This is a genomic window from Pseudoalteromonas sp. APC 3495 (assembly GCF_030407645.1).
Taxonomy (GTDB): Bacteria; Pseudomonadota; Gammaproteobacteria; order Enterobacterales; family Alteromonadaceae; genus Pseudoalteromonas; species Pseudoalteromonas tetraodonis.
In genome coordinates this window covers 1-57,671 of record NZ_JASDDA010000014.1, presented here as the reverse complement: position 1 = coordinate 57,671, position 57,671 = coordinate 1, and the positions used below count along the sequence as shown (strand labels likewise).

The window sequence follows — 57,671 nt, the reverse complement described above, 5'->3', positions numbered from 1 at the left end:
ATTTTCATAGTTACTTGAGTAATGAACCCGCATTTGTAACTGAAAACTCAAAGGCGCAGTCCCTAACCAATCGTTATACATATTAAAAATAACGTTACCAAAAAAATGAGCATCGTTTAGCGGTGAATAAGCACCGTTTATTTCTTTGAATGTATTTTCAGGACATGTAAATGAATACGCAGAAGAGCCACTTGTTCCGCCATTTAAATTAATAGTGCGAACATTTGCGTTATTCATGCTACAAGTATTACCTGATTGACTAACATCTAGGCTGTCAAAATCAGTTCCATATAAATACTTGCCTGTTTTTAGATTACCGCCAGGGCCTGTTGCATTGGCATGTTGCAGGTTATCGTAACTAAGCAAGACCTCACCGGTATTAGCATCAATGATCAGGTATGGCCTTGATGGTGACTTGCCATAAGTAACATAAGACACTTCATAAACTAAATGCGCCTTATTTTGATCGTCAACCCAGATAGCAAGTCTGGATTGCTCATTATGTTTTTTTAAGCCTACTGATTTTGCAGCTATACCCGTTTTAGACCCTTTTAAAATCGCATCTTTTTTTGTCAATTTAGCCGATACATCAGATAAATCTTCATCAATATTATAAACAGCTGCACCATGGGCTTTTTTAAGCATCCCATTATTAAATGTTAAGCTGACCGTATCACCAATGACAGGAATGCCCTGATACGTTTGTTGATAGCGGCGGGTTACTTCTCCGTTATTGCTAGTAAATTCTTTTAATACAACTAATTCGTTCCCTACACTCAACCCAATCAACTGATTTGGACTTACTGATAACAAGGAAGCAGAGTTTGATTGCACCATATTATTAATTGTCGGTTGTTGATTTAGGTATTTCTTATTCGCAGCTACTGCATTTGTTGCTTGAACCAAAGTTAAAGCAGCAAAAGTTGCTATTGTGATTTTAGATAAATTCACGTTTACGCTCCGTTAAAGTTTAAGTTTTTAATATATTTGTATTAATCGGCACACCTTGTACCCGATTAAGGATCAGAGTAGGTCACAAACTTAAATAACGAAAATTAAACATTTAATTTACAATTAAAGTATTAGCTCGAAAATTAATCTATTATTTTACAATGATTTAAAAACTACTGTTTTAACTAATGAAGGCCAGAAATAACATTTCGTATACATATATTTACATAAAACAGCCGGCAAAAAGCATTAGATTTTAAAATCACACGCTTTATTGTTAATCACTAATCGACTGCTCAATGAGCATGTAGTTGCAAAGGAAAATACTTTACCTGTTGAGCTTTAAAAGAGGGGTAATCTATTTTAAATGGGTAGGGAGTAGTTTTAAAAACACGCAGTTCATAGCCATGCACCACTATTTGCTATGTTTAAAAAAATTTGCTTTTATTGAGGGCGATTTTAACTTGAGGCAATAACGGTATCGCCAATCACTTGTACTAAGCCCATGTATCTAAATGGGGTTTGTCGTCATCTTCTTCAGCGGTTTTATTGCGCGATTTATTTTCGTCAAACGTCAGCTTATGTTGCTTTTCTACTTCTCTTTTTTTACGCTCTTCTAACTCGACTTTTTTGGCACTGGCACTTTGTTGAACCCCAGCAATATGAAAAGCTCCTTTAGATTCAAGCGTTAAACGCGTAATAGGCCCTAAATAAGGGATCATTATATCCATGCGTGCCTCCATTGAATTGAATGTAATTTAATCACTATAAAACTGTTGATAAATAAAGCAAACCTTTAGTTATTATCGACAGTTATAAGGTATTCTTTAATTTAAGAAAATTTTTCTTGCCATGCTATTGGTTTATGTGTTTTTATAAATGCGAAATTTATTAAACAAGCAACAGCTAAGCGTTAACATAATAACGAATAGCTAAACAGGATAAAAAATGCGCAACACTCTGACAGCAGTACATCACCACCATCATTCATCGGAATAACCTGTCAGGTCTTTCGCTGAGAGGTTGTTCCTAAAAGGAAACCTCTGGCGAATCAACATACCAAGATTCATTTTCGCCCTGAGGTTTCCCTCGGGGTTTTTAGTTTTAAAATTAAAGGAAAATGAGTAATGAATAATAGTAATCGTCTTCGTATCGCCATCCAAAAAGGCGGCCGCCTATCTAAAGATTGTCAAGATCTGCTTAAGCAACTGGGTGTAAAACTCAACCTTCGCGAGCAGCGCCTTATAGCACACTCAACCAACATGCCAATTGACGTTTTACGTGTACGCGATGACGATATTCCAGGTTTAGTTATGGACGGTGTATGTGACTTAGGTATTGTTGGCGAAAACGTTTTAGTTGAAGTACAAGCAGAAAGAGAGCGCCAAGGCGTTCCAAGCGAAGTAACTAAATTATCAAAATTAGATTTTGGTTACTGTCGTCTTGCACTTGCATGGCCACAAGAACTAGGTAAGCAAGACAAAAGCTGGTTTGAAGGCAAACGTATTGCAACCACCTACCCTGAAATTTTAAGCCAATATTTAAAACGTGAAGGCATCAACGCCAGCACTGTTATGCTCACAGGCTCTGTTGAAGTGGCGCCGCGTGCTGGTCTTGCTGATGCCATTTGTGATTTGGTCTCAACAGGTGCAACCCTTGAAGCTAATGGCTTAATGCAGGGTGATACAATTTTAGAGTCAAACGCTTGTTTAATTCAAAACACCCAACTGCAAGATGCTGACAAACTCGCGCTTATCAATAAATTGATGCCGCGTTTGCGTGGTGTTAAGCAAGCCAAAGAAAGCAAATACATCATGCTACACGCACCAAAAGACAAGCTGGATGAAATTTGTGAAATCCTGCCTGGTTCTGGTCAACCTACATTACTTGCACTAGCAGGATCTGACGAATATGTAGCATTGCACATGGTAAGTAGCGAAACGTTATTTTGGGAAACCATGGAGCAACTTAAAGCACTCGGCGCGAATTCTATTTTAGTTATGCCAATTGAAAAAATGATGGAGTAACAGCCATGCTTCGTTGGAATGAAGAATCATCACAGGTTCAAGCAGCGGCGCTGATGCGCCCTGCTGTATCAGCGAGTGAAAAAGTAGAAAGTATTTGCCAAACTATTTTGGCAAAAGTAAATGCGCAAGGCGATGCTGCATTACTGGCGTTAGCAAAAGAGTTTGATAACCGAGCTGAGCCGCGTTTACGTGTTCCACTTGATGAAATTAATGCCGCTGAGAAAATGCTAAGCCCTGAGCTTAAGTATGCAATTGATACCGCTTATGCAAATGTAAAATGTTTTCACCAAGCGCAACTGCCTAAAGATATTAAGTTATCGACTCAACCGGGCGTTGAATGTGAACTGAAATATCAAGCCATCGAAGCGGTCGGTATTTATGTCCCTGGGGGCAGTGCCCCATTGCCATCGTCAGTTATAATGCAAGGTGTATTGGCGCAGTTAAGCGGTGCAAAAACCGTGGTACTCACTACCCCAGTACAAGGCGATAAAGCAATAAATCCTGCTATTTTATATGCTGCTAAATTATGTGGTATCACCACTATTATTGAAAGCGGTGGTGCAGGCGCGATTGCTGCAATGGCCTACGGCACTGAATCAGTACCTAAAGTGAATAAAATTTTTGGCCCAGGTAATAGCTTTGTGACTATGGCAAAGCAGTTAGTTGCACAAACAATTCCAGGAATGGCGATTGATATGCCAGCAGGTCCATCTGAAGTATTAGTGATAGCAGATGAACGAGCAAATCCAGAGTTTATTGCGGCCGATTTACTCTCACAAGCAGAGCATGGCGCCGACTCGCAAGTTATTTTATTGTGTAACAGCGAAACTATTATTAAACAAACACAAGACGCGCTTACTCGTCAATTAGCTAACTTAAGCCGAAAAGACACCGCTGAACAAGCGTTGGCCAATTCGTCACTTATTTTAGTGGATTCAATAGCGCAAGCATTTGATGTATCAGCGCAATATGGGCCAGAGCACTTAATTTTACAGCTGGCAGATGCAAGCCCGTACCTTGATGCGGTTAAAAATGCAGGTTCAGTATTTGTTGGCGACTACACACCAGAATCGGCTGGCGATTATGCATCGGGTACTAACCACGTATTACCTACTTACGGTTATAGCGCGACATACTCAAGCTTAAACTTGCTTGATTTTTTCCGCACATACACAGTACAAACTATTAGTAAAAGTGGCTTAACAGAGCTTTCAAAAGCTATTTTACCACTGGCAGACGCAGAAGGCCTTGATGCCCACGCTAATGCGGTTTCAATTCGTTTAGAGGCAATAAACAATGAGCAATGAGAGCGCCCAAGCAACCAGCTTATTACCCGAGAATATTAAAGCGCTTGCTGCTTACAGCTCGGCTAAAAGTGAAAAGTTAACAGGCACAACGTGGCTCAATGCCAACGAAAGCCCATATGCTAAAAACCTTGAGTTGAGTATTGAAGATTTAAATCGCTACCCCGACCCTCAGCCACAATTGGTTATTGATCGCTATGCAGCTTATACCGAGCTTAAAAGCGACAATGTTCTTATGACGCGAGGTGCAGATGAAGGCATTGAGCTTTTAGTACGCACGTATTGCCAGCCAGCTAAGGACAGTATTGCGCTGTTTTTGCCTACCTACGGTATGTATAAAGTCACTGCTGATACGCACAATGTGGCTATTAACGCGCTTACTCAAGAGTTATTATTAACAGCCAATGTTGATGATATTGTCACTGCGGTCGGTAGCTCAAAACTGGTGTTTATTTGTAATCCAAATAACCCAACAGGTAGTTTAACGCCGCTAGATAAAGTAAAAGCCATTGCCACTGCGCTTGCAGGTAAAGCATTGGTGATTGTTGATGAAGCCTATATTGAGTTTTGCCCAGAGCAAAGTGCAACACAACTTATAAACGAGTTTAGTAATATTGTAGTGCTACGTACACTGTCAAAAGCGTTTGCGTTGGCAGGCCTGCGAACCGGGTTTACCCTCGCTCAAGCCAGTGTACTTGCGCCCATTCGTAAAGTCATTGCACCGTATCCGGTATCGAGCGTGGTAGCGAGTATTGCAGCGCAAGCCATTGCCCCTGATGCCATTACCTCTATGCGTCGCCAAGTGAGCATTTTAAACAGCTTAAAATTAAAGCTAATAGAGTGGTTAAACGCCTCCCCTGCTGTATTAAAAATTCTCACTGGTGAAGGCAACTTTGTTACCTTAAAATTGGCCGATAAAAACAGCTTTAAAGTTGCCCTTGAACAAGGCTTAGTCATGCGAGCATTTACCTTATACGGTGAAGACGACTGGCTACGCATTTCAATTGGTAGCGAACAAGAATTAGAACAAGTAAAAATTTGGCTCGATGGTTTAACCACCCCAACAGCCCTATCACAACAGGAAGTATCATGAGTAATCCCTATTTATTTATAGACCGTGACGGCACCATTATTGAAGAGCCAATCACCGACAAACAGGTAGATAGCCTTGAAAAGTTGGCTTTTTTACCTGGTGTTATTCCGGCATTATTGCAACTGCAAGCAGCAGGCTATCGCTTAGTGATGGTATCTAATCAAGATGGTTTAGGCACTGACAGTTTCCCTACTGCGGATTTTGACATAGCCCAAGACAAAATGATGGACATACTCAACAGCCAAGGGATTAACTTTGAAGATGTACTCATTTGCCCACACTTTGATGAACAAAACTGCGATTGCCGTAAGCCAAAAACAGGCTTACTGACCGAGCTTATGCGCTCTGGCAACGTAGATTTAGCGCGCTCTTTTGTAATTGGCGACCGCCAAACAGATATTGGTCTTGCGCAAAACTTATGTTGTGAAGGTATTTTATACGATGGTAGCTGGCCTGCTATTGTTACTAAGCTTACAACGGCAAACCGTGAAGGCCGTGTTACACGCAATACCAAAGAAACACAAATTGATGTAGCGGTTAATCTTGATCAAACTAAAAACGGTAGCATAGACACCGGCCTTGGCTTTTTTGATCACATGCTGGATCAAATACGCACCCACGCAAACATTGGCTTAAACATTAAAGCCAAAGGCGATTTACACATAGACGAGCATCACCTTGTTGAAGACATTGGTATTGCCTTAGGGGTTGCTCTTAAACAAGCACTTGGCACAAAATCTCAAATTGCGCGTTATGGTTTTGCATTGCCTATGGATGAATGTAAAGCCGAAGCTCAAATTGACTTATCTGGACGTGCTTCATTTGTGTTAAACGCAAACTTTAGCCGCGAAAAAGCCGGTGATTTAGACGTACAAATGGTAGAGCATTTTTTCAAAAGCTTAAGTGATAACGCTGCAATTAGCCTTATTTTGTCGGTAAGTGACGGTAACTGTCATCACCAAGTAGAGGGCTTGTTTAAAGCATTTTCTCGTGCTCTGCGTATGGCAATTGCACAAGATACTAGTCAACAAACAGCCAGCTCTAAGGGGTGTTTATGATAGCGATAATTAATACCGGTTGTGCCAATATCAACTCGGTACGCTTTGCATTTGAGCGTTTAGGTAAAACCCCTACCGTTATTACCTCGCCAGAACAATTAGCAGGCTATGAGCGCGCTATTTTGCCTGGTGTTGGCCATGCATCTGTGGCTATGAAGCGCCTAGTCGATAATGGTTGGCAGCAAGCCATTAACGAATATCAGCGCCCGCTAATGGGAATTTGCCTGGGGATGCAACTGCTGTGCGAAAGCACCGAAGAAGGTAACGTGCAATGCTTAGGTAAAATACCCGGCCAAGTAAAAGCACTGGATGTAGGTAGTTTAACGTCACCGCATATGGGGTGGAATAACTTATCTATACAACAAGCGCACCCACTAACCAAAGGGCTGCATAAAGACGATCAGGTTTATTATGTGCACAGCTTTGCGCATACCGTTAACGATGCCACTTTAGTCAGTAGTGAATACGGGCAAACTTTTTCAGCCATTGTTGCTAAAGATAATTATGCCGGTATGCAATTTCACCCAGAGCGAAGTGCTAAAGTAGGCACTCGTTTATTACAAAACTTTCTAGATTGGCAGTTATAAGCGACTGTTAATAAATAATAAAAGAGATACACAGTGATTATTCCAGCATTAGACGTATTACAAAATCAAATTGTACGTTTGTATCAAGGTAAATATGATACCGCACAGTTTTACCCCTTTGAACTTGGCGCTCGCCTGAAAGAATACGCTGACAGCGGCGCGGGTAAACTGCACCTTGTTGATTTAGAAGGGGCACGCGATCCCAGTAAAAAACAATGGCAACATATTCAAGCAGCCACAAAAGCACTGAATGTGCCCTATCAAGTGGGTGGGGGTATTCGTTCAGAGCAAGATGTGAGCGATTGGTTAAAAGCCGGTGCAAACCAAGTGGTTATTGGTTCAATGGCAGTTGAAAAGCGTGAACAGGTTAAAGCTTGGATTGAGCAATTTGGCGCTGAGCACTTTGTAATTGCCCTTGATGTTAATAAAACAGAGTCCGGCTGGGCGCCAGCAACCCATGGTTGGTTAAATGAATCTGAGTTTGGGCTATTTGAACTTATTGATTTTTATGTAGAGCTGGGCATTATTGATTTTTTATGCACGGACATCAGTAAGGACGGCACCATGACCGGCCCCTCTTTTGCGCTTTATGAAGATTTAATTAATCATAATGCAGATATTAAAGTACAAGCGTCGGGTGGTGTGAGTTCATTAGATGATATTAAAAAGCTAAATGAACTTGGTGTTGGCGGCGTAATTTTAGGCAAGTCTTTATTAGATGGTGCTTTTAGCGTAGAAGACGCGCTTAAATTAAGCTAAAAATATAGCTCTAAAAAAGGCACAGGTGCGAGCGCATCTGTGCCTTTTTTGTATAAAACTATTAGTTTATTTATGCTTACCAGGTAACATAGAGCCTAATACGCCATCTTGCTTTATTAAACCATGATAAAGCGCGGCACTAACATGCATAAAGATAAACAATAAAAATGCATAAGCAATTAAACCATGTGCTTCACGGAAAAAAGCATACGTTTCAATATCTTTACTAACTAAGCTGGGCAAAGTAAATAAACCAAAAAAGCTCACATGACGGCCATCAGCGCTTTGCATTAACCAACCAGAAATCGGCATTAAAATCATAGATGCATATAAACCCACTTGGGTTAAATGCGCGGCTAGTGCTTGAGCCTTAGGCACACTCGGTGGTAATGCAGGACTGGTGGTGACGACTTTATTGATTAATCTAATAGCAACTAACACTAACGCTAAAATACCAAATGACTTATGCAGCGCAATGGCCTCTACTTGCCAAACCGCTAAACTTTGTACCATCGACAAACCAAGAAATAACATAGAAAGTATGATTAACGCCATCGCCCAGTGAATAAGCATACTCGACGCTGAGTATTTATTAATTGTTTTCATTCGATATTTCCTGTTATTAATTATTTAAAAGTACTTCTTTAGCACGACGACGAAATGACTCAGCATAAGCCGCGCCACGGGCACGTAATATAGGATCGGCGCTTGGCTCTATCCCTGTAGGAAGTACCAAGGGATCAAAGTTCATATCAGCACACACGCCTCCTTCTTGCGCCTGAAGCCTTGAGATAACTAACGTACCGGCATTTATGGTTTTACGTGATTGAGGCCATAAAACAGTTGGGTTATTTTCATCATCCTCTTCGGTTGCAAAGCTAAACAGCATGTCGAATTTAACGGGGGCTTGAGCAACTTGATCTTTAAGTTGTAGCTGCAATGCATCGGCTGAATCATTATTAAGTGGTTGAATGTTTTCATCACTTAATTGTGGTTTAGCTATCCAACGTACGGCGTGCTTTTTATTATTTTCATCAACCAAATAAAAGGCATTAATACTGTGGTATTGCTCAGTGGCAAAACTGCTGGTTGGTTTATAACTTGCTTTCCAGTTATTAAATGCGGCACTTTCAGGGTGTGCGGCAAAAAAGGCTTTAATTTTTTCAGGACTGCGTTTTTTAGTTACCGGATCAGGGGATAGCGCTTGTAACTGTTTAAAGAACGCATCTGGCGTCGCTACAGCCATAACTGGAGGCGTGTTCATTGCTACGCGCCATTCTTGGTTATCATCGGTAGTTATAGAAAACGCTAAACTGCGCACCGGTGCTTTTAAATCAGGCGCGGTTGGGTTATTGCCCGCAATAGAAAAACGGCCAACAAAAGGAGTGGCCCCTAAATCAAATACCTTTGCTTGCGAATATTTAGCAAGCTCACCGGTAGACTCAAACGACCCCGCTAAACAAATACCTTTTGCATGGGCTCGACGAAAACCCGCATGGGCTTGATCACCTTGTTGTAAATTAACAAAACGCTGCGCAGTAACCGCATCGCTGTTAAAAGCGCCGGTAAAATATAAAATCGTCAGTGCAAATAAAGTGATTATTGCAATTAAGGTGATTTTTTTACTCATGGTAGGATTAGACCTCGTATGATTATTTTCATGATGATTATGTTTGGAATTTTTCATAGTTTTAATTACGTCTTTAAATTAATGGCTAACCATTACTGAGATATGCTTTAGATCGGATAGCTTTTATTTAGTTATACCGACACGACACTCACAAGACCGACCCCAAGCAATTAATATTTCAATTTAATTAATAAAAACCGCACTTTAAGTATTTTAAATTCCAAAAATATAATCTTTATGAGCTGCGCTTTAAAAAAGCCGATTGTTAATTATACTAATGTTGATACAAAGCAAGCATTAGGGTACTGATTTATTACGTTCTACAAAATCACACAAATTAAAACAAAACCGTACAGCAATAATAAACTGTTGAAATTAAAATATTATTTATTACTCACTCGTTATCTACTGCTTTTTTCAAGTAGTAAGTAGTTATAGCTTAATAAACAGCAGTACAGGTAAATTCGAAAATAAACACATTTACGCATTTTATAATTTTGAACCACACAAAAATGCCAACGATTAACACCGCACTTTTTATTTAAGGTAAGCAAGATGATCAATAAACCATGTTTTACTAAATTTAATTTTATTAGTATTGCGCTACTGTTGTTAGCCGGTTGTTCAGATAGCGAAGTCAGCACTCAAAAGCAAAACAAGCCACGCCCTGTTAAGTTAATAACCATTGATGATGGCTCTCAATCAAAAACACTCACCTATCCTGCCACTATAGATACAATAAACAGCTCAAAACTGGCCTTTCAGGTCAGTGGTAAACTTGAAAAGCTCAACGTTATTGCTGCGCAAAACGTAAAAAAAGGAGACGTAATAGCCGCATTAGAGCAACGAAACTTTGTTAATGAGGTTAAGTCGAGCAAAATACAGTTTGAAACGGCCAACAATGATTATCAACGTGGTTTAAAGCTTGCAAAAGACGGTGTTATTTCACAGCGAGATATAGAGCAACTAAAATCTAAAAAAGAAGTGGCCGAATCACAATATGACTCAGCGCAAAAGGCATTATCTGACAGTAAAATCATAGCGCCTTACGATGCCATTGTTGCAGAAGTTCCAGTAAAGCAGCTTGAAAACATCAGTGCTGGGCAACATGTAGTTACCCTATTTGGTAAAGGTGAAATGGAAGCGGTTGTAAATATTCCCGCGTCTATTGTGGCCACGGTAGATTCTAAACAAAACAATGTAGCGACTGTTATTTTACAAGATGTATCGGCTGCGCCTATCCCTGCCACATTTAGACGTGCGAATTTAGAAGCCGACTCAGCCAGTCAAACCTATGAAGTACGCTTTTCGTTTGCTGTACCCAATAACCTTAATATATTACCTGGCATGAATGCCAGCCTAAAAATAGAACGTCAAACAAGTTCAAACGCAACACGACTGGCTGTCCCTACCTTTGCTATTTTTGAAGAAAACGGCCAGCATTTCGTATGGACTGTTGACCAACAAACAATGCAAGTATCAAAAACACTCGTTGCTATTGAGCAAGGTATTGGCGAACAACTGATTATTACTGAGGGCTTAAAAGCAGGTGATGTGATTGTAGGTGCAGGTGCAAACTATGTGACTGAGGGTATGAAAGTACGTCCTTGGACTAAAGCATAGGAGCGCAGTCATGGATTTAGCAAAGTGGACAATAAATAATAAATTAATTAGCACTATACTCATCATTTTAACGCTTGGCTTTGGTTTTTCGTCATACAAAAACATGGCTCGGTTTGAAGATCCCGAATTTATAATTCGCACCGCGCAAGTATTTGTTTCTTATTCAGGCGCGAGCCCGCTTGAGGTTGCTAAAGAAGTGACCGAGCCGCTTGAGCGTGCCATTCAAGAGTTACAAGAAGTCGATACTATATCGTCGACCTCATCAACGGGCTTATCTGAAATTAAAGTAGAAATTAAATCAGAATTTTCGCCAACCAAATCTGAGCTACAAGTTATTTGGACTAAACTCAGAAACAAAATTAACGATACTCGCCCAACACTTCCTCCTGGTACAGGGACCCCCAAAGTGTTTGATGATTATGGCGATGTATATGGCTTAAGTTATTTAATTACTGCCGAAGGTTACTCCCCCGATGAACTGCATGCCTATGCTAAAACGCTACAAAGTGACATTTTACAAGTAGACGGTGTAGCGAAAGTTACCATGACGGGCGTACAACAAGAGGGAATATTTGTAGAAATTGCTCGAGAAGAGTTAGCCTCTTTAGGTGTATCTATCAATAACATTTACGGTATTTTGGATGAACAAAACGCCGTATTGAGTGCAGGTAATACCCAAATTGGCGATCAACGTATTTTTATTGATCCCACCGGCGAATTAAACTCCGTTGATACCATTAAAAACCTACTGGTAAGTGCCAGCGCTAAAGGTAAAACAATTTACCTAAAAGATATTGCCAATGTATACCGCGGTTTTCAAAGCCCAGCAACCAAGTTAGTGCGCTACAACTCTAAGCCTGCCATATCCCTGGGGGTTGCCAGTGTATTAGGCGCTAATGTGGTAAAAGTGTTTGACCGCGTTGATGATAAAGTAAAGCAAACTGAAAACCTCAGACCGCTTGGCATCAGCGTGCATGAGTTTTACCACCAAGGAAAAGTGGTACAAGACTCAGTCGATAACTTTGTGGTTAATGTATTAGTCGCGCTGGTGATTGTCATGGTCACGCTACTGCTATTTATGGGGTTGCGCTCTGGGATTATTATTGGCGCCGTATTACTGCTAACTATTTTTGCGACACTTGCTACCATGGACTTTAGCGGTATACCCATGCACCGTATTTCCTTAGGTGCGCTTATTATTGCCCTCGGTATGATGGTTGATAATGCGATTGTGGTGACAGAAGGAATTTTGGTAGGCACACAACAAGGGCGTAAAAAGTTAGACATTGCCAGTGAAGTTGTAAAACAAACTAAATGGCCACTACTTGGCGGTACATTAGTCGGCATTGTTGCCTTTGCACCTATTGGCCTCGCACCGGGCGATACCGCTGAATTTACCGGCCATTTATTTTGGGTTATTTTAATCTCTTTGTTATACAGCTGGTTATTTGCCATTACCCTAACTCCCCTGTTTTGTTATTGCTTGTTTAAAGAACAAGATGGCGATACCTCCGGTTCAGCAAAACCTAATAAGCTCATGGCACTGTATCAATCGGTTGTAGTGTCAGCACTTCATCATCGCTGGTTAACGGTTACTGTTGTGGTTGCCATGTTTAGTGTGTCTATGTGGGGTTTTCAATTTGTAAAATCAGGGTTTTTCCCAGCTTCCACCACGCCGCAAATGGTGGTTGATTTTTGGTTACCACAAGGCACCGATATTGAAAAAACCAAAAAAGACATGCTCAAACTGGAAGCGTTTGTAAAACAACAAAACGGCGTTGAAGGCATACAAACGCTTATTGGCGGTGGCGGATTACGTTACATGCTTATTTATGGCAGCGAATCACCCAACAGTTCTTACGGGCAAATTTTAGCTAAAGTCGATGACTATAAAAAACTAGATCAACTCTTACCTAGGGTACAAAACTACATCGATAATAACTTTGTGGATGCGCAAGGCAAAGTATGGCGCTTTGTAATGGGCCCAGGTGGTGGCTCTAAAATAGAAGCCACATTTAAAGGCCCCGATCCGAGTGTATTAAGAGAGCTGGCAGCAAAAGCAAAAGCCATATTAATTGATGATGGCGGTGCGTTATCAATTAAAGACACCTGGCGACAACGCATTAGTGTTATTGAACCACAGTACTCAGCCATTAATGCACAGCGCGCAGGTGTAACGCGCAAAGCTGTTGCTGAAGCACTGCAACAAAACTTTTCAGGGCAAGTGGTTGGGCAGTATCGTGAAGGCGAAGAGCTCATTCCTATTATCGTCAGAGCGCCACAAAAAGAACGCGTAGACATAAACGACATTGGTAACATTCAAGTGCAAAGCAATATCACCGGTGAAACACTGCCTCTTGCTCAAGTCACCAATGGCTTTAAAACCGTATGGCGCGACGGCATATTAAAACGTGAAGACCGTGAATGGACCATAAAAGCCCAAGCCGATCCACTGCCAGGGGAGCTTGCTTCTGAGTTATTTAATAGAGTAAAACCAAAAATAGAAGCCATTGAACTACCACAAGGCTACCGCCTAGAATGGGATGGCGAATATGGTCAATCGAAAGAGTCTAACGAAATGCTGGCCTCAACTATTCCACTGGGTTTTTTAGCCATGGTACTCATTGTTATTGTGTTATTTAACGCATTAAAACAACCTATTATTATTTGGCTTGTGGTGCCATTAGCCTTAATTGGTGTTGTTTTTGGGCTGGTTACTACACAAATCCCATTAGAGTTTATGGGTATATTAGGATTACTGTCGCTCTCTGGTTTATTGATTAAAAATGCCATTGTATTAGTGGATCAGATGGATATGGAAATACGCCAAGGAAAACCACGCTATGAGGCCATTATCGATTCGGCAAATAGTCGGGTAAGACCAGTAATGATGGGCACACTCACCACTGTACTAGGGGTTATTCCACTGTATTTTGATGCGTTTTTCCAATCGATGTCAGTGGTACTGGTGTTTGGGTTACTGTTTGCCACCCTACTGACTTTAATTGTGATCCCCGTACTCTACGCGATATTTATGAACGTAAAAACAGATGAACATATACATAGTTAATTGTTGATCACACTGAATCTTGGTCAAATGTTATGAACACTTTGATCAAGATTCACCCTACTTTAGTCAAAAATTACAGAATAAACGCACAACCATAATGGCAATAAACGCACTTTCTAATTATTATATTAATATCAAACAGCAGTATTTTTAAATTAACGATAACAATTCTACTGTCCGCCCTATATTAAATTTAGTCGCTTTTGTTATTCAATAATAATTGGCTCGGAAACTTTATATGCCATTACAACGCTTACTTATTCTATTTATATCACTGGCGTTAAGTGAAGCCATTATTATGATGTTATTGGCATCATTTGTTACGAAATATACAGGCATCTGGTTTTCTGTAATATTAGATGCCAGCCTTATCTCATTCATTGCTATTATTACTATTCACTACTTATTTAATGATAGTGACTTTGTAAAAAACCAACAATCGAGAACCGAATTCCTAACATTTAAAATAGCTATGATCGTTTTTACGATTGAGGCTTTAGTTATGTTTGCCTTTAATTTTGACGAATTTGTTTTACAGCAATGGCAAGTCATAGCAATTGATAGCTTAATACTCAGTAGTCTGAGTGTGCCTATAATTTACTTTTCCATTATTAAACCTGCCTTCTTGCCCTTACAAGAGCAAAATTCGCAAAAGCTAAACACAACCATATTTACTAGCCTACTGACCTATTTTTGCTCTGCAATTATTTTATATATTGCCTTGTATATGTTTTACGAAAACCAAATACAAACGCGTATAGGTTCTGTTATTCAAAAAGAGAAAAATGAGTTAAAACAAGCTAAATATTCGTTTTTACAACAACTTAATCATGCATCTCGTGATCTGTTAATTCTTAAAAATAATCACCACTTTAAGGAACAGCGTTTTTTTAGTAATGAAAACAAAACACTATTAGAACAGGACTATTTTAATTTTATCACCATAAAAAATTATTACACCCAAATAAGAATTCTTAGCTTAAAAGGCCAAGAGTTAATAAGGGTGCAAAGAGAAAATAACAGTACCGTTATCGTACCTCCAGACAAGCTTCAAGATAAAAGCGATCGATACTACTATAAACGCGGGATAAAGCTCAGCCCTGATGATATTTTTATATCTCCATTAGATTTAAATATTGAAAATGGTCAAATTGAAAGGCCATTAAAACCAATGATCCGTTTAGGCTCAGTGCTAGTTGACAAAAACAATGAAAAGATTGGCTTACTTATAATAAATCTCGGAGGTGTGCATTTACTTAGTCAATTAGAAAATATTTCTAAAAGCTCACTAGGTGACATTATGCTCTTTAATGAAGAAAGTTACTGGTTATTTGGTGATGTACAAAAACAATGGGCTTTTATGTTTGCCAATAAACCCCAGCAACGTTTTCAAGATATCCATCCAGATATATGGCAAGCGATGGAAACTAAAACAAATGGGATCATTGAAAAGGATAACAACATTTATATTTTTGAACACATGACCTTACTAGATCAAGTACCAACACTTGATAATCCGAGAAATAGCAACGGGAAATGGCCCAAATGGAAGTTAGTAAATAAGGTCCCTCTATCACTGATTGAAAACGAATTTAGTAGTTTAAAAAAATTGATTGTTTTGCTCTATCTAGGTGTAATGTTATTAATGATATTTGTTATTTACACCTTTGCTAATCACACTATCGCCAGACGAGAATACGAGGCCAAAGTAGAAAGTTATGCGTTTGTAGATAGCTTAACAGGACTTTATAACCGTAGGATATTTTTAGATAAGCTTGATAAAGAACTAAATAAAGCCCAGTTCAATGAGTCACCATTAGTCCTCATGTATTTAGATTTAGATTACTTCAAGCCAATAAATGATGAGTTAGGCCATGGTGCAGGCGATGAAGCACTTAAAGAAGTTGCAACGCGCATAAAAAGCTGTTTACGTAAGCACGATATTATTGCTCGAATAGGTGGAGATGAATTTGCAGCAATTTTGCCACAGTTAAATGATAAAGACGTGATCTCTGAGATAGCACAAAGAATCATTACAAATATTAGCAAACCATTTATTTTATTTGACCAAAAACGCACGCTCGGAATAAGTATAGGAATTACCATCACAAACGGACAAGCTCATACTAGCTTAGAAGTAAAAACACACGCAGACCAAGCACTTTACGAGGCTAAAAATTCCGGTCGAAACTGCTATCGGTTTTCTAAAGAAACACGCTAATTTTTAGTATTTTATGAATTTAGTATACGGTTTCAAGATTGCGCGTTTTTCCGGAATGAATTATCACTTTTAGTTCTAGCTTTTACCATTAACATAGCGCAAGTTTTATTATATAGTGGAGCCAAGAATTCATTGCATAGTAATGCATTTAGATTCATTCATTAAATTAACTATTCATTTTTATTAAAAATATAACATATCAAGTGCAGTCTATGTGTTTTCTAATGAGTTATACCAATAACAAACGTAATAATAACCATATTACAATCCAGAATTTTAAAAACGAGGTAAGCGCATGTTATCAAAACGCATAATTCCTTGTTTAGACGTAAAAGACGGCCAAGTCGTTAAAGGCGTTAAATTTAAGGGCCATGAGGTAGTCGGCGATGTTTTAACACTTGCTAAAGCGTACAGTGAAGCCGGTGCCGACGAACTGGTATTTTACGAGATCAGTGCAAGCGTTGAAAAACGATTACTCGATGTAAATTGGGTAGAAAATATTGCCCGCCATATCGATATTCCATTTTGTGTAGCGGGTGGCATTAAGTCGGTAGCCGATGCAGCGCGCGTGCTTGAACGCGGCGCTGACAAAATCAGCATTAACAGCCCTGCCATTGCCCGTCCTGAGCTTATAAAAGAGTTACACGATGAGTTTGGCAAGCAGTGTGTGGTTGTCGGTATTGATAGCTTTTACGATGAAACAACCGGTGAATACTTAGTGTATCAGCTTACAGGCGATCCTAATGCCTCAAGCCGTACTCGTTATAAAACCCAAGAGTGGGTTCAGCGGGTACAAGACTTAGGCGCTGGCGAAATTGTTTTAAACTGTATGAACCAAGATGGCGTTCGTAATGGTTACGACAATGAGCAGCTGAGTAAAATACGCGAGCTATGCGACATTCCTTTAATCGCCTCAGGGGGCGCAGGCACAATGCAAGATTTTGTTGATGTATTTAAACAAAGCAAAGTAGATGGTGCACTCGCAGCCAGCGTTTTTCATAAAAACGTGATTAACATTGGCGAACTAAAACAATTTTTAATAGATAACCAAGTGGCAGCCAGATTATGCTAGTAACGCAAGAAAACCTAACTCAAGTTGATTTCGCAAAAAGCGAGATGATCCCTGCGATTGTTCAAGATGCACGCTCTGGCGTTATTTTAATGCAAGGTTTTATGAATAGCGAAGCGCTTGCTGTCACGCTTGAAAGTAATAAGGTTACTTTTTATTCGCGTTCTAAATCGCGTTTATGGACCAAAGGCGAGTCATCAGAAAACTACTTAAACGTGGTCTCTGTGCATACAGATTGCGACTACGATTCAATTTTAGTATTGGCAAACCCAGAAGGGCCAACGTGCCATTTAGGCACGCAAAGCTGTTTTGGCGATGCTGCAAAACCAAGCTTAAGCTTTTTAGCGCAACTTGAAGATGTGATTGTTGCACGTAAAAACGACGATCCAGCTAAAAGCTACACCGCGTCCTTATTTGCTGAAGACTTAAGCCGCAGCTGCCAAAAAGTAGGTGAAGAAGGCGTTGAAGTGGCGCTTGCGGCAATGAAACACGACAACAATGAGCTTACTAACGAATCGGCTGACTTGTTGTATCACTTAATTGTGTTACTACAGCGTCAAGGCTTAGAGCTCACCGATGCAGTTGCTTGCCTACAAGGGCGTCATAAGTAAAACCGCCTGTTACTGTGTGCGCCATTTTGTGGCGCACTCAGTATGTTAAAACCATAAATTCACTTTAAATTACACCTTGCGAATAGCATTTACTTCCTCCCTTAGGTATTCTTTAACTAGGGTCTGTTGACCTTTGCGGATTAAAATTTGTTCAAACTAGGGGCGGTTTAATCGCGGCGCGAGGTTTGCAACCTAGTGGGCTAAGTCAAAACCGAGCAACAAAGAGTAAATCGCCCCTAGGCAGAACCCGAAGGGCAGCGCCTGTTTGGCATTGATGCTGCGTTATCACCTATTTATGGGGAATAACCACACTACATAGGCTCTGCCTTGCCTAAATACCAAACAGACTGCTGCAAATTCAACCTTGAAAGGTCAATAGACCCTAATGTTCAAGGAATAGCTATTACAAAAGGATAGCGCATTATGAAAACCTATATATCGCTGGTATTAACTGGCCTAATTTTATCTGGCTGTAGCAGTTTAACCACTGAACAAAAAGCTAAACTAGATAACCTAACTCCCTGCGAAAAAATGGATGGGCTGATTACCGCCTATGACAATCGCTTTGCAGCGTTAAAAGACACCAAAGTAAAAACACCTTATTTAGATGTGTGGAGCGCAAAGTACAACGTATTTGGCAATAACTGCCAAGTAACCAGCTTTAACAATCAAACCGTGACCTATCGCTGTCAAGAAAACTACAAAGACCAACAACAAGCCGTTGCCATGCATCAACAAGCCGTTGAGCTCACTCGCCAATGTCTAACAAAAAATAGCAACTGGTTAGAAACACAAAAAGAGTCGGAAACCTCTCTGCGCACCACCTTTGTACTTGATGATAAATCGCCGGTTATTTCTGTTTATACCAGCAAAACCTTATCAAAAATTAAAACCTGGTCTACCTCGTTAGAAGTAGGAAAGCCCGTCGCCACTAAATAATTACGAGAGAATGTATGCGCCTAACACCCAGTAAACAATCCACTCATTTAAAAACAGACTGTATCGGTGAATGTTATAGAATGAATGGCTACTGTACTGGGTGCGGGCGCACAAGTGACGAAATATTCGACTGGATTATTTTAACCGATGAGCAAAAGCAAACTATTTTGGCCTCCCCTCGTGAAGACGCCAAAAAAGAATAGCTTCAATTTATTAACCGTTAAGGCGCATTACGTTGTGATGGGTCGCGTTTAAAATCTTTAATTAATTGCTTTGGATCTAACGCTTCACGTTGTTTGCTAGCGCCTTCTGCCCACCAAATTAATTGATTGAATGTGCGCGAAAAATAGCTATCCCACGATGTTTGCTCTGCCGCATTGTTTGCTTCACCACTTTCAATAAACACATCCTGTGCTTTTGGTACATGGATCATTGCTGATACCGGCAAACAGCCCAGTTCACTTAAAAAGCTGCGCATGCCAACAGCAGCGCGCACACCGCCCCATTGCCCTGCAGAATACGTAACAATCGCGCTGGGTTTATAGCCAAATAACGAGCTACCAAAGTGGTTTAACAAATTAGCGAGTGCTGGGCTCATCGAATGATTATATTCAGGGCTCACCATAACAAAGCCATCGCTGGCTTTAATTTTTGCTGCTAAGGCATTAAGCGACTCTGGCGCATCACCCTGTGCGTAAGCAAAATGCGGCTTAAAGATAGGGTCTAAATCGTAATCGAGCGGATCAATAAGCTCTATTTCGTGTTCAGAGTAGTGCTCAAGCAAACAACGCTCACATGCTTTTGCTACCCTTTGCCCTAAACGCGCAGGCTTAGGTGGGGTACTTTTTCTAACCGAACCGAGAAAAATTAAAAATTTCATGTATCTGCACTCCTTTTTGATTACAAAAATAAATATCTCAAAAAAGTTTGAGGTATTTACTGTACAATTTAGGCCTTATCAAGCGCTTGGCTTACATCGGCAATAATGTCGTCAATGTTTTCAATACCCACCGATAAACGAATTAAATCGCGGCTAACGCCCGCATTGGCCAGTTCTTCATCATTTAATTGGCGGTGCGTGGTAGATGCAGGATGACACGCCAGCGATTTAGCATCGCCAATATTAACTAAACGTAAAATCATGTTTAGAGCATCAATAAAGCGCGTACCGGCTTCAAGGCCACCGGCAATACCAAAACTTAAAATACCTGACGCTTTACCATTGGTAATTTTTTGGCTCATTTCGTTATACGGGCTTGATTTTAGTCCCGCATAATTAACCCAAAGCACCTTAGGGTGGCTCTCTAGGTATTCAGCAATTTTTTGCGCGTTTTCGCAGTGACGATCCATTCTTAGCCCTAACGTTTCAAGGCCAATTAAAATATCAGAGGCGTTTTTAGGCGCAAGCGCCGCACCGGTATTTCTAAGTGGTACAACGCGACAACGTCCAATAAACGCCGCCTCAGCAAACGCATCGGTATACACTACATTATGATAAGACGGATCAGGCTCGTTCATCATCGCAAAACGGGTGGCATTGGCTTTCCAGTCAAACTTGCCCGAATCAACAATCATGCCACCAATCGCGGTACCATGACCGTTAATGTATTTAGTGAGCGAGTGCACCACAATATCGGCACCTAACTCAAATGGGCGACACAGATACGGCGTAGCCACGGTGTTATCTACAATTAAAGGCACCCCTTTACTGTGGGCAATTTTCGCAAGGCGAGCAATATCGACAATATTCCCAGCTGGGTTACCAATTGATTCGCAAAAAACCGCACGGGTGTTTTCATCAATCGCGTTTTCAAAGCCGTCAAAATCATCGGCTTTAATCATTCGCGCTTCTATACCTTGGCGCGGCAAGCTGTGGGCAAATAAATTATAAGTGCCGCCATACACTTGGCTGGTGCTTACAATATTAGTGCCCACTTCACATAAACATTGAATTGCATAGGTAATCGCCGCCATACCCGAGGCCACTGCCAGCGCACCAATGCCGCCCTCCATCGCCGCAATACGCTGCTCAAGTACCTCATTGGTCGGATTCATAATGCGGGTATAAATATTACCCGGCACTTTTAAATCAAATAAATCAGCGCCATGCTGGGTATTATCAAAGGTGTACGAAGAGGTGTTATAAATTGGCACCGCCGCCGACTTAGTGGTGGCTTCAGATTCATAACCATGGTGCAACGCTAAAGACTCAAGTTTCATAATTTATTCCTTCAATATAGTTACACCTAACCTAGCATTTAATGGTTACAAAATGCACATGAAATATACTAAAGAATGTTGAAGTAATTTGATTGAGTGCTGTATCTAATTCTACCGTTCGCTCATATATTCAAGAAAATGAGCCAAGCGCGCATATTATTCCTCTAAGTATTTATTAAACACAATAAAAACTTAGTGATAGTAATATGTTAGGTAATTTGTTAAAACTATATGTAAAAGAAAATGAGCGCAGTGCTGGTATGAATATGCGCGATGAGCGCACTATTAAATTGTTGAACTAAGCCGCTACGCGGAGATCCTATTCTGACCATTTGAGCCACACTTACCTTGGGGTTATCCCATAACTTGGAGGTAAGTCATGAATACACTCATTGAACAAGTCAAAACTGAAATAGCCTATCGTGGTTATTCGCAAAGTACCTGTAAAAGCTACTGTGAACATTTACTAAAACTCAGTCATTATTTTAATAAACCACTCGATTCGATTACTGATGACGAACTTAACGCCTTTTTTAACGATCCCGCTATTCGTAAACTGTCTAGAGCAAGCCAAAAAATACAGATAAACAGCATTTGGTTTATGTTTAAGAATATTTTACACCGGCCATTGAACTTAGACGTCGCATTGCCAAAAGTAAAACTTCGCGCACCCACCTATTTATCACGTGATGATATGCGGCGGCTGATAGAGAGCTGCACGGATGATATGCGACTAAAAACGTTAATAGTGGTGTGTTACGGGTGTGGTTTACGTATTGGCGAGCTGTTGCACATTAAAGTGAAAAACATAGATGGACAGCGTAAAACCATTTTAATTGAAAAGGGTAAAGGAGATAAGTCACGCTATGTGGTTGTATCAGACAGTGTGCTGGCTCAATTACGTTGTTATTGGAAAATGTATCACCCAACGGGCTGGATGTTTTACTCGCGGTTGTTAATGGATAAACCCATGTCACCCTCAAGCTTCAGAAAGGCATTGAGAAAACATGCACAAGCATGTGGCTTAAAGCACTGTAACCCACATGCTTTACGCCATGCTTATGCAACACACCAACTTGAATCAGGTATGCCACTTCATCAATTGCAACATCAGCTTGGTCACAGTGATATTAAAACGACACAAAGTTACTTACATTGGTTACCAGAGTTAGGTCATGGCGGCATTGATTTGCTTGCGAGTTGGGGTAAACAGTGAGCGCTTTGCATCTCGCTGATATTTTAAACTCAAATCTTGAGAATTATCGACAGCATCATACGATGAGCTATCAACAACTGCGTGTCTGTCAGCACCTTCAATCATGCAGAACAGGTCAGCTCGGTTACCAAGCATGGCAATGTGATAACTGTGGTGAGTCACAAAAGATTGGATGTAGTTGTCGAGACCGTCATTGTCCGCGTTGCCAAGGCATGGCTACTGCTAAGTGGGTGCAAAGGCAGCAAGAGGATTTATTACCGTGTCGGTATTTCCACCTTGTTTTTACGCTCCCTCATGAGTTGAATATCATTGCGCACTATAACCCAAGCGCGTTGTACCAGTGTTTATTTAAAGCCGCATGGCAAAACTTAAGTCAGCATATCCATTTACACTGTTTGATACCCGCAGGCGCGCTTGATAAAGCGCACTGGCATGAAATAGAAAAAGGCTATTTATACCCCGTGAAAGCGTTATCAACAGTGTTTAGAGGTAAAATGCTGGCGGCGCTCAATGAATGTGATAGTTCATTCGAGAAGATAAACATGCCAACCAAATGGTGTGTTTATAGTAAAGCCTGTTTAACGTACAGTGAAAAGCTAGTTAGTTACCTTGCTCGTTATACACGAAAAGGCGTGATGTCAGAATCGCGATTAGTGTCAGCGAATGAGCAGTCAGTGAGCTTTAAATACCACGATTATGCAGATAATAACCGCGATAAGGTCATGACACTGAGTTGTGACGAATTTTTACGTCGTTACTTACAACATGTATTGCCGAAAGGGTTTATGCGCATTCGTCACTATGGTTTTTTAGCTAATGCATGTCGCAAGCGAAAGTTAGCATTAATAAGGTCACAAGAATCACACATAGGTAAAGTGGAGAAGCTAAAGACAGAAAACGTAACACTGATACCGCATTGGCCTTGCCAGCATTGTAAGGCAGGTATCATGCGATTAATTGGCGTATTCCAGTTATATGAAACAAGGACCAAAGTAGGGCGAACGAGTTAGCAGCTAGGTAGCTGCTTAAAATCAATTAGTTAACCTGCTTAACTGCTCAGGCTAGCGGCCTCTGTACGTGTAAAAAATATAATTGCTTATTAAGGCAAATTTAGGTGTAATGAATACATAATAAGCGCTGAGCAATGCAGGGAAAGCTTACATAACACTCGCTAAGCTGATTAAATCAGCTAGGAAAGTGAGAGCCTCCAAAAAGCAAATTCCCATAGCATAAACAACACCAACTCTGACACACCGAGCAGGTAGCGGCTCAGTCCAACAAGCGATTATGCAACACAAACAGCGTGTCGCATAAATACTAAAATGTTAGGTTACACGGAGGTTTCCAATCAAATGAATGTATATTTGATCATTTCAGGAGTATTAAGTGCTATTGCGGCAATACTTCACTTAGGCTGTATATTCTTCGGTGCGCCATGGTATAGATTCTTTGGTGCAGGAGAAGAAATGGCATTAATGGCAGAGCAAGGTAGTAATTATCCAACATTCATAACATTAGGTATTTTTTCTGTTTTGTCTATTTGGTCACTTTATGCATTTTCTGCTGCGGGTTTAATACGGAAACTTCCCTTAACTCGGTTAGCTCTAATAGTTATTACATCAATATACCTTATTCGTGGACTTGCTGGGTTTACTCTAATGTCCATACCAATGGGCCGTAGTCCCGAGTTTTGGTTATGGAGTTCCATAATTTGCTTAACCTTTGGTATATTCCATGGCGTAGGTTTAAAAAAGCAATGGGCAAAGTTTTGAGTAAAGTGTAACCTAACAAGCCAATTAAGCGGGACTAAAAACAGTTTGCTCGGTTTCGCTTCGCTACACATTTTAGCAAACAATTTTTAGCCCCTTATTGGGGCGTTAGCTACCTCTCATATAATGGAGTATAAATGAACGATATCGTTGTTAAGGAAGACGTAAACCTTCCAGCATTACCAAATACTGTTTTACCCGCTATTAATGAACTCACTGCGGCACTTGGTATACCCAGAGATGTATTAGCAAGCCAAGAAGAAATCGAATACGCGTGGAGAGATCTTCCTAGGGAGTTACGTGAAATACCAGCCGATTTGAGAGGCGAGCTAGTCGCACGTATGTGCGTAGCTGTTAGTACAGGCTTATTTGACGGTGCAATGAACTACATATGGAATGCTGCAATTTTACAACTGCGTCAAAAAATTAGAAACTTTGGGTTGGCTGTAGTTGCTCAAATTCAACAAAGTGACTTTGAAGAAAAACATCTTCTTGAGCTACAAGATAGTAGGTTATTAGATCTTTGCCTAAAACTTAATATTATAGATGAGGACGGTTTTTTCTTTTTAGATCAATGTAGAGATGTAAGAAATAACTTTTCTGCTGCTCACCCTACAATGGGCACTGTCAATGACCGTGAGTTTACAACATTCCTAAACCGCTGCGTTCGCTACGCTTTAGCAGATTCATCTTCGCCAAAAGGCGTAGATATTGGTGCGTATATCTCTGCGGTTAAAGGTCCTAGATTTAATGACCACCAGTGCCAAATTTGGATTCAAAGATTAACTGAAACCCACGATGCGCAAAGACAGATGTTAGTAAATATGGTTCACGGCGTTTACTGTGATCCTGCAACAGCTGAGCCAGCTAGATTAAATGCCCTAGATATTTGTGGTGGCTTGAGCGGAAATTTCACTGCAACAATAAAATCAGATTTAATCAATAGCCATTCTGACTATGTTGCGAAAGGTTTTGAAGATAAACACACCGCCTCTTTACAGTTCTTTGAAAAACTTGGCTTACTAGGCTTGCTTAACGAATCAGAACAACATGTTGTTTTCTCAAGAGCAATTGATCGCCTTTGGAATGCGCACAATGGAATGAATAATTTTTATAATGAACCACCATTTGCTGAAAGGCTATTAGAAGTTTCACAGCAAGGTGCTATTCCAGAAACAATTCAAGATTATTTCGTACAAACAGTAGTTTCTTGTCGTATAGGAAATGGTTACGGTATATCAAATGCAGCTGTTTCGTATTACAACGATATAATTCGAGGTTTTTCTCCTCGCGAAGTAGCAACCCTTATCAGATCCGCTACTGCTCGAAGTACAACCATTGGTCGTCGTGTATCTAACAACGGAAGCTGTAGACGAAATTTGAAAAGCGTACTTGAGCTAATCGATGCAGCATCTATTCCAAATGGTGTTAAAGCTGATTACGATAGATTGGTGAAATAGGTAGCTAACAAGAACATCAAACGGAAATTGAGGCTTATGTGGACAGAAAAAAGCTTAATTGAAGGTCAATATGTTGCTCTTGAACCTCTTACTTTAGATCATGTTCCGGCATTGATTGAGGCAGTTAAAGACGGAGAGCATTGGAAGCTATCGTTCGCTAATGTACCAAGCCCAGAAAAGATGCATTGCTATGTCAGTGATGCAATCACTCAGATGCTTCTAGGTAATATCGCCTATGCGGTGAGAGACAGAGTGACTAATAAGATAGTAGGGTCGACTCGTTATTATGGAGTTGATGATTCAAATAAACGGGCTTTGATTGGTTATACTTGGTATGCAAATTCGGCTAGGGGAACTCTGATAAATACAGAGTGTAAATATCTTCTCCTCAAACAGTTATTTGAGAGGTACGAGGCAATTGCAGTCGAGTTTCGAACTCATGTTTGCAATACAGCTTCTCGAAAAGCTATTGAACGGCTAGGTGCAAATCAAGACGGTATTTTACGCAACCATCAAATACTAAAGGATGGTTCTGTAAGGGACACGGTTGTTTATTCAATTATTGATTCAGAGTGGTCTGAAATTAAGCAAGGGTTGCTAAAAAAACTCTGCTAACAAAGCTTTTAAGGCAGATTCGCAACGCGCGGTAATTTCGGTTTGGTTGAGTTTTTGTGTTTCTGGTGGCAAGGTTAAGTTTCGTATCAGCGTTGCTCACTACTTAACGCCGCGATATGTGCTTCAATAAGTCTGAGCATTACTCAAGCAAGGAGAGAATATTTTGACATTAGATGATTACAGAAAAGAATTTGAGCAATCTTCAAACAGATCTATTTCAATGCCGGTTGCTGGAATCATTATTTGGGGTTTAGTTGGGTTTCTAAGTACACAATTTAGCGCAAATGTTTCTATATATATTTTACTTTTTGCAACAGGCGGTATTTTTCCTATAGCTTTATTAATTGCTAAATTTAGAAATGAGAACTTAGTTTCCTCATCCAATCCTTTAGCAAAACTAATGGGTTTATGCATAGTGATGGTTAATCTTCTTTGGGCTGTCCATATTCCATTACTTTTAAATGCACCTGAATTTGTTCCTTTGAGTTTAGGCGTTGGCTTAGGACTCCATTGGGTAGTATATTCTTGGATCGTTAAACACCCTGTTGGCTTAATTCATGCTGTGCTAAGAAGTATTTTAATTGTAGCCGCTTGGTATTTATTCCCTAACAGTAGTATTTTAGCTATCTCTTGCGTTATCGTTTTAACTTATATAATAAGTATTTATCAAATGTTAACCAAGGATATGACAAACACCTAAACTCTGACAATGTCCTTAAAATCATTTGAACATAGAGAAGGCAATTAGTAGTAAATGAGTACCAAAACTCATTTAACTCTTGAATATCATCAGCACTCTCCCCATTGAGTTACTACAACAAGATGGAGTGATAAATGGATTTACTCAACGCTATTGATATTGAAGTATTTTATTATTTAGGTGGAATGTTACTCGCCTTAGTCGTTTTTCAGGGAATGTTTAAGTTAGTTACTTGGAGCAAAAAAATGCCAAAGGGGGCATTGGTCTTTTTAGCTTTTTTTCCATTAATATCAATCTACCCTATTCCTCCTCAAGAAATAAAAAAAATTGAAAGAATGAAGCAAAAACAAATTAAAAGCGAAGATGAAAGTGGTGATCCAGCTAATGAAGATGAAGTTATTTAATAACTAACATGCTAACTTAGAATAATAAGAATTTAATCTGTTTTAACTTAACGTAAATAAATGGTACCAAGCCTTTGAAAATAAATAATAAAACTCTAGGTGTTTTGCTTTACCTATGCTTAGCCTTAATATTACTTTTGATTGCACTAAGTTATAGCAGTGGCCGATTATCGCACTCTTCACCTCTCAACTCAGTGGTAAAGGAACCAAATACGTTAAAAGCAACTCCCCCCCTTAGTTTAAAACAAGAAACACTCGATGATTTATCCGATAAAAACACTATCGCCCCTATAGAAAAAGGCATACAAGATCAAAATAACCAACTTGCTGTAATGGCCATTCCACGCTGGAAACAACAAGGGCAACTAAAAACACATTTAGTGCAGTTAAAAAATAAGGCTGGCAAAGGCGATATTGATGCAAAGTATATTGTTGCAGCCAATTTAAGATATTGCTTTACTGCCCCTATTGATGATTTTGCCTTACAAGCAAAGCTAGAAGCCATAGCTGATTATACCGATGCAGGTGAAGCAATTGATGCTACGTTAGAAAGATTTGATTACTGTAGTGGAATTAATCAGGAGCAACGTCGTGAGTTTTATTTATATTTTTATGATGCAGCGCAAAACGGATCTGTTGCAGCGCAACAAACATTTGCTGATATAACAGCAGAGTTTTATATGCAATCACAAGGTTTTAAAACACAAAACAGAGATGAGTACATTAAAAAGCGCGATGCATTCAAGCTACAAAAAATCGCTTTTTTAGAGCAAGCAGCCCAGCATGGCAGTGAAAAAGCGTTAATGAAATTGTCGGCTTTGTATCATTCGCAACAAATCAGCGGTAATAGCTTAGCAAAGTCGTACGCATTAAATCGCCTAATGATGGAAATAACGGAAAACGGTGAACTATATAATCGTTATGCATGGTTTGAGCAACGGCTATACCCTCAGCTTTCACAGGCTGAACTCAGTGAAGCCAACACTATCGTGAATGACTGGCTGGCAAACATTTATCAAAATGGCAGTCTTTACCCTTATTAATGATCAAACCATAGGCAATGTAACAATAACGACTACCAACTCATACTGAGCCAGTGTATTTGAACAACGCTGATTCAGTAAATTCTAATATTGACATGACTTGTGTTTATCCAAGGCTGTCGTAACTTTCAAGTAACGACCGCCTTGCATTTATTGATATAAATTAGAATTTAGGGTTTAGGGTTTAGGGTTTAGGGTTTAATATAATGTCGAATTCACCATCACTTCGCACGTAAATAAAGCTTTCATCATCATCGTTGAAAGAAAGTTGGTGAGCATGTAGGCCATTTGAACCAAAATAACTACCGGGTTTAAGTGCCTTTAAACTACTTTGTGTTTGATAGGCTATCTTTCCTTTGATTAATACAGCGTGAAGTGTATTTGCCTTACTGCTCAGTGCTGCTGATACACCTGGTGGAAATTTGAGAAGTGCACCTCTAAATTCACCTTCTTCAAGGCTACCCCACAAATAGGTTATTTTGACGCCCGTTTTAGTCATCGACTCTTTAGAAGCCAAAGGGGTCAAATCTTGACTTCTAGAAGCCAAAGGGGTCAAATCTTGACTTCAGACATTATAACTCCTGACCATCTGCTTCTGGCACTTTGCTGCCAATCGTTAATGCAAAACACTAATAATAATTGAGGTTGCCTTTGTTTACTGGGCTTCATTGTAATCGACCGAAGTAAAAAGTGACTACCCATGTTACGTTTAACATTTCCCCCTTCATCACGCCCTGAAAATAAGGTATTGCTGAGTAATGTATTTCATGGATGAAATACAAGGCGTAACTTCGCCATGGATGGTGAATATACGCCGCTTACGTTCAAGCAATGGTTTATTTGAAGGATAAAGCGTGATGCTCGGGTGCGCTGAGAGTGTCCAGAGAGGGACCAGCGGCAGCCCCTCTTTGGCTGCTGTCGCCAGTGCGACAAAACCTTGAATAAGGTTTATTTAATCATTTACATCTAAGCCTTTAATTAACAAAAAACAATCAATCGATCATGCAACTCATCAATAAGCTGAAGCATGAGTGAAAAGCACAGTGTTGTTTTTCTAGAAGCGCAACGTCTCTTCTCCCTCTTTGTAAATAAATCTCTAAAAGACCTTATTTTACAAAGAGAAGTGGATGGGAGGCTTCGGGCTACGAGGCGCGAGTAAAATGCTAATGCCCATAAATACGCGATATGAAATCGCTGCTACAAAAGACATTTACTGATAAAAACAGTTTTTGCACCACAGAGAATCCCGAGGCGCTTTGCGCTACACAGAGGTGGATTGATACCTTTTAAGCATTTCTCTGTGTCCTCGGTGGTAAATACTTATTTAAGCTTAACTCTAACACGATATGAAATCGCTGCTACAAAAGACATTTACTGCTAAAAACAGTTTTTTCACCACAGAGAAGTGAATGAGGAAAGAATGAGAAAACACAGCCATAACGTGTACTGGCTCAGACTGCAAAAAAAAAGTCGTTTGCTAACTTGGTTTTTGGCTATTTTTCATCATTTCTAAATAGCGCCCTTCAATGAATTTTTTTTCTTTTGTAAGGTGTTTAAGTGCGTACTGAGTTTTTTCTAGCTCTTGCTTGAGTGTGTCTAACTCCTCACTACTTTCTGGCCCGTCTGTTTGTAACTGCAATTGCTGTAGTAGTTGGTCTTGCTCTGCAATTTGCCTTTTATATTCGTTTAAAGTGTTAAGTAGTCTTGTTTGATCGGGCGTTGAGGATGTATCTGCGCTTGATGTTTTATCACTATTTTCGCTTGCGGTTTTAAGCGCTTCATAATCTGCTTGTAACTGGTCTTTTTCTTCTTGAAGCACAGTCACTGCATCATATTGTGCATAGAGCTTTTGACGGGTAACTTTTAATTTTTCAACACTTTTATCGAGATCCCCTTTTAGTTTGCGAATTAACTGATGCGAGCGTTTTAATTTTTTATTGAGATCATCGATTAGCTGTTGTTCTTTTTCGGTAACATGATCTTTGGTTGATGAAGTAACCTCTGTTAATTGTTGTTGTAACAGCATTTGTACACTGATTAACTCAGCGATAGTTTTTCGATTATCATTAACATAGCTCATGGCATTTTCAACAGACTCTCTGCACATAGCTAACGTCGCATCATCCATTGTGCCGTTACTTTTAACCATACTCAACGCAAAAGCCCTAAACTCTCTGAGTATCAGTAAAAGAATATAAAACCACGCGGCTAAAATAAGTAGCCCAAAATTTATAGCAATATAATGATAAACCTCTGGCGGAAAAACAGCATATGGCATTATTAAATTATCTTAAATTAAGTGTTTATTTACTAGAGTTTAGCGCTGTGAAAAAAATCTGCCATAATAACAACAACATTAAAAAAAAGTTACCTGTGTGAAAATACTTATCGTGGATGATAGCCAAGCAACACTCGAAATAGTACGCCGAGGGTTGGAAAAATTTGGCTATCGAAAGTTATTAATAGAAAAAGCTAGCAATGCTAAATCTGCGTTAACGCTGATTGGTAGTTGGCACCCCGATATTGTCCTTACAGACTGGCATATGCCTGATATGTGTGGAGTTACGTTATTACGTGCAATAAAGCAAAGGCAACTTAATATAATAGTGGCGATGCTGACCACTGTTGATGAAAAGTCTCAAATTGAGGAAGCTATTAGCTTTGGTGCATCCTTTGTATTATCAAAGCCTTTCACAGACGCGCAACTACACGATAAATTATTGCCTTTAGTACAGCTTGTTGAAAATAACGAAATCATCCCTGATGAAATTGAATTAAACAGTGATTTAGCGTTACCAAAACTGTCGCAATTAGAACGATTGTTTCATAAACATATAAGTCAGTCCTTAATCGTAAACACAATTCAACCTCAGGTATTTGATGAGTCTAAAGTACCCTGCGTCATGGCTGTTTATGAGGATCCAAAAAGTCAAAAAGTACGTGCCATTGCCATACTTGATATTTATGCTGCCTGCGTAATGGCAAGTGGCTATAGCAGCTTGTCGGCTGAAGATATCAGTAACTCTATATTGTCAGGCGTTGTAACGAATACAGCATTAAGCGCATGTAAAAAAGCGTTAACGGAAACGGCTTTTGCCTTTTTAGACAAACGAACACGCGTTAGTTTACAAATCAAAACGGTCAAAGTGATTACCACGCCTTTTCGTAAACTCACTTTGCTGTATAAAACACCTGCAGAAAAGCGAATTGATTTTAGTTGTCAGCTTGAGGGGATGGCACAAGGTAAAATAATGTTGGTTGGCATTTAATAAATTAAACGCAACGTAGTTACCATTATTAAAAAGTTTATATTTAAAAACACCCTGCTCATACAAAAGCGCAGCGTCTCTTCGCCCTCTTTGTGCATAAATCACTTAAAGACCTTATTTAACAAAGAGAAGTGAGAGCTACGAGGCGCGAGTAAAATGCTAATGTCCATAAATACGCGATATGAAATCGCTGCTACGAAAGACATTTACTGATAAAAACAATTTTTGCACCACAGAGAATTCCGAGGCGCTTTGCGCTACACAGAGGTGGATTGATATCTTTTAAGCATTTCTCTGTGAACTCTGTGTCCTCGGTGGTAAATGCTTATTTAGGCTTAACTCTGACGCGATATAAAGTCGCTGCTACGAAAGACATTTACTGCTAAAAACAAATTAACTCCCCCCGCAACCCGAACCTCGCAGCTCGTAGCCCGCAGCCCGAACCTCGTAGCCCGTAGCCCGTAGCCCGTACCCTAAGTTAAATTAATCGCCGAAAATGTTTAAACAAAAAAAGGCGCTTCCGATTAAGGTAAGCGCCTGTTTATTATTTTAACTGCTTCTTATTTTACGATTTTCATTTCGTCTAATAAGTTTTGTGCGTTATCTACTTTATCCATTACCCACAGCATGTAACGTGAATCTACATGGATTGAGCGATTTAGCTCTGGGTTGTAATCCCAATCACCAATAATGCTTTCGTACACACCGTCAAACAGTAAACCCACCAGCTCAGCTTTACCATTTAGTGTTGGTGAACCTGAGTTACCGCCAGTTGTGTCTACGTTTGATAAAAAGTTAACCGGTACGGTATTCATGCCACCGGTGTAATCACCATAAAGCTTGGCTTTAATTTGCTCTTGCAGCTTTTTAGGCGCATTAAATGGGTCAACATCGGTGTTTTTAGCCAGTAACCCTTCAAGTGAGGTAAACGGCGTGGCCACTAAACCATCTTGCGGAGAATACCCGCCTACCGTGCCGTAAGTTACACGTAATGTGCTATTTGCATCGGCGTAAACCGGTTTGTTTTGCGCTTTATTAAAGGCAATAATCGCACTCATTAACTCTGGGCGAGCGGCTTGTAACTTACCTGCAAGGGCTTTTGACTTATCTTCCTCAGCTTTCATTACCGTGAATATGGCTTTTGCATATTGCATGAATGGGTCTTGGCTTTGGTTTAATTGGCTAAGCGTTTGCTCAAATAATGAATTACGTACAATTTCGTTATCAAGCGTTGATTTAGCGTACATTTCATCAAGTAATGCACTTTGTTTTGCTTTATCAAACCCATTTTCTAAAGCAAAGGCTTTATCAATTTCACTAAAACGCTCTGCTTTAGGTAATGCTGCATATTGCTCTAAAAAGTGCAGTAATATGGCTTTATCTACGTTTGCGTCAAAGCGACGTGACATACGCTCTAAACCCGATTTAATACGCGGTAAATCACGTTCTTGATAACCCGATTCACGCTCGCTATTTGGCTTTTGTTTTTCATAAGCTAAACGGTATAAACGACGTGCCGTGCTGATCATTTGTGAACGGTGAACATAGCCTACCATACGGTCGCGCTCACTGTGCTCTTGCGATTGTGCAACAAGTGCTGATAACTCATTAAGTACGTTACCGTAGCGCTGTTTACGTTCGCTATCGCTGTTTATCCAGCTTGTAAGTTCTTGTTCAAATTGCTTTTTACGCTCAAACATGGTGCCTTTTTTAAAGCTTTCGATCATCGAGCCATAGTTTTTAATGTAGTTGTTATAACCAGCTATGGTGCTTTCGTAAGCAATACGCGCTTTGCTGCCATCTTCTGAGTTTTCTTCAATAAGTGACACGTATTTAGTATTGTGCATGCGCGCTTTAGGGTAGCTGTCGTTAAATACATAATCGACCTCTGCCGCAATACGGTAACGATTGGTTCGTCCTGGATAGCCAGTAACCATGACAAAATCACCCTCTTGCACGCCTTTAGCACTTACACTTAAGTAAGACTCTGGCACGTAAGGTACGTTATCTTCACTGTACTCTGTTGGCTTGCCATCTTTACCTACGTATGCGCGGTAAAAACCAAAGTCACCCGTGTGGCGCGGCCACATCCAGTTATCGATATCGCCACCGTATTTACCTACGCCCATAGCAGGTGCATACGCTAAACGTACATCTTTAATTTCCAGCGATTTAATAAGGTAAAACTCTAAACCACCATGAAACGAATATACATTACAACGGTAGCTAGCATCAGCTTCACACTCTGCAACGAGGGCTTTTTGATTTTTTTCTAACGCATCGTAGCGTGCTTTTGCACTTAGCTCGTTAGTGCCGCTAATTACTTTATCAGTCACGTTGGTCACTGTTTCTGTAACGTACACACGTGAACCTGGCGCAGCAGGTAAATCTTCAGCCGGTGTTTTTGCTAAAAAGCCGTTTTCAAGTATGTTGTTTTCAGGCGTTGAATTATATTGCACTGAGCCATAAATACAGTGATGGTTAGTAACAACTAAGCCCTTTGGCGAAACAAACGAGGCTGTACATCCGCCTAAGCTAATAACCGCATTCATTGGAAATTCGGTTAATTTTGAAATTGAATCAACACTGATTTCAAGGCCTTTGGCTTTTAAAATTGATTCCAGCTCTGGTAGCTGATGAGGTTGCCACATACCTTCATCGGCATTGGCCGCAGAAGAAAGTGCCAGTGAACAGGTTGCTACCAAAGTGGCAACAAGAGGTTTTAAACGCATTATAGAATCCCTTTTATTATTGAACCTGCAGATTACTCATTAAGTATGAGTAAGGTCAACTGCGCTGAGATAAATTGTTACAATATAGCGCCCAATAAACAAAAAAGGAGCTAAGCTCCTTTTTAAACAATATGATATACGATGTTAGTCGTCTTTTTTCACATCATTTGGATGCGCTACACCCATCCATGCTTTAAATAATGCTTTTTGCTCATCAGTGGCATTTTTATTCGCAACCACTTTTTTAGGTTTGTCGAAGTCTTCAGACAACACAAGCTCAGTCGACATTAATGCATCACGACGAATAAAATCAACAGTAACTTTGTCGCCTGCTTTAAAGGTTTCTAGGCTGGCTGTTAAGTCTTTACCTACATGCTTTTTATTAATAGCGACGAGTTTATCGTCGGTGGTTAAGCCGCCTTGCCATGCTGCACCATCGCGGCGTACATGGGTAAGCGTAAGTAACTCGCCAGTATTTTTAGTAAATGCATCTAAGCTTGGTGTGGCCTTGGCTTTTTCTGGTAACTCAAGGCTTAAACCTACTTTTGCTAGCAGTGCATCAAAATCAAGGTTGGCTGGTGAGCTAACATTTGCCTGCCACCACGCGCTGTAATCACGCCCTGATAGTTGTTTTAAAATAGCCAGTACGTCTTGCTCAGTAAACCCTGCCGGTAATTTATGCTGTTTATAAAGCGCTTTATGTACATCTCTGTAGCTAATTTTACCTTGGCTATTTTCAAGTAGGTCGATATCTAACGCCATCGACAATAATGAACCTTCAAGATAAATATTAGTGCTGTAGTTACGTGCGTGATCGCCGCCTTGGTTTATCCATTTATCAAAACTGGTTTCGGTGGCACTTTGTACTTCACGCCCCGGTGTTGTGAGGTGGCGGTTAATGGTTTTGCTTAATACATTAAAAAACTCATCGTTAGTTTGAATACCCGAACGCACTAATAAATGATCTTCAAAATAGCTGGTAGAGCCCTCTGCTATCCATAGCAATTTTGAATAATTAATATTAGTGTAGTCATATGGCGCAAGCCCTTTAGGACGGTACGCTTTTACATTCCAAGTATGAATAAACTCATGAGCTGCCGTACTTATAAAACCTAAATAGTCTTCACGTTTAGCAAAGCGGTCGCGTGGGCGCTGAATAATCGTTGAGTTTAAGTGCTCAGTTGCCCCGCTTGCGCCTGATGTAGCATGTACCATAAATACATAGCGTTCATACGGGTAGCTGTCCCAAATTACATTGCCGGTAGCCACTAGCTTTTTCAAATCGGTTAGCATCAGTTCAATATCGTAATTGCCCTCACCCCATACCACCAGTTCGTACTCACGACCATCAACTTCAAAAGTGCGTAGCTCGTTAATACCGGTTTCGATTGGCGAATCAACTAATACATCGTAGTCACTGGCTTTAAAGCTGTGCTTATTTTTATAATTTTCCATGCCTGACACAGAGCGCCATGCTTTAGGGACGTTTAATTCAACCGTTACTGGCTCTTGGCGAAATGATTCGCTAAACATAAAAAAGCCTGATGCATCAATAAAGGCATGGCTGTCGTCAATATGGCGGGCGCGCTTACCTAGCTCATTGGCATACACTTGGTAATCTATATTTACTTCAGTGGGTTCATTTAAATGGATGCGCCATGTGCTGTGGTCAATCTTTTCCCACTTTAATGCATTACCTTCATCATCACTGGCTTTAAAGTAGCGAACGCCATTGGCAAGATTTAAAATTTCATAACGACCAGTGCGCCATGCTGGAAGTTTCACATCTAAGAAAGACTGCGCCGTTTTAGGAAATTCTACGTTCACATCACCTAAATGATGCTCTGGCTGAGAAATGTTTAAAGCGTAATTAACGTCGGCAAATACCGGTGCTGAACAGGCAGCTAAAATTGATAAGGCAAGTAGCTTTTTCATAAAGGCTCTTTTTTATATAACGTATTGTTGTGCCAAGGTTAACAAGACCCATTTTAAAAGTGAATTAAAAGCGATAAATACACTTATATTTAAGATCGTTCGTATTTTGTTGCTAAAAACATTAAGTTTTTGATCTCATACCTACTATTAATATGTTTTTGTTGTAAACTAAACCAATAAAGGTATTAAAATAATGGTGTGTAGGTGTCTAGGAGCTCCAATACGGTGGAACAAAAACTAAAACAAGCAATTGACAGTAGAAAAGTAATAGAAAGCGCTCGTAAACATCAAGTTGACACCCTTTCTAACTTTGCGGCTAAGTTATCTTTAAGCTGTAAAGGACTTGATATTGAGCTTGATAACCGCCTAGCAAAGTTCCGTAGCGCATTAAACAAAGGAATGGATTTTGAAGACTTCTCTCCTTTGGTAGATGATATTTTGGCCTTGCTAAAAAATCAGGAAGCGATTCAACTAGCGCATCAACGCGACCTGTTAACCAGCGTACAAAATGCAGGAAAACAGTTACAACAAACGAAAGGCCTGCCTGACGAAACCCGCAGAACGCTGCGTCATTTATTAGATAACCAACTTGACGATATACAATCGGTGCATGGGTTTATCCCAATATTAAACCAATTAATCACCTTTTATCATCAAGCTTTAATTGCTAAAAGCAATAATACCTTTGAACCACCCAATCTAAGTGTGCTCACTGAAAAGCTGTTTAAATTAGTTAGTGAGCTCGTGCTAGAAGAAGAAGCCAACGAATCACTGTATTTAATAAAAAAACGCATTGCTAAAAATAAAGCCGTTGACCAGTTACTTGATGCCGCAATAGATGTGATTACTTTAATTGTTAAAAGTATTCACGTTGAACGTGAATCAGCGCAAAGCTTTTTAGCTTCATTAAACCAAACACTTGAGGAGCTGCATCGCTCATTGGTATCAACCAGTGAACACTCTGAATCAATGAATGTTGAGTTTGACTCAATAAATCAACGCATTGGTGAAAAGCTAGAAAGTTTAAATACACAAACAAAAAATGCGACCTCAATCACAGCGTTAAAGCAGCTAGTTGAAAACGAGTTACGCTCACTCAGTGCAGATATTTTAGAAAAAGAGCAACTCGAACAAAAAGATCGCAGAATTTTAGTTGCCAGCTTTACGCAAATAAATGAAAGAATTAATAGCTTAGAAAACAAAGTCAGTAACTATAAAAAACGTTTAAATGAGCAACGATTTAAAAGCTTACTCGACAGCCTGACAAAACTGCCTAATCGCGCGGCATTTGATGAGCGTTACAACCACGAAATTAATTTATTTAACGAACAACCGTCAGACATAACGCTAGTTGTTATAGACGTCGACCATTTTAAATCAATCAACGATCGATTTGGCCATACTGCGGGCGATATTACTTTACAAGTTATTGCCAAAGCGCTGCAAAAGTCGATTAGGCAATCAGATTTTATTGCACGCTATGGCGGCGAAGAGTTTGTGCTATTAATGCCACGCACTTCACTTGAAAACGCGACAGCGCACCTCAATAAATTAAGACAGTCTATTAAAAAGATACCGTTTAAATTTAAAGACAAACAAATTGAAATTACTGTTTCGCTAGGCGCAACCCAATTTAAAGAGGGTGATACCCCTCTAAAAGCATTTGATAGAGCCGATCAAGCTTTATACGATGCTAAAAATTCAGGCCGGGATCGTCTGTGCATTAGTAAATAGTGTTATGCATTTCTACCTTTGAGTACAAGGCATAATTACGCAGTAAATTTACCCAAGAAGTATCAAGGAGAATGCCGATGCTAATACAGTTAAACCCAACAGGGGTATTAGATTTATTATCGCAGCTAGAAGTAGACCTACTAGAACAGTCATCAACAAGCGAACGCTACAGGTTATTCAGAAATTGTGTTTTAGCTGTGCTTAATGTAGGCAGCCATACCGATGTAAGTAACGATATATACGAAAAACATAAAGACTTTGATATTCGTTTGGTAAGCCGTGAACGCGGTATTAAAATTGAATTAGAGAACCCGCCGCAAACGGCCTTCGTTGACGGCCACATAGTCACCGGCATACATGAGCACATATTTTCGGTTATTCGCGATATCTTATTTATTTGCCAAAAGTATGAAAAAAATCTCCAAGAAACTAAAGCCATTACCCACATGGTTTTTGACATGCTTAGAAATGCCGACGCTCTTAAAGTAAATAGTGAACCTAACATGATTGTATGTTGGGGCGGCCACTCTATTAACGAAATAGAATATAAATACACTAAACAAGTAGGTTACGAATTAGGCTTACGCGGGTTAAATATTTGTACTGGCTGTGGGCCTGGTGCAATGAAAGGCCCGATGAAAGGCGCCACTATTGGTCATGCCAAACAACGTATAACTAACAACCGTTATTTAGGTTTAACTGAGCCCAGTATTATTGCAGCTGAGCCACCTAACCCGATTGTGAATGAACTGGTTATTTTACCCGATATTGAAAAGCGACTTGAGGCCTTTGTTCGCACCGCTCATGCCATTATTATTTTTCCTGGTGGTGCAGGCACAGCTGAAGAACTATTGTATTTATTAGGTATTTTGTTGCACCCTGAAAACGAAAAGCAATGTTTACCTGTTATTCTTACCGGTCCAAAACAAAGTGAAGCTTACTTTGAGGAGCTGTGTCAATTCATTCAAATGACTTTAGGCGATGCAGCCCTAGATAAATTTGAAGTGATTATTGATGATCCTCAATTAGTAAGCCAAAAGTTAAAGTCGGCAATGAATGGTGTACGCGAATACCGTAAAAGCCAAGGAGATGCGTATTACTTTAACTGGACCTTGAAAATAGACAGTGATTTTCAGCAACCTTTTTACCCCTCTCATGAGGCTATGGCGTCGCTTGATTTACACCTTGATCAACCCAAACAACAGTTAGCGGCTAATTTACGCCGTGCGTTTTCGGGAATAGTGGCGGGAAATGTAAAAGAAGAAGGTTTAAATGCGATTAAAAAAGACGGCCCGTATGTCCTCAGTGGCGAGCCTGATTTAATGAAAGCAATGGACACACTTTTACAAGCGTTTGTAGAACAAGGTAGAATGAAGCTCCCTGGCAGTAAGTATATTCCTTGTTATACAATAAAAGCGTGAGTTTATAATTGAATCCCCATTTACTTCTTATTGATGCGCTTAATTTAATTAGGCGCATCTATGCTGTTGATGCTAACCAAACGCATCACAGCGACGAACATATGTTAAAAGCATGCTGCGCTCGAGTAGCACATGCCTGCAAAAAACTCATAACAACCACTAATGCAACCCATGCAATTGCTGTATTTGATGGCGATAATAGTTGGCGCTATCACTTTTACAAAGATTACAAGCATTCGCGCGCCCCGATGCCACAAACGTTAAAAGAAGCCTTGCCACATTTTAAAGCGGCCATTGAAGAAACCGGCATTGTGGTATTTGAGCCGACTAACGATGAAGCCGATGACATTATTGCAACATTAGCCCATAAAGCCGCCAACAATCAGATAAATAACACTATTGTCTCTACCGATAAAGGGTTTTTACCGCATTTAAATGAGCAAATTGAAGTGTATGATTACTTTAAAAAGCAACAGCTCACACAGCAGCATATCCAAGAACGTTTTGGCGTGGCACAACACAAACTAATAGACTTTTGGGCTCTGGCAGGAGACAAAACCAATGACATTCCAGGTGTTAAAGGCATTGGTGTTAAATCGGCGCAACAATTGGTGAATCAGTACAACACTCTCGAAGAGGCATTAAGCGATGAATCATTAAGTGCGCGCTTACAAAAAAAGCTTGCTGATGATATGGATATGTTTGTTATTTCTAAACAATTGGTGAGTTTGCGTACTGATATCCACTTAGGCTTTAGTTTAAAGCAGTTAAGGCTTAATTAGTCGCAAGTTAATGGCACTGAACGATCGCAATACGTATACTAGTAATAGTTATATTGGTCTGGGTAGGCAATGTTTAAAAAGTTTTTTAGGTATTTGATATTGGGATTAGGTTTATATGCACTGATAGCCACGTCGGTTATTATGTTTTATAAGGACGATCCACAAGCAATGATTTGGCAAGACCGCGAAGCATTCAATAAACGCTATATTGAAAAACTGCGCTTAGAAGATTCTTTTACGCTAAATGCTGTGCTTGAATATTTAGGCAGCCCAGATTTAACCTACGCCAAGCGCGATGGTGAACAGGTGTGGCAAGTTATATTTTATCGTACACAACATAAAACCTCGGATGGCATTACCACCATGGATGAATGTACCGGGTTATTATTTAAAAACGGCCAACTAATAATGTGGGGCCCAAGTGCTTATGAAAAATACCTTGAGCAAAATGATGGAACAATTTAATGGAAGCACCACTGTCGGGTAACCTAAAAAAGCTACTCGAAAGCACACAGTTGCTTTTAGGTTCACATAATAATAAAAACCAGTGGCATACTTTTTACCCGATTGTTTGTAAACTTGCAGAGCAATACGCATCGTTATATAAACAAAACCCAGCAGCGTTACAAGCTCAGCTCAATTTGTATAAAACACACTATAGCTTTGCAACCAATTTAGTGGTTAATCAATGTGTTTTAACTTGTGCATTAAGTGCTAGCCAAAATTACGATAAACACTTGACAGAGCTTTATATCAGTGCCTCATTGGTGGAACACCTTTGTGTTGCTAATCAGTTGAATAAACTAGCCCAACAGCAAACATTTACTAATACCGACACTAAAATGTGGCAGTTACGCCATAAACTCGCTGCCAAAGTGATATTGACATCACAACAACCAGCACATCAAATTGCCCATATTTTAGCTAAACTAGCCAAATACAAACACGCATTATTAAACACGCCTAAAGTCATGCTTTATGACGGAGCCAGTGTATTGGTTGCTTTGGCAAATATTTTGGCGCTTAACGTAACCTGCAACGCAAAACAGCAGCATATTAGTTTTTATAAAGCCATAGCTGATTTGTACATAAGAACCCCCAACTCATTCGCACAGAAGCTACTAAAAGACTTAGTAGCACACGTTGGACAATATGTACCAGGTAGCCAAGTGGTTTATGCTGACCAAACAATGATTTATTTGGCTACAGATTCGGCAGGCCGTCATATTATCGTTAATAATGCCAATACAAAAATGGCCTGGTATCGAATAAAAGCATCATTAGAGGATGGCTTAAAGGCATGGCCGTGTAATGACGATCGCTTGTTTTTAAAAGTTTGGGACAGTGAATACCTGCATATTGTTCATAAGAGTGACGACACACAGTCCTCTTTGTACGAATTAGTTAAACAAATAAAAAACCAACAAGAGTACAATTACAAAGCATTAAATACATTACTTACCCCTTATCCTAATGTTATAAAATCAGTGTGCCATGCAGTAAAACAGTATAATAAAGAGCTGCAACCGGCAAAAGATTTAAGGCATAGCTTGTCTATGGTAGGTTACGATAAGGCCCCTGCGATTATTCAAGGCATGGTTTTTGAGCAGTTGGTAAATAGTATTGCCCATCCTTTACATACATTTTTGTGTACCCGCATGGGTTGTTTAGTCAACATTGTAGAGCTGTTAGTAAAACACGATAAAAATTTGCAAAGTGAACGCATTAGTTTGAGCCTATATGCCTATTTATATTATCTATTAATTAATTACAGCCCAGAAGTTTCTAGAAAAATCACCTTAGACCAAACACCGAATAAATCCTTAGATACGCCAATATGCACATTTTTTGGCATAAACAATGTTGATACCCCTCATTTAACTAATGAGCTTAATGAATTACTTAGTAGCGACCCCTGGGCAATAGCGTTATTAAAAGCTGAAACATTGCCTAAAAAGCAGCTCGATGATAGCGCTAAGTTGTGGGCAGCTTTGAAAGTTGTAGCCCAGCGCGCACTTAAACCTGACCAACCATTAACAGCATGGCAACAGCAGATATTAAATCAACAACTCACCCGCCATGGCTGGAAAAGTGAGGTCATTTTTTATCAATCCCTGCAGCAATTAGGTCTGCATAATAGTATTTAGCTGGCTTATTATCACTATAAATTAAAGTTATACCCTGTATTTGCAGTATAAACTGGCAAAATGTTCAATAAATTGGTATAAATGCCGGCTTAAATTTAGCACCCCTGTCATATAAGTAGTCTAAACTCTGTGAGTATTTTTTATTTATGTGTGTATCCAAATCTTTAAAGGAAAAGTTCATGGCCAAACAAACCATAACAGTGATCAAAGGCGACGGCATCGGCCCAAGCATTATCGACTCAGCACTTGAAATACTAAAAGCCGCAGGATGCGATTTTGATTATGAATTTGTTGACGCTGGCCTCGCTGCGCTTGAAAAAACGGGCGAATTGCTTCCACAAGAAACAATTGACACGATTGCTAAAAATAAAATCACTTTAAAAGGTCCATTAACGACCCCTGTAGGCGAAGGCTTTACATCAATCAATGTAACACTTCGTAAGCAGTTTGGTTTATACGCTAATGTTCGTCCTGTGAAGTCGTTCGCAGGTACTAAAGCACGTTACGATGACATTGATATTATTACTGTTCGTGAAAATACCCAAGGTATGTATTCAGGTGCAGGTCAAGTAGTGAGTGCTGATGGCAACGAAGCTGAGGCAATGTCTGTGATCACCCGTGAAGGCGCTGAAAAAATCGTTACTTTTGCATACGAGCTAGCTGTACGCGAAGGCCGTAAAAAAGTAACCGCTGTTCATAAAGCAAATATTTTAAAATCAACATCGGGTTTGTTCTTAAAAGTTGCTCGTGAAGTGGCTGAACGTTACCCTGAGATTGAATCAACTGAAATGATTGTTGATGCAACCTGTATGAAACTAGTAATGACACCGGAAGAGTTTGACGTAATTGTAACGACTAACCTATTCGGCGATATTTTATCTGATTTATGTGCTGGTTTAGTTGGTGGTTTAGGCATGGCGCCTGGTGCTAACATTGGTGAAGATGCGGCTATCTTTGAAGCTGTTCACGGTAGCGCACCTGATATTGCAGGTAAAAACCTAGCAAACCCTACGTCAGTTATTTTAGCGTCTATTCAAATGCTAGAGCATTTAAATATGGGCGATACGGCAGAGCGCATTCGTAGCGCAGTGGCTGATGTAATTAAATCAGGCGACCGTACTACTCGCGATTTAGGCGGCAGCCATGGTACAACTGACTTCACTCAGTCGGTAATCGACCGTCTGTAACAGTATAATTGAATTATAAAGCCAACATCTGTTGGCTTTTTTTATGCCTGCTCAAAACCGCTTGTATCACTTTAATGTAATTAATGTGTATTTAAGCTCCCTACTCCTTAAAATTAAAAATGCATAATTTCTGCTTTTAATGTGAGAATACTTTACATCAATTAGAATTTAAGATTAAAAAAGATATAAAAATGAATTTTTAATCCAAAAACGTTAGTTTTGGGTTGACATGAGCGCGCAAAAGCCTTAAAAATAACCACATACAAAAATTGTAATTTAAACAGCATTTTATTTTAAAGAGCAAAACATCATGAACACACAATTTCGTCTTTTAGTCTTACTCGTACTGGTCTTAGTGATAAGCCCAGCGGGGATGTATTAAAAGGTGAAATATGCTTTTTAAAACCCTCGCACTACGCGGGGGTTTTTTTTTGCATAAATCAGTCAACAGAGGAATGAGGATGAGTAAACAAGAATATAATGGCTCTGAATTGGTTGTTAAGTCATTAAAAGAGTTAAACGTTAAGTATATATTCGGTTACCCCGGTGGCTCAGTATTAGACTTATATGATGCGCTATTTCAGCAAGATGATATTGAACATATTTTAGTCCGTCACGAACAGGCCGCCACACACATGGCCGATGGTTACGCAAGAGCAACCGGTGAAGTCGGTGTTGTACTTGCCACTTCTGGACCAGGGGCAACAAACTGTGTAACAGGCATAGCAACTGCGTATATGGATTCTATTCCGATGGTGGTGTTATCAGGTCAAGTGCCAACCAACTTAATTGGCGATGACGCGTTTCAAGAAACGGATATTGTTGGCTGCTCTCGTCCGATTGTAAAGCATAGCTTTAATTGTAGAAGCGCTAGTGAAATTCCCAATATTCTTGCTAAAGCCTTTTATATTGCCAGCTCAGGTCGCCCAGGCCCAGTTGTCGTTGAACTTCCTAAAGACATGCTTAACCCTGAGCTAACCTTTGCTTACAACTTTCCAGCGGCAACAGAACTCAGAACCTACAACCCTAATACCAAGGGTCACTCTAAACAAATTCGTAAGGCCGTTACTGCTATTTTAGAAGCGAAAAAGCTGGTTATTTATTCTGGTGGCGGAATTGTGCTTTCAAATACATCAGAACAACTAACCCATTTAGTCGAATCGCTTAATGCCCCTATTACCAATACCCTAATGGGACTAGGTGGTATATCAGGCATTCACCCTAACTTTATTGGTATGTTGGGTATGCACGGTACATTAGAAGCAAATAAAGCCATGGCCAATGCTGATGTTATTTTAGCCCTTGGCGCACGATTCGATGATCGAGTTACCAATAACGTACAAAAGTTTTGCCCTAATGCCACTATCGTGCATGTAGATGTCGATCCGACTTCAATTTCCAAAACCATAAAAGCACATATTCCGGTTGTTGGCTGTTTAGCCACGGTACTTGAACAGTTACAAACTGCTATAGATAAAAGCCCAATAAAAATAGACCGCAGTGCACAAGAAGATTGGTGGCGACAGGTGATCAGTTGGCGCGAACAAAAATGCTTAAACTACAATACCGATGGCGATAAAATTAAACCTCAAGCAGTTATAGAGGCTATTTATAAAGCGACTAATGGTGATGCTTATGTCAGTTCAGATGTGGGCCAACACCAAATGTTTGCAGCGCAGTATTATCCATTTAAGCACCCTCGTCAGTGGATCAACTCAGGTGGCTTAGGCACCATGGGCTTTGGCTTACCAGCAGCTATGGGGGTTAAGCTCGCCTTTCCGGATAAAGAGTCTTTATGTGTGACTGGCGACGGCTCTATTCAAATGAACATTCAAGAGCTTTCTACCTGTTTACAATACAACTTAGCGGTAAAAGTGATCTCGTTAAATAACCGTTCACTAGGTATGGTTAGACAATGGCAAGATATGATTTATGGCGGCAGACACTCCTCTTCCTATATGGAATCACTTCCTGACTTTGTAAAACTTGTAGAAAGTTACGGCCATGTAGGAATACGAGTCAATACACTGGATGAATTACAGCCGGCAATAGACAAAGCCATGTCGATAACCGATAGATTAGTGTTTTTAGATATTTTAGTAGACGAAAAAGAACATGTTTACCCGATGCAAATTAAGCACGGTGGCATAGATGAGATGTGGTTAAGAAAAGGAGTAAAGGCATAATGCGTCGTATATTATCTATATTATTAGAAAATGAACCCGGTGCGTTATCACGTATAGTGGGGCTTTTTTCTCAACGAGCTTACAATATTGATAGTTTAACTGTTGGAACCACTGATGATGAGTCACTCTCGCGTATTACTGTCACCACTAAAGGCGATGATAGAATTGTTGAGCAAATCACCAAACAGGTAAATAAACTGGTCGATGTACTTAAGGTGATTGATTTAACCGAAATGAGCCACATAGAGCGCGAACTGTTACTAGTAAAAGTATTTGCTCAAGATGAAGCTACGCGAGCTGCTGTAACGCGGGTTGTAGATGTATTTCAGGGCGCTATTTTAGGTATGGGGCGTCAAAGTTACAGCCTACAGTTGGTAAGCAGCACCGATAAAATAGAGTCGTTTTTAGATACCTTACGTCATGAAACAGACATTATAGAAGTGGTTCGCTCTGGCGCGGTCGGCATTGGTCGCGGAGATAAGGCGCTTAAAGCTAAATAAGCGTTAAATTTACGGCAAAAAAAAAAGGGCTTAATAGCCCTTTTATTATTTTTATAAACCTAAACCTTATAGGTTTACTTGGTCTTTAAGACCTTTACCTGGTTTAAAGCTTGGAATAGTCGCTGCTGAAATTTGGATTTCTGCACCTGTTTGTGGGTTACGACCTGTGCGAGCAGCACGTTCTTTAACTGAAAAAGTACCAAAACCAACTAATGCAACAGAGTTGCCTTCTTTTAGTGAAGAAGTTACAGCGCCTGTGAATGCATCAAGTGCACGTGTAGCGGCTGCTTTAGAGATTTCTGCGTCAGTAGAGATTTTTTCAACTAGTTGAGCTTTGTTCATTATTAGATTCCTATTCGTTATTATTTTGCCTTCGCAAATCCTATCTTTATGCATTTTCGAAGAGTTAGCAACAGCAAATTACGTTTTTTATCTAAAATACTAAAAAATTAGTAAAATTATAATAATTCACTGTAAAATACAGCGAGTTGGGTTAACAAAAACTTAATTTAAGCACAAATATAGTGCAGCTATGCACTGTGATGAGTCGCTATATTTTTTCTATTACTAAGGTCACTTCCCCGACCTCAACGCCAAACTTAACAATAGATGTGCGGTTTATCAAGCGCGTGTTGGTGACTAAATACATCCAATCATCAAAGTTAACTTCAAAAGTGCTGCCATCGTAAGGAATTTCTACATTGTAGTTCCAATGAAAAACACTGCCTTCACTTTTGCCTGTGGCCGTGCCTAAAACATCAGAAGCAGTACCGGTTAACGTGTTGTCGTCGTTTAAGGTTATTTTCCAAATACGTTTTTGGGTTTCGCCGTCATCATAAACGAAGTCTTCCTCAATAACGCCTTGGTTGCCATCCCACGTAGCGCTCAAGTCTACAACAAGCTTTCGGGTTAATTCGCCTTTAAAGTCTTGTACAACACCGTAGGCTTTTAAATCGCCGCTAAAAAAAGTCTTAAAATCGAAATTAGGTTCTGAGCCTTTGTAATGCTCTACACTCGGCGCTGAACAACTTGCAATAAAGAAGCTTACTACCAGTAGCAAAGTTACTTTGATACGTTTTAGATTAATCATATTAAATCCCTAAAAGTTGATTTCTAATCGATGGTTCTGAGGTGTTCTCACTTAGCCAAATAGCTAAGAAGTCATCTGCAAAAGTGGTGTCTTCTATGCGGCCTATTTCATTGTCATTGTGAAAGAAAATACTGTGTCCTTGCTGATCGGTCAGTAAGGTTAACGATTCACCCTTTTTAATGTCTGGCCATATGGCTAATAATTTATCTGCATAGCGAGCTGATAATTGTGATTTACCTAAATGTTGCCATTGCTCTTTAGTGGCTTTTACAATGTCTTTAGCATCAAAGTCGCGCAGGTAAGTTAAAGTAAATTTAACCGGCGTTTGCTTGGGACTATAAGATCCAGAGGGAGTAAAAAGCGTTGCATCATAAACATCCCAAAAAAGGTATTCCATACGTGCCTCGCCCACTTTGTTAAACTGGGTATCAGCATAAGCAGCATGGTTAAACAGGGCATAAATTAGTACTAAATTTAAAAGCGTTTTCATAATCAGCTCCAAGCAGTAAATACAATTGTTTTATTGCTTAATAAACGCGCCAATTTTACCGTTAATAAATAAAATAACGCTAAACGTTGCAGCCCATAAAGCACCGTATAAAGGCCAAAATTGCCATAGCGGCAAGCCGAGTTCTAACACGTCGAATCGCGCCCCCGCCCAGTAACTTCCTGGTGCAAACGCTAAACATACAATAAACGCTTGCCAAGGTTTGAGGGTTGTTAAAAACGACATTGAGGTGTTAATACATAGCAATAAAGCAGCCCATAAAAACACTAACCAAAGCGGAAATGGCGCTACTTTAAATTCAATCAGACCGAACTTAACCGCGATAAATTCACTTAGTAAGGCTAGTGGTAAGCACTTTAGAAGCAAAAAAGCATCCTGTTTTTTTTGCGCTGACAAATAAAACATTAATGCAATGACTACTGTTGAATAGACAATTGAATGCTGTTCAAGCAGTAGGCATAAAAACCACACTACTTGAAACAGTACAAAATTAATAAGCGAGTGCAATCTCATCATTACTACTCGTAAAACGGGGTTTGCGTGCCATTAAATGCACGGTACTTGTTGCGCGAGTTCTAAATGCGCCCTCGCAATAAGCAAAGTAAAATAGCCATAAACGATAAAATCGCTCATCAAATTTATTACTATCGAGGTTTGGCCAACTTGCAATGAAACGATCTCGCCAATCAGCAAGGGTTCTTGCGTAGTGAGCACCAATATCGCTAACTGTGTGGATATTCATATCGGTATGATTTTTTATTTGCTCACTCATTTCGTTGAGCGAAGGCAAACACCCACCAGGGAAAATATATTGCTGAATAAAGTCAGAATTTTTTAAATAATGCTGGTAACGCTGGTCGCTAATTGTAATTGCTTGAATAAGCATAGCACCGTCGTCTTTTAATAGCTGACCGCACTGAGTGAAAAAACTAGGCAAGTACTCATGACCAACCGCTTCTATCATCTCAATTGATACTAGCTTATCGTATTTACCGGTTAGTAAACGGTAATCTTGTTTGAGTAAAGTTATTTTGTTTTCAAGCCCAAGCTCTTTAATTTTATTTGCAACATAATCGTGCTGTTCATCAGAGATGGTAGTGGTTGTTACATGGCAGTCGTAGTGAGTAGCCGCATAAATCGCAAATGCTCCCCAACCTGTACCAATTTCAATGACGGTGTCGCCTTGTTGTAACTCGACTTGTTCACAAATACGCTGTAGTTTGTATTGCTGTGCTTGCTCAAGGGTGGCGTCTTTACTTGGGTATACGGCACTTGAATAAAGCATTTCTTTGCTTAAAAAAGACTCGTATAAGTCATTGCCTAAGTCGTAGTGTGCAACAATATTCTTTTTAGAGCCCGAGTGAGAGTTTTTATTTTTAATGTGGTTTATACGATGAGCAATGTTACTAAAAAAAGCGAATTTCTTTTCAAATGCGTCTAGTTGGTCTTGGTTAATTGCAAAAATTTCTATCAACCGAGTTAAGTTATCACACTGCCACTGCCCTAATATGTAAGATTCTCCCGCGCCAATACTTCCCGAGAGCGCAAATGCTTTATACATAGCAGTATCATTAACGGTTACCGTTACTTTAAGCTCTGATGACGTATCGCCAAATACAGACTGCTGATTATTGTCTACAAGCACTATTTGGCCTGTTTCAATAGACGAGAACGCTTTGAATACTAACTTCTTGTATAAGTTAGTAAACCAACTTGTGCGTTCTTGAACGCGTAAGCTCGATACCTTTTCCATACACTTACCTATATTATTGTTATTACTTGTTAAACAACATAAATTAATAAAAAATTATGATCTACCTGAATGACCTAAAAATGGGACTTTTTTTACAAACAGTTTAAATGCCTGATAGTAAATACCTTTGAAAATAGACCATGTCATTGCTGGAAAACGCTTAAGCAATTTACTCATTTGTGCTGTGCAGAGTGTTTGACGCTGTAACCTTAGTGATGCGTCAAAAAGTAATTCGTCATCGCGCTTATTTTCTATACGTATCAGTATATTGTCTTGCTTTTGTCGAACAGTCCAATGGTAGTTCATATCTAAGTTCATGAAAGGTGATACGGAAAAAACTTTCTTAAAGTTCACTTTTTTTTGTAGTGGAACCAAGTAGTAATGTCGTTCATTCCATGGGGTATTACTCACCTCAGCGACCATGTAGCTAAATTGATTATCATCATGGCCAAAAAAATAAAAATTAACGGGGCTAAAGTAAATACCCAAGCAGCGTAACTGCCCTAACATATAAACATGACTGAACTTTTCTGTAACCCCTAGCGCAGCTAACTGAGCGTGAGCACGCTCTACAATGGGGTTATTGTCAGTATTCGGCAATCCTTTCAAATAATCAGACTGTTTAAATTTTAAAGCCTTAAATCCTGTGGTACCAAGTTGTTTATGTACCCCGTTAAGTGCTTCGATGTTATTTAAGTCAACCCACATCATATAAAGCGGGTAATTAAACGCGTGGTGTTTAACAGCAAAACGGCGATGTTTAACATCGCCTAAATACACTGCATTAGTCAAACTCTACTCCAAGTTGCTTGGCCACATCAACGGCGCTGCGCACACCATCCTCATGAAAACCGTTGTACCAATACGCTCCGCAAAAGTACGTGTTATTTTGTCCATCAACGGTATGTTTTTGCTGTTGGGCGGCAATAGACTCTTGGTTAAATACAGGATGATGATAGGTAAATTCACGTAAAATTTTACTCTGATTAATACCTTCTAAGTGGTTCAAGGTAACGCAGAACTGTGTATCTGATTTGATCCCTTGAAGTATATTCATTTGATACGTAACCACCGCCGCTTTATCGGTATTATTATTAAGCAAATAATTCCAACTTGCCCATGCGGCTTTTCTATCCGGTAATAATGATTCATCAGTGTGAAGTACTACTGAATTTTCTGTGTACGGGATAGCACCCAAAACAGTGGTTTCTTGCTCACAAGGATCGCCAAGCAAAGCTAAAGCTTGATCAGAGTGACAGGCAAAAATGACTTTATCAAACTGTGCTTGCTGATCATCTGCAAAGGTAATTGTTACGCCTTCTGCGTTTCTAGTGACAGACTTAATGTGACTGTTAAGTTTTATATTGTCGGCAAAACCGGCAATTAAAGGCTTAATGTATTCTCGCGAGCCACCGGGAATAACGTACCATTGAGGTCTATTGGCAATGTCTAGCAAACCATGGTTGAAGAAAAACTTTACAAAAAACTCAACCCCTACATTTTCCATTTCTTTAATGCTAGTAGACCAAATGGCAGCACCCATAGGTAAAATGTAGTGGTATTTAAAGAAATCATTAAAACGATGTTGTTGTAATAATTGACCTAGTGATTGCTCTGTGTAGTGACCTTTTGCGTGCAAAGCCTTACATAACTTATTAAAACGCACGATGTCATACAATAAACGCCAAAATTTAGGTCTAACTATATTTCTGCGCTGAGCAAATAAACTACTAAATGTATGCCCATTGTATTCAAAGCCGGTTGCTTCGTTATGCACACTAAAACTCATTTGTGTCGGTTTACGTTTTACACCAATGCGTTCAAGCAACTTTTCAAAATAAGGGTACGTTCTATCATTAAATACAATAAACCCCGTATCTACCGCGTAATTAATACCGCTGTGCTCTACATCTACAGTTGCGGTGTGACCACCAATATAATCATTTTTTTCAAATAATGTGACATCGTAATGCTTGTGCAGTAAATGCCCGCAGGTTAAACCTGATACGCCAGTCCCAATTATTGCTATTTTTTTCAACGGGTTAATCCTTTTGCAATTTTAAGCCAAAGCGAAAGTGGCAATATTCGCAATGCTTTAAGTATAAGTGTAAAACGATAGGGGAAATGAACTTCTTTGCGGCGTTTAGCGACGCCTTTTATTATATAGTCAGCCGCTTTTTCGGCTGTAACAGCCATCGGCATAGGGAAATCATTTTTATCAGTTAAAGGGGTTTTTACAAAACCAGGGTGTACTAATGTCACATCAACATCGGTTAAATCTATCGCTAGGCTCTTAGCTAAATAACTAACGCCTGCCTTTGATGCACCGTAGGCTTCTGAACGTGGTAATGGTAAATAAGTAACACTTGAACTAACCATTACTAATTGCCCGCCAGAGACTATTTTTGGTAAAAGCGCCTCTAAGCAGTAACCCATTGATAACAAGTTAACGTTAATAACGCGCTCAAATAAGGCGCTATCAAAATTACGTGCATCGTCAACATACTCGCAGTTGCCAGCATTAAGAATTACGCGGTCAAATTGTGGGTAGCCGAGAGTGGCAGCTTTTATATCTTGTAAATTAGTGGCGTCAAATTGGCAGGTTTCTATGTTGTTGTGTTTACCTAGTTCAGCAAGTTTTTGCGTATTACGCCCGCAGGCAATCACTGTTTCACCCTGCTCGGCATACTTAATAGCAAGTTGTTCACCAATACCCGACGTTGCACCTGTAATAAGGGTAATCATAGTTAACCAGCCCTTTTATCAATAAAATTAATGATATTACCTAGTAATGGGATATGCTTGTATAACAGCTCACCAGCATTAAAGTAATCTCGATGTTTTACAATCTTGTCGCCTTCAAATACCAACTTGCTGTGCCCTTGCACTGTGATGGTTTTACCGGCATTCAGTTTTGGGTGAGAGTAATACATTGTCCAATACACAAATGCGTTATTATCGTTGGTAAATGAATCGGTTATGTCAAATCGACAATCCTTAACATTACTGTATAAACCACAAAAATAACGCCTTAAATCTTCTAGACCATTAATTTCGTGCAGCGGATCTATAAATTGTATATTTTTTGCATAAATTTCGGTTAATAACTCAAGGTTATTTTTATCAAGCTTTTGATATATTTCTACAAATTTATCGACTGATAATTGGTTATCCATATCACACCTTAAATGCATCTAAAGCCCTAGCTCGTGCTGCTTTATGATCAACAATTGCCGGCCAGTAACAGTGTTCACTTTGCCCCGTTGCTGCTAAATAGGTATGAGGAAAATGAATGTGTTTATCTGGGACTTTTTCTAATTCAGGCAGATATTTACGAATAAATTGACCACTTGGATCAAAGCGTTCACTTTGAGTAATAGGGTTAAACACTCTAAAATAAGGCTGTGCATCACAGCCTGTACTTGCCGCCCATTGCCAGCCGCCATTATTCGAGGCTAAATCACCATCAATAAGGTGCTGCATAAAAAACTGCTCGCCCTTACGCCAGTCGATTAAAAGATGTTTAGTTAAGAAACTTGCCACTACCATTCGCAAACGGTTGTGCATCCAACCAGTTTGCAATAGCTGTTGCATGGCAGCATCAACAAGTGGATAGCCAGTGCGGCCTTCACACCAAAGCTTAAACTCAGCCTCATTATCACGCCAAACAACACTATCGTACTTTTCGTTGAAATTAGCACCGCGCGATAATTTAGGAAATTCGGCAATGAGGTGTTTATAAAATTCACGCCAAATCAGCTCGTTCACCCACGTAAAGGTTTTACTTTTTGAGGTAGTCAAAATATCTGGATACTGCTGTTGTATGTTGACCATTAACTGCTTACTGCTAACAACCCCTAATGCTAAATATGGGCTTAAACCCGATGTTCCTTTTACACTAGGTATATCGCGTACATCATCATAACTTGCTAATTTATCATGGATAAAATTATCGACCACACTCGCTAAGGTGTCGTCATCAACCGGCCATTTCTTTGAACTGTCATCACTGCTGAGTAATTCACACGATTCAATATCAATAGGGTTTGAAGATAATGGCCACGACACCAAGCTAAAGTGAGTATCTTGATACTGTTTTAACCACGCCCGCTTAAAAGGCGTAAACACTTTATACATTTCATTGTTTTGAGTGCGTACACTGCCAACAGGTGCAATGATGTCACCTTCGTATAAAGTAAATGTTATTTGCTGTTGATCGCATTGCGCTTGAATCGCTTTATCTCTATTAAACTCATTAAGCTCATATTCTTTATTGGCTATTATGTGTTTAATCTCATACTGCTGACAAAAATCGAGAAGCTTAGTTTGGCAGTCTGTGAAATAAGGAGCCTCTATCACGTGTAAATTAATGCCATACTCAGCTAATTTTTCACGTATGTAACTGACTCTGCGTTTTAGTAAATCAATTTGAATTGGGGCAGTGTTATGCTGTGCCCATTGTTTTTCGCACACAAAAAAAATGGTGTGTTTAGCACCATTATTTAACGCTTCAATAAGCGCTTCGTTTGAAAAAAGGCGCAAATCACGCCTAAACCAAAATAGTGTATTCATTACAAACCGTAACGTAACTTTAATTCATTAGGATAAGGGTTAAAGTATATTTGCTTGCTTAAATATTCATTAGGATGAACCTTTAAATGATGCTTAAGTAAGGTTAGTGGTACATAAAGCGGTACCAACCCTTGGCGATATTCGTCTATTGCATCTCGCATTTCTTCTTTTTCGATTTTCGATAAATCTCTTTTGAAGTAACCTTGCAAGTGCATTAAAGTATTTGAATTGTTTTTTCTTGACGCAGGACGTTTCAACGCGGTCATTAAACCGAGAATATACTCATCGGCTAATGCGTTTATATCATCACCTAAATAAGTACCAAGCAAGTGGCCTAAGTCACGGTAAGCTTGATAGTTATGAGCCATCAACAAGTATTTGTATTGCGCGTGAAACTGAGTTAACCGATGAACTGTAATGGGATCTTTCACCAACTGCTGCCAGTTATATAATGTATAAACACGCATAACAAAATTTTCGCGTAAATGAACGTCGTTCAAGCGACCGTTTTCTTCACAGGGCAGTAATGGGTTGTGTTTCATGATTTGTTCTGCAAAAAAACCAATCCCTTCAGAGGTGTTACCGGTTCCTGCTTCATTGTAAATTTTAACGCGCTCCATGCCGCAACTCGGGCTTTTAGCACAAAAAACAAACCCACTTAAATGACCAGCTTGCTCTGTGGCTATTTTTTTGCCGTATTCTGTTAGCTGAGGGCCAACATCACCTGTACCATCTGGACGACACACTTTAATAGTATCAGCAGTTCTTACTTGACGAATTGTCGGGCGCGGTATAGGTAAGCCAACCGCAACCTCAGGACAATACATTTTATATTCAACATGTTTTGCCAGCTCTTCCATACAAAAGTTAGATTTTTTGTGGCCGCTGTCAAATCTTACCTTTTCGCCTGCTAAGCAGGCGCTAATACCTATTTTTATTGTATCTGTTTGCATAGATTCTCTTAATAAATCAAGCTGCCAATTGGATTAAGCAACTTGCTAAGTCCTTTATTGAAATGTAGCGCACTACTGACTACAGTAAAGCACAAACATCCCTCTTTTGTTAAAGGAGTATGTTGATGACGGCCATCTTGCCAAATAAAATCACCTGGTACATAACTGCCTTCTTCATCTGTAAATTCGCCATCAAGAAGTAGCGTAACTTCAAAACCTGTATGTGTATGCTCAGGAATTTCACCGCCTGCGTCTATGTGCAATAAACTCGAGCGCAAATGCCCATCGTCAAGCGCTATACGTGAACGAGCAAGCTTACCTACTTGTGTAAATTTGCTATGAGAAATACGTGTTAATGCTCTTGGTAAGCTGTAATTATAGTCATTCACTTCAATAGTGACAGGTTCAACGGCATAAACTTCATCAATCGAATCGTCTGACGTGATTAATTCAAGCAACCCTGAGTCCACTATATCGTCGCTTTGCTCATCGTTATTAACATTCATGTTGTCACTAAACACTGCTTTTGCATTACTTGCCTCGAGTTTTTCAACCTCAGCTTGGCATATTGGGCACATATCTACATGAATAGATACGGCTAAGCTTAGTGATGCGGGAAGTGTTGCTGCACAGTATTGTGTCAGTAGTGTTTCACTCGGGTGATGTTTAATCATGCTGATCTCCCATTTCATTACGTAATTTCTGCAAGGCTAAACGTAATCGTGATTTTACCGTGCCTACTGGAATGTTTAATTGTTGAGCAAGCTGCTCTTGCGACATATCTTGAAAGTAAACACCGCGTACCACTTCTCTTTGTGCTTGTGGCAGTTTATCTAGGTAGCGCTTAATTTGTTTATCTTCAAGGTGGTCACTGTATTCGTGATGTGTATCTTCTGATTCATTCAATAACGGCCAGATGTCTTCACTGATATTTTCTTCTTTGTTGCTTTTCATTTTTCGAAGCATATCAAAGGACGCATTACGCATTACCGTGTAAACCCACGTAGTGGCTGCGCCTTTGTCGCTGTTGTACAAATGCGCTTTTCGCCACACTGAAGTGAGCGTTTCTTGCACCAACTCCATTGCTTGGGCCTCTACACCAAACTGCTTAATGCCAAAGCGTTTGATCTTTGGTGCAAAATATTCAAACAAGTACGCGAAAGATTTTTTATCGCGAGATTGGGCTACATTAACTAATGCTTCCCTGAGTTCCGTACTTGGCGTTTCTGGCATGGCAGTATACTTACCTGTGTTAGGTTCACAACGTAATGTTTGTTGTTGACTTACCATAGTAAAATGTCCCGTTATAGCTTTTGTAAGTACCATTACGAGCTAAGAATGTAAGCGGATCAAAATTATTTTAGGCAAATTCGTTATTAATCACAGTATGGAGGAAATTCAGCAAGTTATCAAAATTAGTTTCAAATGCAAGTTGTTGTTTTTTCTCAATAGAAATAGGGAGAATCTCAAGCCATCTGGCAACAACCCAAGTAAGTTGATTAAACTGGGTATGTTTGTAAAGAGACTGTAGCTGTGGGTTATTAGAGAATACTTCTTCTAGTGCCACTTGAAGTAGTTGATGTTCACCAATGTCATGGTTACTGCTGTTGTACCAATAAGGTGTATTGCACGCAGAGACCTCGCCATGGCGTAACTCCTGTTCGTCTTGGTACACGTTATCTAGTTGCACACTTTTTGATGCAAAAACATCAATCAACAGCATACCGCTTTCGTCTTGGTCGAAATCAATAATATCCATTAAACACCCTTGGGCGCTTATATTAAATGGTGTGTCGTGTTCGAAGGTGCAAAGTACAAAACCGCTGTTTGTTTTTAATGCGTTTTTAACCATCGTCAAATAACGAGGCTCAAATATACGTAATCGCGTATAGCCTTCAGGTAATATAAAAATCGGTAATGGGAAAATCGCACGTTTCATAAAGTCTACTTCTTTCAAACACTCTGCCTTTATTTACGTGCGCTCTATTGAAGTCGATCAGCTTTAGTTACATCGATTGTTTTACCGTGTAAGTGCATTCGCTAATTAAACCTCGTTCCCACATTTTTTATCATGTAAGCGATGTAATATACACTCAGTACACTTGCCACTGGCGCCAACATCAGGGCTAACAATTCGAACTCGCTGTTCATCACTTATTCCCTATTTTTATTGCTTTTGTTGTGTTTTTACTACAAGTTGCTTTTCATCAATGCCACTATTATCAACAACTGGGTTGGTTTGTAGTAAACCATCTAAAATAGCTTGGGCATCAAAAGAAACGGCTTCTTTTACTGACTGTTCAAGTTCATGGGTTGCTTGTGATACATAAGTTGTCACCGTTTTAGTCAACATATCTGTAATATCTAAATCGACCTCTGTTGCATGTACTTGAGATGAACCTAATAAAAGTAAACTAGCCAGTGTCATGTTAATTGAAGTTTTCATAATGTTATTCCTTGTTTGTTTATTGGTTAATACACCTAGATACAATCAAGGGCTGTGCCATAAAGAAAAAATCAATAAACCTTTGTT

The 57,671-nt window shown here is 39.7% G+C and carries 55 protein-coding genes (1 of these 55 running past the window's edge); 30 read left to right on the top strand and 25 right to left on the bottom strand.

Annotation, left to right across the window (positions count from 1 at the left end; genetic code table 11):
• Positions 1-951 carry the start of a pre-peptidase C-terminal domain-containing protein gene (locus tag QL984_RS08060; RefSeq protein WP_016900161.1) on the bottom strand. 1,230 nt of this gene lie to the left of the window's left edge, so the window shows 951 of its 2,181 coding nt (coding positions 1-951); its start codon is at positions 949-951; its stop codon lies beyond the left edge, outside the window.
• A 497-nt stretch (positions 952-1,448) separates the two neighbouring features.
• A complete protein-coding gene (locus QL984_RS08055) occupies positions 1,449-1,682 on the bottom strand; it encodes a hypothetical protein (RefSeq protein ID WP_016900160.1) in 234 nt (77 codons plus the stop codon).
• Positions 1,683-2,078: 396 nt separating this feature from the next.
• On the opposite strand from QL984_RS08055, the gene hisG reads away from it, so the two are divergent.
• The 6 genes from hisG to QL984_RS08025 are packed head-to-tail and all read left to right on the top strand — an operon-like array spanning position 2,079 to position 7,779.
• Positions 2,079-2,978, top strand: a complete 900-nt coding sequence (gene hisG, locus QL984_RS08050; RefSeq protein ID WP_013463297.1) for an ATP phosphoribosyltransferase — start codon at positions 2,079-2,081, stop codon at positions 2,976-2,978.
• A 5-nt stretch (positions 2,979-2,983) separates the two neighbouring features.
• Positions 2,984-4,285, top strand: coding sequence for a histidinol dehydrogenase (gene hisD / locus QL984_RS08045; RefSeq protein WP_013463296.1), 1,302 nt, complete (start codon positions 2,984-2,986; stop codon positions 4,283-4,285).
• Positions 4,275-5,375, top strand: a complete 1,101-nt coding sequence (hisC, locus tag QL984_RS08040; RefSeq protein WP_013463295.1) for a histidinol-phosphate transaminase — start codon at positions 4,275-4,277, stop codon at positions 5,373-5,375. The genes hisD and hisC overlap by 11 nt, the downstream gene beginning before the upstream one ends.
• Positions 5,372-6,433, top strand: coding sequence for a bifunctional histidinol-phosphatase/imidazoleglycerol-phosphate dehydratase HisB (hisB, locus tag QL984_RS08035; RefSeq protein WP_013463294.1), 1,062 nt, complete (start codon positions 5,372-5,374; stop codon positions 6,431-6,433). Before hisC ends, hisB begins: the two co-directional genes overlap by 4 nt.
• Positions 6,430-7,020, top strand: coding sequence for an imidazole glycerol phosphate synthase subunit HisH (hisH, locus tag QL984_RS08030; RefSeq protein WP_013463293.1), 591 nt, complete (start codon positions 6,430-6,432; stop codon positions 7,018-7,020). The genes hisB and hisH overlap by 4 nt, the downstream gene beginning before the upstream one ends.
• A 33-nt stretch (positions 7,021-7,053) precedes the next feature.
• Entirely contained in the window at positions 7,054-7,779 is a 726-nt protein-coding gene (locus QL984_RS08025) for a 1-(5-phosphoribosyl)-5-[(5-phosphoribosylamino)methylideneamino] imidazole-4-carboxamide isomerase (RefSeq protein WP_024601329.1), read from the top strand.
• Positions 7,780-7,845: 66 nt separating this feature from the next.
• Here QL984_RS08025 and QL984_RS08020 read toward each other — a convergent pair whose 3' ends face one another.
• Together QL984_RS08020 and QL984_RS08015 are read right to left on the bottom strand one after the other, a co-directional pair.
• The gene (locus QL984_RS08020; RefSeq protein WP_024601330.1) at positions 7,846-8,385 is read right to left on the bottom strand and encodes a cytochrome b; all 540 of its coding nucleotides are present in this window, start codon (positions 8,383-8,385) and stop codon (positions 7,846-7,848) included.
• 16 nt (positions 8,386-8,401) lie between these two features.
• On the bottom strand, positions 8,402-9,409 hold the full coding sequence (locus tag QL984_RS08015; RefSeq protein ID WP_013463290.1) for a catalase family peroxidase: 1,008 nt from the start codon (positions 9,407-9,409) through the stop codon (positions 8,402-8,404).
• A 555-nt stretch (positions 9,410-9,964) separates the two neighbouring features.
• On the opposite strand from QL984_RS08015, the gene QL984_RS08010 reads away from it, so the two are divergent.
• The 7 genes from QL984_RS08010 (at position 9,965) to QL984_RS07980 (ending at position 19,145) form a co-directional block, all read left to right on the top strand.
• Positions 9,965-11,032, top strand: coding sequence for an efflux RND transporter periplasmic adaptor subunit (locus QL984_RS08010; protein ID WP_016900158.1), 1,068 nt, complete (start codon positions 9,965-9,967; stop codon positions 11,030-11,032).
• 10 nt (positions 11,033-11,042) lie between these two features.
• Positions 11,043-14,102: an efflux RND transporter permease subunit gene (locus QL984_RS08005; RefSeq protein ID WP_290172364.1), complete on the top strand. Its 3,060-nt coding sequence runs from the start codon at positions 11,043-11,045 to the stop codon at positions 14,100-14,102.
• Between the two features lie 238 nt (positions 14,103-14,340).
• Positions 14,341-16,323, top strand: coding sequence for a GGDEF domain-containing protein (locus QL984_RS08000; protein ID WP_013463286.1), 1,983 nt, complete (start codon positions 14,341-14,343; stop codon positions 16,321-16,323).
• 295 nt (positions 16,324-16,618) lie between these two features.
• Positions 16,619-17,395, top strand: coding sequence for an imidazole glycerol phosphate synthase subunit HisF (gene hisF / locus QL984_RS07995; protein ID WP_033103129.1), 777 nt, complete (start codon positions 16,619-16,621; stop codon positions 17,393-17,395).
• Positions 17,389-18,003 carry a bifunctional phosphoribosyl-AMP cyclohydrolase/phosphoribosyl-ATP diphosphatase HisIE gene (hisIE, locus tag QL984_RS07990; RefSeq protein ID WP_013463284.1) on the top strand — a complete coding sequence of 205 codons (615 nt, stop codon included), beginning with the start codon at positions 17,389-17,391 and terminating at the stop codon, positions 18,001-18,003. The genes hisF and hisIE overlap by 7 nt, the downstream gene beginning before the upstream one ends.
• Positions 18,004-18,426: 423 nt before the next feature.
• A complete protein-coding gene (locus QL984_RS07985) occupies positions 18,427-18,942 on the top strand; it encodes a hypothetical protein (RefSeq protein ID WP_036954790.1) in 516 nt (171 codons plus the stop codon).
• Between the two features lie 14 nt (positions 18,943-18,956).
• Positions 18,957-19,145: a DUF1289 domain-containing protein gene (locus tag QL984_RS07980; RefSeq protein ID WP_128583268.1), complete on the top strand. Its 189-nt coding sequence runs from the start codon at positions 18,957-18,959 to the stop codon at positions 19,143-19,145.
• Positions 19,146-19,162: 17 nt separating this feature from the next.
• On the opposite strand, the gene QL984_RS07975 is transcribed toward QL984_RS07980, so the two are convergent.
• Positions 19,163-19,822 (bottom strand): NAD(P)H-dependent oxidoreductase, encoded by a 660-nt coding sequence (locus tag QL984_RS07975; RefSeq protein WP_290172358.1) that lies wholly within the window; start codon positions 19,820-19,822, stop codon positions 19,163-19,165.
• A gap of 68 nt (positions 19,823-19,890) precedes the next feature.
• Complete coding sequence (locus tag QL984_RS07970; protein ID WP_128583270.1) at positions 19,891-21,162, bottom strand: aminotransferase class I/II-fold pyridoxal phosphate-dependent enzyme; 1,272 nt, start codon at positions 21,160-21,162, stop codon at positions 19,891-19,893.
• 379 nt (positions 21,163-21,541) lie between these two features.
• Between QL984_RS07970 and QL984_RS07965 the strand changes: the two genes are divergently transcribed.
• The 8 genes from QL984_RS07965 to QL984_RS07930 all read left to right on the top strand — a co-directional run bounded on the left by QL984_RS07965 (position 21,542) and on the right by QL984_RS07930 (position 28,369).
• Positions 21,542-22,378, top strand: coding sequence for a tyrosine-type recombinase/integrase (locus QL984_RS07965; RefSeq protein WP_128583271.1), 837 nt, complete (start codon positions 21,542-21,544; stop codon positions 22,376-22,378).
• Complete coding sequence (locus QL984_RS07960) at positions 22,375-23,388, top strand: transposase (protein WP_128583272.1); 1,014 nt, start codon at positions 22,375-22,377, stop codon at positions 23,386-23,388. The genes QL984_RS07965 and QL984_RS07960 overlap by 4 nt, the downstream gene beginning before the upstream one ends.
• A 342-nt stretch (positions 23,389-23,730) precedes the next feature.
• Positions 23,731-24,150, top strand: coding sequence for a hypothetical protein (locus tag QL984_RS07955; RefSeq protein ID WP_128583290.1), 420 nt, complete (start codon positions 23,731-23,733; stop codon positions 24,148-24,150).
• A 134-nt stretch (positions 24,151-24,284) separates the two neighbouring features.
• The gene (locus QL984_RS07950) at positions 24,285-25,607 is read left to right on the top strand and encodes a hypothetical protein (protein ID WP_128583273.1); all 1,323 of its coding nucleotides are present in this window, start codon (positions 24,285-24,287) and stop codon (positions 25,605-25,607) included.
• A 36-nt stretch (positions 25,608-25,643) separates the two neighbouring features.
• Positions 25,644-26,222 carry a GNAT family protein gene (locus QL984_RS07945; protein WP_128583274.1) on the top strand — a complete coding sequence of 193 codons (579 nt, stop codon included), beginning with the start codon at positions 25,644-25,646 and terminating at the stop codon, positions 26,220-26,222.
• Positions 26,223-26,385: 163 nt separating this feature from the next.
• Positions 26,386-26,922, top strand: coding sequence for a hypothetical protein (locus QL984_RS07940; RefSeq protein WP_138764118.1), 537 nt, complete (start codon positions 26,386-26,388; stop codon positions 26,920-26,922).
• Positions 26,923-27,056: 134 nt separating this feature from the next.
• Positions 27,057-27,326 (top strand): hypothetical protein, encoded by a 270-nt coding sequence (locus QL984_RS07935; protein ID WP_075170199.1) that lies wholly within the window; start codon positions 27,057-27,059, stop codon positions 27,324-27,326.
• Between the two features lie 137 nt (positions 27,327-27,463).
• Positions 27,464-28,369 (top strand): hypothetical protein, encoded by a 906-nt coding sequence (locus QL984_RS07930; protein WP_138764119.1) that lies wholly within the window; start codon positions 27,464-27,466, stop codon positions 28,367-28,369.
• A 184-nt stretch (positions 28,370-28,553) separates the two neighbouring features.
• Here the strand turns inward: QL984_RS07930 and QL984_RS07925 are convergent, their stop codons facing one another.
• A complete protein-coding gene (locus QL984_RS07925) occupies positions 28,554-28,916 on the bottom strand; it encodes a DUF4437 domain-containing protein (RefSeq protein WP_138764120.1) in 363 nt (120 codons plus the stop codon).
• 930 nt (positions 28,917-29,846) lie between these two features.
• Positions 29,847-30,647: a hypothetical protein gene (locus QL984_RS07920; RefSeq protein WP_028834807.1), complete on the bottom strand. Its 801-nt coding sequence runs from the start codon at positions 30,645-30,647 to the stop codon at positions 29,847-29,849.
• A 97-nt stretch (positions 30,648-30,744) separates the two neighbouring features.
• Between QL984_RS07920 and QL984_RS07915 the strand changes: the two genes are divergently transcribed.
• Positions 30,745-31,638: a response regulator gene (locus tag QL984_RS07915; protein ID WP_013463274.1), complete on the top strand. Its 894-nt coding sequence runs from the start codon at positions 30,745-30,747 to the stop codon at positions 31,636-31,638.
• 560 nt (positions 31,639-32,198) lie between these two features.
• Here QL984_RS07915 and QL984_RS07910 read toward each other — a convergent pair.
• Positions 32,199-34,370 carry a S46 family peptidase gene (locus QL984_RS07910; protein WP_128583276.1) on the bottom strand — a complete coding sequence of 724 codons (2,172 nt, stop codon included), beginning with the start codon at positions 34,368-34,370 and terminating at the stop codon, positions 32,199-32,201.
• A 144-nt stretch (positions 34,371-34,514) separates the two neighbouring features.
• Positions 34,515-36,305: a M61 family metallopeptidase gene (locus tag QL984_RS07905; protein WP_138764121.1), complete on the bottom strand. Its 1,791-nt coding sequence runs from the start codon at positions 36,303-36,305 to the stop codon at positions 34,515-34,517.
• 225 nt (positions 36,306-36,530) lie between these two features.
• Between QL984_RS07905 and QL984_RS07900 the strand changes: the two genes are divergently transcribed.
• The 8 genes from QL984_RS07900 to ilvN all read left to right on the top strand — a co-directional run bounded on the left by QL984_RS07900 (position 36,531) and on the right by ilvN (position 46,262).
• Positions 36,531-38,039, top strand: coding sequence for a GGDEF domain-containing protein (locus QL984_RS07900; protein ID WP_013463272.1), 1,509 nt, complete (start codon positions 36,531-36,533; stop codon positions 38,037-38,039).
• A gap of 77 nt (positions 38,040-38,116) precedes the next feature.
• A complete protein-coding gene (gene ppnN, locus QL984_RS07895; RefSeq protein ID WP_013463271.1) occupies positions 38,117-39,460 on the top strand; it encodes a nucleotide 5'-monophosphate nucleosidase PpnN in 1,344 nt (447 codons plus the stop codon).
• A gap of 8 nt (positions 39,461-39,468) precedes the next feature.
• Entirely contained in the window at positions 39,469-40,242 is a 774-nt protein-coding gene (gene xni, locus QL984_RS07890) for a flap endonuclease Xni (protein WP_138764122.1), read from the top strand.
• A gap of 69 nt (positions 40,243-40,311) precedes the next feature.
• Positions 40,312-40,707 carry a DUF3192 domain-containing protein gene (locus QL984_RS07885; RefSeq protein ID WP_029609954.1) on the top strand — a complete coding sequence of 132 codons (396 nt, stop codon included), beginning with the start codon at positions 40,312-40,314 and terminating at the stop codon, positions 40,705-40,707.
• Entirely contained in the window at positions 40,707-42,389 is a 1,683-nt protein-coding gene (locus QL984_RS07880; RefSeq protein WP_138764123.1) for a hypothetical protein, read from the top strand. The genes QL984_RS07885 and QL984_RS07880 overlap by 1 nt, the downstream gene beginning before the upstream one ends.
• A gap of 179 nt (positions 42,390-42,568) precedes the next feature.
• Positions 42,569-43,576 (top strand): isocitrate dehydrogenase, encoded by a 1,008-nt coding sequence (locus QL984_RS07875; RefSeq protein ID WP_013463267.1) that lies wholly within the window; start codon positions 42,569-42,571, stop codon positions 43,574-43,576.
• Positions 43,577-44,037: 461 nt separating this feature from the next.
• Positions 44,038-45,762: an acetolactate synthase 3 large subunit gene (locus QL984_RS07870; protein ID WP_013463266.1), complete on the top strand. Its 1,725-nt coding sequence runs from the start codon at positions 44,038-44,040 to the stop codon at positions 45,760-45,762.
• Positions 45,762-46,262, top strand: a complete 501-nt coding sequence (ilvN, locus tag QL984_RS07865; protein WP_128583281.1) for an acetolactate synthase small subunit — start codon at positions 45,762-45,764, stop codon at positions 46,260-46,262. Before QL984_RS07870 ends, ilvN begins: the two co-directional genes overlap by 1 nt.
• A 66-nt stretch (positions 46,263-46,328) precedes the next feature.
• On the opposite strand, the gene QL984_RS07860 is transcribed toward ilvN, so the two are convergent.
• The 15 genes from QL984_RS07860 to QL984_RS07790 form a co-directional block, all read right to left on the bottom strand.
• Positions 46,329-46,604: an HU family DNA-binding protein gene (locus QL984_RS07860; protein ID WP_008112559.1), complete on the bottom strand. Its 276-nt coding sequence runs from the start codon at positions 46,602-46,604 to the stop codon at positions 46,329-46,331.
• A 208-nt stretch (positions 46,605-46,812) separates the two neighbouring features.
• A complete protein-coding gene (locus QL984_RS07855) occupies positions 46,813-47,352 on the bottom strand; it encodes a DUF3833 domain-containing protein (RefSeq protein WP_013463264.1) in 540 nt (179 codons plus the stop codon).
• A gap of 1 nt (position 47,353) precedes the next feature.
• Positions 47,354-47,842 carry a chalcone isomerase family protein gene (locus QL984_RS07850; RefSeq protein ID WP_013463263.1) on the bottom strand — a complete coding sequence of 163 codons (489 nt, stop codon included), beginning with the start codon at positions 47,840-47,842 and terminating at the stop codon, positions 47,354-47,356.
• Between the two features lie 30 nt (positions 47,843-47,872).
• Positions 47,873-48,373 (bottom strand): DUF2878 domain-containing protein, encoded by a 501-nt coding sequence (locus tag QL984_RS07845; protein WP_028834799.1) that lies wholly within the window; start codon positions 48,371-48,373, stop codon positions 47,873-47,875.
• Positions 48,351-49,613 (bottom strand): cyclopropane-fatty-acyl-phospholipid synthase family protein, encoded by a 1,263-nt coding sequence (locus tag QL984_RS07840; RefSeq protein ID WP_033104221.1) that lies wholly within the window; start codon positions 49,611-49,613, stop codon positions 48,351-48,353. Before QL984_RS07840 ends, QL984_RS07845 begins: the two co-directional genes overlap by 23 nt.
• A 54-nt stretch (positions 49,614-49,667) precedes the next feature.
• A complete protein-coding gene (locus tag QL984_RS07835) occupies positions 49,668-50,405 on the bottom strand; it encodes a DUF1365 domain-containing protein (RefSeq protein ID WP_036954815.1) in 738 nt (245 codons plus the stop codon).
• Positions 50,398-51,651: an FAD-dependent oxidoreductase gene (locus QL984_RS07830; protein ID WP_036954817.1), complete on the bottom strand. Its 1,254-nt coding sequence runs from the start codon at positions 51,649-51,651 to the stop codon at positions 50,398-50,400. Before QL984_RS07830 ends, QL984_RS07835 begins: the two co-directional genes overlap by 8 nt.
• On the bottom strand, positions 51,648-52,358 hold the full coding sequence (locus QL984_RS07825; RefSeq protein ID WP_036954819.1) for an SDR family NAD(P)-dependent oxidoreductase: 711 nt from the start codon (positions 52,356-52,358) through the stop codon (positions 51,648-51,650). Before QL984_RS07825 ends, QL984_RS07830 begins: the two co-directional genes overlap by 4 nt.
• A 2-nt stretch (positions 52,359-52,360) precedes the next feature.
• Positions 52,361-52,789 carry a nuclear transport factor 2 family protein gene (locus tag QL984_RS07820; RefSeq protein WP_013463257.1) on the bottom strand — a complete coding sequence of 143 codons (429 nt, stop codon included), beginning with the start codon at positions 52,787-52,789 and terminating at the stop codon, positions 52,361-52,363.
• Position 52,790: 1 nt separating this feature from the next.
• Entirely contained in the window at positions 52,791-54,185 is a 1,395-nt protein-coding gene (phrB, locus tag QL984_RS07815) for a deoxyribodipyrimidine photo-lyase (protein WP_036954823.1), read from the bottom strand.
• A complete protein-coding gene (locus QL984_RS07810; protein WP_036954824.1) occupies positions 54,185-55,138 on the bottom strand; it encodes a DUF523 and DUF1722 domain-containing protein in 954 nt (317 codons plus the stop codon). Before QL984_RS07810 ends, phrB begins: the two co-directional genes overlap by 1 nt.
• An 8-nt stretch (positions 55,139-55,146) precedes the next feature.
• Positions 55,147-55,812, bottom strand: a complete 666-nt coding sequence (locus tag QL984_RS07805; RefSeq protein ID WP_138764124.1) for a ChrR family anti-sigma-E factor — start codon at positions 55,810-55,812, stop codon at positions 55,147-55,149.
• Entirely contained in the window at positions 55,805-56,428 is a 624-nt protein-coding gene (locus QL984_RS07800; RefSeq protein WP_013463253.1) for a sigma-70 family RNA polymerase sigma factor, read from the bottom strand. The genes QL984_RS07805 and QL984_RS07800 overlap by 8 nt, the downstream gene beginning before the upstream one ends.
• Positions 56,429-56,498: 70 nt before the next feature.
• The gene (locus QL984_RS07795; RefSeq protein ID WP_036954857.1) at positions 56,499-57,077 is read right to left on the bottom strand and encodes an LON peptidase substrate-binding domain-containing protein; all 579 of its coding nucleotides are present in this window, start codon (positions 57,075-57,077) and stop codon (positions 56,499-56,501) included.
• Between the two features lie 228 nt (positions 57,078-57,305).
• Complete coding sequence (locus tag QL984_RS07790) at positions 57,306-57,584, bottom strand: hypothetical protein (protein ID WP_013463251.1); 279 nt, start codon at positions 57,582-57,584, stop codon at positions 57,306-57,308.
• Between the last annotated feature and the right edge of the window lie 87 nt (positions 57,585-57,671).

Bases quoted from the DNA above. Each gene is read 5' to 3' on its own strand.
- QL984_RS08055 (WP_016900160.1), bottom strand. From the start codon at position 1,682: ATGGATATAATGATCCCTTATTTAGGGCCTATTACGCGTTTAACGCTT.
- hisG (WP_013463297.1), top strand. From the start codon at position 2,079: ATGAATAATAGTAATCGTCTTCGTATCGCCATCCAAAAAGGCGGCCGC.
- hisD (WP_013463296.1), top strand. From the start codon at position 2,984: ATGCTTCGTTGGAATGAAGAATCATCACAGGTTCAAGCAGCGGCGCTG.
- hisC (WP_013463295.1), top strand. From the start codon at position 4,275: ATGAGCAATGAGAGCGCCCAAGCAACCAGCTTATTACCCGAGAATATT.
- hisB (WP_013463294.1), top strand. From the start codon at position 5,372: ATGAGTAATCCCTATTTATTTATAGACCGTGACGGCACCATTATTGAA.
- hisH (WP_013463293.1), top strand. From the start codon at position 6,430: ATGATAGCGATAATTAATACCGGTTGTGCCAATATCAACTCGGTACGC.
- QL984_RS08020 (WP_024601330.1), bottom strand. From the start codon at position 8,385: ATGAAAACAATTAATAAATACTCAGCGTCGAGTATGCTTATTCACTGG.
- QL984_RS08015 (WP_013463290.1), bottom strand. From the start codon at position 9,409: ATGAGTAAAAAAATCACCTTAATTGCAATAATCACTTTATTTGCACTG.
- QL984_RS08010 (WP_016900158.1), top strand. From the start codon at position 9,965: ATGATCAATAAACCATGTTTTACTAAATTTAATTTTATTAGTATTGCG.
- QL984_RS08005 (WP_290172364.1), top strand. From the start codon at position 11,043: ATGGATTTAGCAAAGTGGACAATAAATAATAAATTAATTAGCACTATA.
- QL984_RS08000 (WP_013463286.1), top strand. From the start codon at position 14,341: ATGCCATTACAACGCTTACTTATTCTATTTATATCACTGGCGTTAAGT.
- hisF (WP_033103129.1), top strand. From the start codon at position 16,619: ATGTTATCAAAACGCATAATTCCTTGTTTAGACGTAAAAGACGGCCAA.
- hisIE (WP_013463284.1), top strand. From the start codon at position 17,389: ATGCTAGTAACGCAAGAAAACCTAACTCAAGTTGATTTCGCAAAAAGC.
- QL984_RS07985 (WP_036954790.1), top strand. From the start codon at position 18,427: ATGAAAACCTATATATCGCTGGTATTAACTGGCCTAATTTTATCTGGC.
- QL984_RS07980 (WP_128583268.1), top strand. From the start codon at position 18,957: ATGCGCCTAACACCCAGTAAACAATCCACTCATTTAAAAACAGACTGT.
- QL984_RS07975 (WP_290172358.1), bottom strand. From the start codon at position 19,822: ATGAAATTTTTAATTTTTCTCGGTTCGGTTAGAAAAAGTACCCCACCT.
- QL984_RS07970 (WP_128583270.1), bottom strand. From the start codon at position 21,162: ATGAAACTTGAGTCTTTAGCGTTGCACCATGGTTATGAATCTGAAGCC.
- QL984_RS07965 (WP_128583271.1), top strand. From the start codon at position 21,542: ATGAATACACTCATTGAACAAGTCAAAACTGAAATAGCCTATCGTGGT.
- QL984_RS07955 (WP_128583290.1), top strand. From the start codon at position 23,731: ATGAATGTATATTTGATCATTTCAGGAGTATTAAGTGCTATTGCGGCA.
- QL984_RS07950 (WP_128583273.1), top strand. From the start codon at position 24,285: ATGAACGATATCGTTGTTAAGGAAGACGTAAACCTTCCAGCATTACCA.
- QL984_RS07945 (WP_128583274.1), top strand. From the start codon at position 25,644: ATGTGGACAGAAAAAAGCTTAATTGAAGGTCAATATGTTGCTCTTGAA.
- QL984_RS07935 (WP_075170199.1), top strand. From the start codon at position 27,057: ATGGATTTACTCAACGCTATTGATATTGAAGTATTTTATTATTTAGGT.
- QL984_RS07920 (WP_028834807.1), bottom strand. From the start codon at position 30,647: ATGCCATATGCTGTTTTTCCGCCAGAGGTTTATCATTATATTGCTATA.
- QL984_RS07910 (WP_128583276.1), bottom strand. From the start codon at position 34,370: ATGCGTTTAAAACCTCTTGTTGCCACTTTGGTAGCAACCTGTTCACTG.
- QL984_RS07905 (WP_138764121.1), bottom strand. From the start codon at position 36,305: ATGAAAAAGCTACTTGCCTTATCAATTTTAGCTGCCTGTTCAGCACCG.
- ppnN (WP_013463271.1), top strand. From the start codon at position 38,117: ATGCTAATACAGTTAAACCCAACAGGGGTATTAGATTTATTATCGCAG.
- QL984_RS07885 (WP_029609954.1), top strand. From the start codon at position 40,312: ATGTTTAAAAAGTTTTTTAGGTATTTGATATTGGGATTAGGTTTATAT.
- QL984_RS07880 (WP_138764123.1), top strand. From the start codon at position 40,707: ATGGAAGCACCACTGTCGGGTAACCTAAAAAAGCTACTCGAAAGCACA.
- QL984_RS07875 (WP_013463267.1), top strand. From the start codon at position 42,569: ATGGCCAAACAAACCATAACAGTGATCAAAGGCGACGGCATCGGCCCA.
- QL984_RS07870 (WP_013463266.1), top strand. From the start codon at position 44,038: ATGAGTAAACAAGAATATAATGGCTCTGAATTGGTTGTTAAGTCATTA.
- ilvN (WP_128583281.1), top strand. From the start codon at position 45,762: ATGCGTCGTATATTATCTATATTATTAGAAAATGAACCCGGTGCGTTA.
- QL984_RS07860 (WP_008112559.1), bottom strand. From the start codon at position 46,604: ATGAACAAAGCTCAACTAGTTGAAAAAATCTCTACTGACGCAGAAATC.
- QL984_RS07855 (WP_013463264.1), bottom strand. From the start codon at position 47,352: ATGATTAATCTAAAACGTATCAAAGTAACTTTGCTACTGGTAGTAAGC.
- QL984_RS07850 (WP_013463263.1), bottom strand. From the start codon at position 47,842: ATGAAAACGCTTTTAAATTTAGTACTAATTTATGCCCTGTTTAACCAT.
- QL984_RS07845 (WP_028834799.1), bottom strand. From the start codon at position 48,373: ATGAGATTGCACTCGCTTATTAATTTTGTACTGTTTCAAGTAGTGTGG.
- QL984_RS07840 (WP_033104221.1), bottom strand. From the start codon at position 49,613: ATGGAAAAGGTATCGAGCTTACGCGTTCAAGAACGCACAAGTTGGTTT.
- QL984_RS07825 (WP_036954819.1), bottom strand. From the start codon at position 52,358: ATGATTACCCTTATTACAGGTGCAACGTCGGGTATTGGTGAACAACTT.
- QL984_RS07820 (WP_013463257.1), bottom strand. From the start codon at position 52,789: ATGGATAACCAATTATCAGTCGATAAATTTGTAGAAATATATCAAAAG.
- phrB (WP_036954823.1), bottom strand. From the start codon at position 54,185: ATGAATACACTATTTTGGTTTAGGCGTGATTTGCGCCTTTTTTCAAAC.
- QL984_RS07810 (WP_036954824.1), bottom strand. From the start codon at position 55,138: ATGCAAACAGATACAATAAAAATAGGTATTAGCGCCTGCTTAGCAGGC.
- QL984_RS07805 (WP_138764124.1), bottom strand. From the start codon at position 55,812: ATGATTAAACATCACCCGAGTGAAACACTACTGACACAATACTGTGCA.
- QL984_RS07800 (WP_013463253.1), bottom strand. From the start codon at position 56,428: ATGGTAAGTCAACAACAAACATTACGTTGTGAACCTAACACAGGTAAG.
- QL984_RS07795 (WP_036954857.1), bottom strand. From the start codon at position 57,077: ATGAAACGTGCGATTTTCCCATTACCGATTTTTATATTACCTGAAGGC.
- QL984_RS07790 (WP_013463251.1), bottom strand. From the start codon at position 57,584: ATGAAAACTTCAATTAACATGACACTGGCTAGTTTACTTTTATTAGGT.